This window comes from Curtobacterium sp. 260 (genome assembly GCF_030803485.1).
Lineage (GTDB): Bacteria > Actinomycetota > Actinomycetes > Actinomycetales > Microbacteriaceae > Curtobacterium.
The window spans coordinates 1-55,613 of the sequence record NZ_JAURUY010000014.1 but is presented as its reverse complement, the minus strand read 5'-3'; the positions used below and the strand labels follow the sequence as shown (position 1 = coordinate 55,613).

At 72.6% G+C, this 55,613-nt stretch carries 54 protein-coding genes (1 of these 54 running past the window's edge); 31 read left to right on the top strand and 23 right to left on the bottom strand.

The window, feature by feature from the left end; all coding sequences use genetic code 11:
- The 6 genes in view from J2X59_RS13845 to J2X59_RS13820 are tightly spaced (at most 46 nt apart) and all read right to left on the bottom strand, a layout consistent with a single transcriptional unit that may run on beyond the window.
- On the bottom strand, window positions 1-625 hold the 5' portion of the coding sequence (locus J2X59_RS13845) for a GntR family transcriptional regulator (protein ID WP_251154236.1). It extends 77 nt beyond the left edge of the window; 625 of the gene's 702 nt are visible here — the first part of the coding sequence; the start codon lies at window positions 623-625; its stop codon lies off the left edge, out of view.
- 46 nt (window positions 626-671) lie between these two features.
- A complete protein-coding gene (locus tag J2X59_RS13840; protein WP_326497062.1) occupies window positions 672-2,321 on the bottom strand; it encodes an ABC transporter ATP-binding protein in 1,650 nt (549 codons plus the stop codon).
- A gap of 10 nt (window positions 2,322-2,331) precedes the next feature.
- Window positions 2,332-4,227 carry a gamma-glutamyltransferase family protein gene (locus J2X59_RS13835; protein ID WP_326497061.1) on the bottom strand — a complete coding sequence of 632 codons (1,896 nt, stop codon included), beginning with the start codon at window positions 4,225-4,227 and terminating at the stop codon, window positions 2,332-2,334.
- 10 nt (window positions 4,228-4,237) lie between these two features.
- Window positions 4,238-5,113: an ABC transporter permease gene (locus J2X59_RS13830; RefSeq protein ID WP_326497060.1), complete on the bottom strand. Its 876-nt coding sequence runs from the start codon at window positions 5,111-5,113 to the stop codon at window positions 4,238-4,240.
- Entirely contained in the window at window positions 5,110-6,063 is a 954-nt protein-coding gene (locus J2X59_RS13825; protein WP_326497059.1) for an ABC transporter permease, read from the bottom strand. Before J2X59_RS13825 ends, J2X59_RS13830 begins: the two co-directional genes overlap by 4 nt.
- The gene (locus J2X59_RS13820) at window positions 6,060-7,718 is read right to left on the bottom strand and encodes an ABC transporter substrate-binding protein (RefSeq protein ID WP_326497058.1); all 1,659 of its coding nucleotides are present in this window, start codon (window positions 7,716-7,718) and stop codon (window positions 6,060-6,062) included. Before J2X59_RS13820 ends, J2X59_RS13825 begins: the two co-directional genes overlap by 4 nt.
- A 312-nt stretch (window positions 7,719-8,030) precedes the next feature.
- Between J2X59_RS13820 and J2X59_RS13815 the strand changes: the two genes are divergently transcribed.
- Together J2X59_RS13815 and J2X59_RS13810 are read left to right on the top strand one after the other, a co-directional pair.
- A complete protein-coding gene (locus J2X59_RS13815; RefSeq protein WP_326497057.1) occupies window positions 8,031-9,188 on the top strand; it encodes a peptidoglycan DD-metalloendopeptidase family protein in 1,158 nt (385 codons plus the stop codon).
- A gap of 32 nt (window positions 9,189-9,220) precedes the next feature.
- A complete protein-coding gene (locus J2X59_RS13810) occupies window positions 9,221-9,844 on the top strand; it encodes a DNA alkylation repair protein (RefSeq protein ID WP_326497056.1) in 624 nt (207 codons plus the stop codon).
- Window positions 9,845-9,975: 131 nt separating this feature from the next.
- Here J2X59_RS13810 and J2X59_RS13805 read toward each other — a convergent pair whose 3' ends face one another.
- Window positions 9,976-10,788, bottom strand: coding sequence for a polysaccharide deacetylase family protein (locus J2X59_RS13805; RefSeq protein ID WP_326497055.1), 813 nt, complete (start codon window positions 10,786-10,788; stop codon window positions 9,976-9,978).
- Between the two features lie 222 nt (window positions 10,789-11,010).
- Between J2X59_RS13805 and J2X59_RS13800 the strand changes: the two genes are divergently transcribed.
- The 5 genes from J2X59_RS13800 to J2X59_RS13780 all read left to right on the top strand — a co-directional run bounded on the left by J2X59_RS13800 (window position 11,011) and on the right by J2X59_RS13780 (window position 14,931).
- Complete coding sequence (locus J2X59_RS13800; RefSeq protein ID WP_066651641.1) at window positions 11,011-12,201, top strand: zinc-dependent alcohol dehydrogenase; 1,191 nt, start codon at window positions 11,011-11,013, stop codon at window positions 12,199-12,201.
- 28 nt (window positions 12,202-12,229) lie between these two features.
- On the top strand, window positions 12,230-13,288 hold the full coding sequence (locus J2X59_RS13795; protein WP_326497054.1) for an NAD-dependent epimerase/dehydratase family protein: 1,059 nt from the start codon (window positions 12,230-12,232) through the stop codon (window positions 13,286-13,288).
- Window positions 13,289-13,466: 178 nt separating this feature from the next.
- Complete coding sequence (locus tag J2X59_RS13790) at window positions 13,467-13,814, top strand: hypothetical protein (RefSeq protein WP_326497053.1); 348 nt, start codon at window positions 13,467-13,469, stop codon at window positions 13,812-13,814.
- A 9-nt stretch (window positions 13,815-13,823) separates the two neighbouring features.
- A complete protein-coding gene (locus J2X59_RS13785) occupies window positions 13,824-14,258 on the top strand; it encodes a DUF6314 family protein (RefSeq protein ID WP_326497052.1) in 435 nt (144 codons plus the stop codon).
- Between the two features lie 4 nt (window positions 14,259-14,262).
- The gene (locus J2X59_RS13780; protein ID WP_326497051.1) at window positions 14,263-14,931 is read left to right on the top strand and encodes a pentapeptide repeat-containing protein; all 669 of its coding nucleotides are present in this window, start codon (window positions 14,263-14,265) and stop codon (window positions 14,929-14,931) included.
- On the opposite strand, the gene J2X59_RS13775 is transcribed toward J2X59_RS13780, so the two are convergent.
- Entirely contained in the window at window positions 14,916-15,905 is a 990-nt protein-coding gene (locus J2X59_RS13775) for an NAD(P)/FAD-dependent oxidoreductase (protein WP_326497050.1), read from the bottom strand. The genes J2X59_RS13780 and J2X59_RS13775 overlap by 16 nt on opposite strands.
- Window positions 15,906-15,971: 66 nt before the next feature.
- Here J2X59_RS13775 and J2X59_RS13770 point away from each other — a divergent pair, with 66 nt between their 5' ends.
- Window positions 15,972-16,580, top strand: coding sequence for a helix-turn-helix domain-containing protein (locus tag J2X59_RS13770; RefSeq protein ID WP_326497049.1), 609 nt, complete (start codon window positions 15,972-15,974; stop codon window positions 16,578-16,580).
- A gap of 3 nt (window positions 16,581-16,583) precedes the next feature.
- Here the strand turns inward: J2X59_RS13770 and J2X59_RS13765 are convergent, their stop codons facing one another.
- Both J2X59_RS13765 and J2X59_RS13760 read right to left on the bottom strand, forming a co-directional pair.
- Window positions 16,584-17,273 (bottom strand): hypothetical protein, encoded by a 690-nt coding sequence (locus J2X59_RS13765; protein WP_326497048.1) that lies wholly within the window; start codon window positions 17,271-17,273, stop codon window positions 16,584-16,586.
- 111 nt (window positions 17,274-17,384) lie between these two features.
- A complete protein-coding gene (locus J2X59_RS13760) occupies window positions 17,385-18,149 on the bottom strand; it encodes a glycosyltransferase family 2 protein (protein ID WP_326497047.1) in 765 nt (254 codons plus the stop codon).
- Window positions 18,150-18,349: 200 nt separating this feature from the next.
- Between J2X59_RS13760 and J2X59_RS13755 the strand changes: the two genes are divergently transcribed.
- The 9 genes from J2X59_RS13755 to J2X59_RS13715 all read left to right on the top strand — a co-directional run bounded on the left by J2X59_RS13755 (window position 18,350) and on the right by J2X59_RS13715 (window position 25,063).
- A complete protein-coding gene (locus J2X59_RS13755) occupies window positions 18,350-19,231 on the top strand; it encodes a hypothetical protein (RefSeq protein WP_326497046.1) in 882 nt (293 codons plus the stop codon).
- Window positions 19,228-19,671 (top strand): phage holin family protein, encoded by a 444-nt coding sequence (locus tag J2X59_RS13750; RefSeq protein WP_326497045.1) that lies wholly within the window; start codon window positions 19,228-19,230, stop codon window positions 19,669-19,671. Before J2X59_RS13755 ends, J2X59_RS13750 begins: the two co-directional genes overlap by 4 nt.
- Window positions 19,668-20,240 (top strand): DUF3618 domain-containing protein, encoded by a 573-nt coding sequence (locus tag J2X59_RS13745; RefSeq protein WP_126891097.1) that lies wholly within the window; start codon window positions 19,668-19,670, stop codon window positions 20,238-20,240. Before J2X59_RS13750 ends, J2X59_RS13745 begins: the two co-directional genes overlap by 4 nt.
- Window positions 20,241-20,319: 79 nt before the next feature.
- Window positions 20,320-20,745: a MarR family winged helix-turn-helix transcriptional regulator gene (locus J2X59_RS13740; RefSeq protein ID WP_326497044.1), complete on the top strand. Its 426-nt coding sequence runs from the start codon at window positions 20,320-20,322 to the stop codon at window positions 20,743-20,745.
- A gap of 54 nt (window positions 20,746-20,799) precedes the next feature.
- On the top strand, window positions 20,800-21,441 hold the full coding sequence (locus J2X59_RS13735; RefSeq protein WP_126891096.1) for an MBL fold metallo-hydrolase: 642 nt from the start codon (window positions 20,800-20,802) through the stop codon (window positions 21,439-21,441).
- A 48-nt stretch (window positions 21,442-21,489) separates the two neighbouring features.
- Window positions 21,490-22,170, top strand: coding sequence for an HAD family hydrolase (locus J2X59_RS13730; protein ID WP_326497043.1), 681 nt, complete (start codon window positions 21,490-21,492; stop codon window positions 22,168-22,170).
- Between the two features lie 33 nt (window positions 22,171-22,203).
- A complete protein-coding gene (locus tag J2X59_RS13725) occupies window positions 22,204-22,686 on the top strand; it encodes a GNAT family N-acetyltransferase (protein WP_235426426.1) in 483 nt (160 codons plus the stop codon).
- 47 nt (window positions 22,687-22,733) lie between these two features.
- On the top strand, window positions 22,734-23,357 hold the full coding sequence (locus J2X59_RS13720; protein WP_326497042.1) for a TetR/AcrR family transcriptional regulator: 624 nt from the start codon (window positions 22,734-22,736) through the stop codon (window positions 23,355-23,357).
- Window positions 23,354-25,063 (top strand): MDR family MFS transporter, encoded by a 1,710-nt coding sequence (locus J2X59_RS13715; protein WP_326497041.1) that lies wholly within the window; start codon window positions 23,354-23,356, stop codon window positions 25,061-25,063. The genes J2X59_RS13720 and J2X59_RS13715 overlap by 4 nt, the downstream gene beginning before the upstream one ends.
- 267 nt (window positions 25,064-25,330) lie before the next feature.
- Here the strand turns inward: J2X59_RS13715 and J2X59_RS13710 are convergent, their stop codons facing one another.
- On the bottom strand, window positions 25,331-26,338 hold the full coding sequence (locus J2X59_RS13710; RefSeq protein ID WP_326497040.1) for a LacI family DNA-binding transcriptional regulator: 1,008 nt from the start codon (window positions 26,336-26,338) through the stop codon (window positions 25,331-25,333).
- A 232-nt stretch (window positions 26,339-26,570) separates the two neighbouring features.
- Here J2X59_RS13710 and uriH point away from each other — a divergent pair, with 232 nt between their 5' ends.
- The 4 genes from uriH to J2X59_RS13690 all read left to right on the top strand — a co-directional run bounded on the left by uriH (window position 26,571) and on the right by J2X59_RS13690 (window position 30,872).
- Window positions 26,571-27,599 (top strand): uridine-preferring nucleoside hydrolase UriH, encoded by a 1,029-nt coding sequence (gene uriH / locus J2X59_RS13705; protein ID WP_066651673.1) that lies wholly within the window; start codon window positions 26,571-26,573, stop codon window positions 27,597-27,599.
- Window positions 27,596-29,014, top strand: a complete 1,419-nt coding sequence (gene uriT, locus J2X59_RS13700; RefSeq protein WP_326497066.1) for a uridine transporter UriT — start codon at window positions 27,596-27,598, stop codon at window positions 29,012-29,014. The genes uriH and uriT overlap by 4 nt, the downstream gene beginning before the upstream one ends.
- Window positions 29,011-29,868 carry a ribokinase gene (locus J2X59_RS13695; RefSeq protein WP_209684310.1) on the top strand — a complete coding sequence of 286 codons (858 nt, stop codon included), beginning with the start codon at window positions 29,011-29,013 and terminating at the stop codon, window positions 29,866-29,868. Before uriT ends, J2X59_RS13695 begins: the two co-directional genes overlap by 4 nt.
- Before the next feature lie 68 nt (window positions 29,869-29,936).
- A complete protein-coding gene (locus J2X59_RS13690) occupies window positions 29,937-30,872 on the top strand; it encodes a Ppx/GppA phosphatase family protein (RefSeq protein ID WP_326497039.1) in 936 nt (311 codons plus the stop codon).
- 47 nt (window positions 30,873-30,919) lie between these two features.
- On the opposite strand, the gene J2X59_RS13685 is transcribed toward J2X59_RS13690, so the two are convergent.
- Entirely contained in the window at window positions 30,920-31,534 is a 615-nt protein-coding gene (locus J2X59_RS13685; RefSeq protein WP_066651677.1) for an antibiotic biosynthesis monooxygenase, read from the bottom strand.
- 71 nt (window positions 31,535-31,605) lie between these two features.
- Here J2X59_RS13685 and J2X59_RS13680 point away from each other — a divergent pair, with 71 nt between their 5' ends.
- Window positions 31,606-32,106, top strand: a complete 501-nt coding sequence (locus J2X59_RS13680) for a DUF6328 family protein (protein WP_326497038.1) — start codon at window positions 31,606-31,608, stop codon at window positions 32,104-32,106.
- Here J2X59_RS13680 and ku read toward each other — a convergent pair.
- Window positions 32,103-33,158: a non-homologous end joining protein Ku gene (gene ku / locus J2X59_RS13675; protein ID WP_326497037.1), complete on the bottom strand. Its 1,056-nt coding sequence runs from the start codon at window positions 33,156-33,158 to the stop codon at window positions 32,103-32,105. The genes J2X59_RS13680 and ku overlap by 4 nt on opposite strands.
- 92 nt (window positions 33,159-33,250) lie before the next feature.
- Here ku and J2X59_RS13670 point away from each other — a divergent pair, with 92 nt between their 5' ends.
- From J2X59_RS13670 to J2X59_RS13660, 3 genes are all read left to right on the top strand, one after another.
- Complete coding sequence (locus J2X59_RS13670) at window positions 33,251-33,805, top strand: hypothetical protein (RefSeq protein ID WP_326497036.1); 555 nt, start codon at window positions 33,251-33,253, stop codon at window positions 33,803-33,805.
- Between the two features lie 99 nt (window positions 33,806-33,904).
- A complete protein-coding gene (locus J2X59_RS13665; RefSeq protein WP_271826981.1) occupies window positions 33,905-34,795 on the top strand; it encodes an SDR family oxidoreductase in 891 nt (296 codons plus the stop codon).
- Window positions 34,792-37,314, top strand: coding sequence for an ATP-dependent DNA ligase (locus J2X59_RS13660; protein WP_326497035.1), 2,523 nt, complete (start codon window positions 34,792-34,794; stop codon window positions 37,312-37,314). Before J2X59_RS13665 ends, J2X59_RS13660 begins: the two co-directional genes overlap by 4 nt.
- Window positions 37,315-37,620: 306 nt before the next feature.
- Here J2X59_RS13660 and J2X59_RS13655 read toward each other — a convergent pair whose 3' ends face one another.
- The 4 genes from J2X59_RS13655 to J2X59_RS13640 form a co-directional block, all read right to left on the bottom strand.
- Window positions 37,621-37,794 carry a hypothetical protein gene (locus J2X59_RS13655; protein ID WP_158407720.1) on the bottom strand — a complete coding sequence of 58 codons (174 nt, stop codon included), beginning with the start codon at window positions 37,792-37,794 and terminating at the stop codon, window positions 37,621-37,623.
- 10 nt (window positions 37,795-37,804) lie between these two features.
- Window positions 37,805-38,770, bottom strand: a complete 966-nt coding sequence (locus J2X59_RS13650; RefSeq protein ID WP_326497034.1) for a sugar phosphate isomerase/epimerase family protein — start codon at window positions 38,768-38,770, stop codon at window positions 37,805-37,807.
- Between the two features lie 178 nt (window positions 38,771-38,948).
- Window positions 38,949-39,632 (bottom strand): fumarylacetoacetate hydrolase family protein, encoded by a 684-nt coding sequence (locus J2X59_RS13645; protein ID WP_326497033.1) that lies wholly within the window; start codon window positions 39,630-39,632, stop codon window positions 38,949-38,951.
- Between the two features lie 328 nt (window positions 39,633-39,960).
- Window positions 39,961-42,432, bottom strand: coding sequence for a phosphoketolase family protein (locus tag J2X59_RS13640; RefSeq protein WP_209684292.1), 2,472 nt, complete (start codon window positions 42,430-42,432; stop codon window positions 39,961-39,963).
- Window positions 42,433-42,638: 206 nt separating this feature from the next.
- Here J2X59_RS13640 and J2X59_RS13635 point away from each other — a divergent pair, with 206 nt between their 5' ends.
- On the top strand, window positions 42,639-43,325 hold the full coding sequence (locus tag J2X59_RS13635) for a hypothetical protein (protein ID WP_066651700.1): 687 nt from the start codon (window positions 42,639-42,641) through the stop codon (window positions 43,323-43,325).
- A 206-nt stretch (window positions 43,326-43,531) separates the two neighbouring features.
- On the opposite strand, the gene J2X59_RS13630 is transcribed toward J2X59_RS13635, so the two are convergent.
- Window positions 43,532-44,134 (bottom strand): J-domain-containing protein, encoded by a 603-nt coding sequence (locus J2X59_RS13630; protein WP_209684288.1) that lies wholly within the window; start codon window positions 44,132-44,134, stop codon window positions 43,532-43,534.
- A gap of 12 nt (window positions 44,135-44,146) precedes the next feature.
- Here J2X59_RS13630 and J2X59_RS13625 point away from each other — a divergent pair, with 12 nt between their 5' ends.
- Window positions 44,147-45,322, top strand: coding sequence for a sodium:calcium antiporter (locus J2X59_RS13625; protein ID WP_235426436.1), 1,176 nt, complete (start codon window positions 44,147-44,149; stop codon window positions 45,320-45,322).
- A gap of 64 nt (window positions 45,323-45,386) precedes the next feature.
- On the opposite strand, the gene J2X59_RS13620 is transcribed toward J2X59_RS13625, so the two are convergent.
- A complete protein-coding gene (locus tag J2X59_RS13620; protein WP_066651704.1) occupies window positions 45,387-47,204 on the bottom strand; it encodes a glycoside hydrolase family 15 protein in 1,818 nt (605 codons plus the stop codon).
- A 553-nt stretch (window positions 47,205-47,757) separates the two neighbouring features.
- Here J2X59_RS13620 and J2X59_RS13615 point away from each other — a divergent pair.
- The 4 genes from J2X59_RS13615 to J2X59_RS13600 all read left to right on the top strand — a co-directional run bounded on the left by J2X59_RS13615 (window position 47,758) and on the right by J2X59_RS13600 (window position 52,143).
- The gene (locus J2X59_RS13615) at window positions 47,758-48,924 is read left to right on the top strand and encodes an RtcB family protein (protein ID WP_209684285.1); all 1,167 of its coding nucleotides are present in this window, start codon (window positions 47,758-47,760) and stop codon (window positions 48,922-48,924) included.
- Between the two features lie 115 nt (window positions 48,925-49,039).
- Window positions 49,040-49,873, top strand: a complete 834-nt coding sequence (locus J2X59_RS13610; protein ID WP_326497032.1) for a DUF1206 domain-containing protein — start codon at window positions 49,040-49,042, stop codon at window positions 49,871-49,873.
- Window positions 49,874-50,128: 255 nt separating this feature from the next.
- A complete protein-coding gene (locus J2X59_RS13605) occupies window positions 50,129-51,004 on the top strand; it encodes an SMP-30/gluconolactonase/LRE family protein (protein ID WP_326497031.1) in 876 nt (291 codons plus the stop codon).
- Between the two features lie 41 nt (window positions 51,005-51,045).
- Window positions 51,046-52,143, top strand: a complete 1,098-nt coding sequence (locus J2X59_RS13600; RefSeq protein WP_326497030.1) for an alpha/beta fold hydrolase — start codon at window positions 51,046-51,048, stop codon at window positions 52,141-52,143.
- Window positions 52,144-52,238: 95 nt separating this feature from the next.
- Here the strand turns inward: J2X59_RS13600 and J2X59_RS13595 are convergent, their stop codons facing one another.
- The 4 genes from J2X59_RS13595 to J2X59_RS13580 form a co-directional block, all read right to left on the bottom strand.
- Complete coding sequence (locus J2X59_RS13595) at window positions 52,239-53,432, bottom strand: NAD(P)/FAD-dependent oxidoreductase (RefSeq protein WP_251154203.1); 1,194 nt, start codon at window positions 53,430-53,432, stop codon at window positions 52,239-52,241.
- 7 nt (window positions 53,433-53,439) lie between these two features.
- Window positions 53,440-54,240, bottom strand: a complete 801-nt coding sequence (locus tag J2X59_RS13590; protein WP_066651718.1) for an SDR family NAD(P)-dependent oxidoreductase — start codon at window positions 54,238-54,240, stop codon at window positions 53,440-53,442.
- A 10-nt stretch (window positions 54,241-54,250) separates the two neighbouring features.
- Window positions 54,251-54,757, bottom strand: coding sequence for a Dps family protein (locus J2X59_RS13585; RefSeq protein WP_126891959.1), 507 nt, complete (start codon window positions 54,755-54,757; stop codon window positions 54,251-54,253).
- Between the two features lie 121 nt (window positions 54,758-54,878).
- Complete coding sequence (locus tag J2X59_RS13580; protein WP_066651725.1) at window positions 54,879-55,391, bottom strand: MarR family winged helix-turn-helix transcriptional regulator; 513 nt, start codon at window positions 55,389-55,391, stop codon at window positions 54,879-54,881.
- Between the last annotated feature and the right edge of the window lie 222 nt (window positions 55,392-55,613).

The window sequence follows — 55,613 nt, the reverse complement described above, 5'->3', positions numbered from 1 at the left end:
CGCGGACGTGCCAGGCCATCCGCTCGGCGGCCTGCTCCACGTCCCCCGCGTCGATCGCGGCCAGGATGCGCCGGTGATCGGGCCACAGGCGCTTGCCGCGTGACGAGGTGTCGAGCGCGTAGAGCCACTCGATCTTCCGCGAGAGCTGCCGGAGCAGGGTCGCGAGCGTCGTGCTGCCCGAGAGCTCGGCGACCAGCAGGTGGAAGCGCTCGTTCAGGTCGACGAGCAGGTCGAGCTCGCCCCGCTCGACGGCCGCGTCACCCTCGTCGAGGACGGCCCCGAGTTCGCGGCGCACGCGCCACCAGTCCTCCGGCGGGGCCTCCGCGTCGAAGAGCGTGCGCGCCCGGGTCGCGGCGCGGCGGGCGGTGGCGGTCTCGAGCGACTCGCGGACCGCGAACAGGTCGTCGGCCTCGTCGAACGGGATGTCGGCGATGCGCGAGCCCACGTTCGGGCGCGACACCACGAAGCCCTCGCCCTCGAGCCCGCGGAGTGCCTCGCGGACCGGCACCCGGGAGACCCCGTGCCGCTCCGCGAGGAACGCCTCGGTCACCCGGGTGCCCGGTTGCAGGGCGCCGGTCACGATGTCGTGGCGGATGGCGTCGATGACGCTCGTCCCGTTCAGCACGGTGCCGATCGTGCCACACCGCGCCGGTCGCCCACCCGGGACGCCGTCACGCAGCCGCCTCGGCGAGGGCCCTGCCCGGGATGGCGTCGAGCAGGTCCTTCGTGTACTGCTCCTGCGGGTCGTCGAACACCGCGGCGACCGATCCCCGCTCGACGACCTCACCCCGGCGCATCACCACGACGTCGTCGGCGATCCGCCGGACCACCCCGAGGTCGTGCGTGATGAAGAGGTAGCTCAGCCCGAGCCGGTCCTGGAGCTCCTCGAGCAGCGCCAGGATCTGCTCCTGCACCAGGACGTCGAGCGCCGAGACCGCCTCGTCGAGGATGATCAGCTCGGGTTCGAGCGCCAGCGCCCGGGCGATCGCCACGCGCTGCCGCTGCCCGCCGGACAGTTCGTTCGGCCGGAGCTGTGCGACCTCGCGGGGGAGCGCCACCTGGTCGAGGAGCGTCGCCACCCGCTCGGTGCGCGACGCCCGGTCACCGATGCCGAAGACGCGCAGGGGCTCGTCGATGATCCGCTCGATCGTCGAGGTCGGGTCGAGCGACCCGTACGGGTCCTGGAACACCGGCTGCACCCGGCGTCGGATCTCCCGCCGCTCGGCGCCACGGGCGGTCCCGATGGACTTCCCGTCGACCAGGGCGGTGCCCGACGTCGGCGTCTCGAGTCCGAGCACGATCCGCGCGACCGTCGTCTTGCCCGAGCCGGACTCGCCGACGACCGCGGTGGTCGTGCCGCGGCGCACCGCGAACGACACCCCGTCGGCAGCCTTGAGCGTTCCGGCCCCACGACCGCGGAGCCGGTACTCCTTCACCAGGTCGGACACGACGAGGATCGGCTCGCCCGCGGCCACGGGCTCCGGCGCGACCCCGGACAGCGCGGGGGCCGCCGCGATGAGCCGCTTCGTGTACTCGTGCTGCGGGTCACGGAGGATCGCCTCGGGCGCACCCTGCTCGACGATCTCGCCGTCGAGCATCACGACGACGCGGTCGGTCCGGTCGGCCGCGACCCCGAGGTCGTGCGTCACGAACAGCAGCGTCGTGCCGTGCTGGTCGACGAGGGTCTGCAGGTGGTCGAGGATCTGCCGCTGCACGGTCACGTCGAGCGCGCTGGTCGGCTCGTCGGCGATGAGCAGCTCGGGCTGGCGGGCCAGTGCGACGGCGATGAGGATGCGCTGCCGCATCCCGCCGGAGAACTCGTGCGGGAACTGGTCCGCCCGTCGGGAGGCCTCGGGGATCCCGGCCTCGGTCATCAGTGCCACCACCCGCTGCCGGATCGCCGCGCGTCCCCGCAGCCCGCCGGCCCGCAGCGCGTCGGCGATCTGCGCGCCGACCCGCATCGACGGGTTGAGGTTCGTCGACGGGTCCTGCGGCACGAGCCCGATCCGTGCGCCACGGACGCGTCGCATGAGCGCCTCGTCGGCGTGGGCGATGTCGTCGTCGCCGAGGCGGATCCCACCATCGGTGATGTGCCCGGCCCCCGGCAGGAGCCGGAGCAGGGCCGCGATGAGCGTCGACTTGCCCGAGCCGGACTGGCCGACGATCGCGACGCGCTCGCCGCGGCGGACGTCGAGGTCGACACCGTGCAGGACCTCGCGGTCACCGAAGGCGACCCGCAGGTCGCGGACGGACAGCAGGGTGTCGGTCCGGTCGGTCTGGAGGCGCGGTGCGGCCCCGGTGGTCGTGTCGCCGTCGTGCATGGTCCGGTCCTCAGCGTCCTGCGGCATAGCCCTGTGCTCCTCGCGGGTTGGCGGCGGCGCCCATGACGCCGGTGTCGGGGTCGCGCGTCACGCACGACAGGCGGCCGAGCGACCAGTCGCCGGCGCGGGTGACGACGTGGCCGAGCTCCTCGAGCCCGGCGATGACGTCGTCACCGAGGCGGTCCTCGACGACGAGGCCGCCCGGGGTCCAGGTGCGGGGCCAGAACGACCCCGGGAACGACGTCGTGTGCAGGGCGGGTGCGTCGATCGCCTGCTGCGGGGACCACCCGCCGACGATCGTGCGGAGCAGGAAGAGCAGCTGCCACTGGTCCTGCTGGTCACCACCCGGGCTGCCCATCGCGACCACCGGCTCGCCGTCCCGGAGCACGAGCGTCGGGGTGAGCGTCGTGCGGGGTCGGGCGCCCGGGGTGAGCGTGGACGCGGTGCCCTCCTCGAGCCACGTCATCTGCATGCGGGTGCCGAGGCAGAACCCGAGCTCCGGGATCGTCGGCGACGACTGCAGCCACCCGCCGGAGGGCGTCGCGCTGACGATGTTGCCCCAGCGGTCGACGACGTCGATGTGGCACGTGTCGCCGCGGGTCTCGCCCGTCTCCATCACGATCGGCTCACCGCGGTCCTCGTGCACGGGGTCGTCCTCGGCCGGTGCGGCCACCGCGTCGCCGCGGGCGCCGGGGACGGTGGGCTCGCCGACACCGGCGATCGACTCGCCGCGCGGTGTGTACGTCTCACGCAGCGGGGGCATCGCACCCGCGGGCACCGAGACCGACCCCGGTCGCAGCTCGTGCGACGCACGGTCACCGATCAGGGCGCGACGCGCGTCGGAGTACGCATCGGAGAGCAGCTCGGCCATCGGGACGTCGCCGTCGCCGTAGTACGCCTCGCGGTCGGCGAGGGCGAGCTTCTGCGCCTCGGCGATCGTGTGCGCGCCGAGGACGGTCGACGGGTCGAGCCGTTCGTCGTCCAGCGGGTCGAGCAGGCGGAGGGTCTGCAGGAGCGCCGGTCCCTGGCCCCACGGCCCGGTCTTCGCGATCGTGTGGCCACGGAACTCCGCGGTCGTCGCGGGCTCGGTCGACGCCCGGAACGCCGCGAGGTCGCTCGCGCGGACCACCCCGGCGTGGTCGGTGCCGGACGCGTGGCGGTGCGGGGCGCGGACGAAGGCGTCGACTGCCTGCGCGACGAAGCCCTCGGCCCACTCGGTGCGGGCGGCCTCGATGCGCGCGACGCGCGCGCCCTCGCCGTCCACGGTGCCGGACCCTGCCTGCACGAGCCGTTCCAGGACCGAGGCCCAGGTCTCGTTGCGCACCATCGACCCGGCGACCGGCACCGAGCCTCCCGGCAGCCACCGCTCGGCGGAGGACGGCCAGTGGTCGCGGAACAGGTCCTGCACGGTCCCGATGGTGGCGACCACGCGGGGCGCGACCGGGTGACCGTCGCGGGCGTAGCCGATCGCGGGGGCGAGCACGTCGGCGAGCTCCCACGTGCCGTGCTCGGCGAGGAGGAGCAGCCACGCGTCGACGGCACCGGGGACGGCGGCCGCCAGCGCGCCCGCCCCCGGGACCAGGTCCAGGCCCTCGGACCGGAAGTGCTCCGGCGTCGCGCCGGCCGGGGCCGGTCCCTGGCCCACGAGGACGGTCGGTGCCCTGTCGGACGCCGTCGCGAAGATCGCGGTCACGTCGCCACCGGGTCCGTTCAGGTGCGGTTCGACGACGTGCAGGACGAAGGCGCCGGCGACGGCGGCGTCGAAGGCGTTGCCGCCGCGCTCGAGGACCGACTGCGCCGTCGCGGTCGCGATCCAGTGCGTCGACGCGGCCATCCCGAAGGTGCCCTGCAGGTCCGGACGGGTGGTCTCCGTCGGCGGGGTGGTGAAGGCGGGGTTGGTGCTCATGGTGCTGGTGCTACTTCCGGTCCGAGGCGGTGGGGTCGAGGGCGTCGCGCAGGGCGTCCCCGAACAGGTTGAAGCCGAGGCAGATGACGGCGATCGCGACCCCCGGCACGACGGCGGCCCACGGCGCCTGGCCGAGGTACTGCTGCGCGTCCGAGAGCATGATGCCGAGGCTCGGCGTGGGCGGCTGGATGCCGAGCCCGAGGAAGGACAGCAGCGCCTCGCCGATCACCGCGACCGGCATGATCACGGTGGCCTGCACGATGATCGCCGAGACGCAGTTCGGCAGGACGTGCTGCGCGATGATGCGCGCGCCGCCGGCGTCCAGCGTCCTCGCGCTCGTCACGAAGTCGGCGCTCGTGATCCGCAGGGTCTCACCGCGCACGATCCGGATCATCGCCGGCACGTGCGAGATGCCGATCGCGATCACGGCGTTCGACAGGCTCGGCCCGCTGATCGCCGCGAGCCCGACCGCGATGATGAGGAACGGGAACGCGAGCGCGACGTCGGTCAGGCGGGAGATGATCGCGTCGAGCCAGCGCCAGTACCCGGCGAGCAGGCCGAGCGGGGTGCCGACCACGACGGCGAGCAGCACCGACAGCACGCCGACGACGAGCGAGACCTGGATCCCGTACAGCGTGCGGGACAGGATGTCGCGGCCGAGGTCGTCGGTACCGAACCCGAAGCCGACGGTGAAGGGCACCTGGAACGGCAGGTCGAAGTGCGTCGCGGTCGGGTCGTGCGGTGCGACGATCGGTGCGGTGATCCCGGCGAGCACGACGACGGCGAGCATGATGCCCCCCGTCATGCCGAGCCGGTTCGTCCGGACCTGCTTCCAGATGCGACCGCGGCTCGAGCCCAGGTCGAAGGGAGCGGTGATGGTGGTCATGCGGTGCCTCCGACGCGGATCTTCGGGTTGATGACGGAGTACAGGACGTCCACGGCGAAGTTGATGAGGACGTAGCCCAGGGTGATCACGAGCACGACGGCCTGGATGACCGGGTAGTCGCGGGTGAACACGGCGTCGAGCGTGAGCTTGCCGAACCCGGGCAGGGCGAAGATGCGCTCCGTGACGACCGCGCCCGAGATGAGGCCACCGAGCTGCAGGCCGACGATCGTGACGACGACGATCATCGAGTTGCGCAGGCCGTAGCGGAAGAGCACCCGCGGGCGGCTGAGCCCCTTCGCCCGGGCGGTCCGGACGAAGTCGGTCTTCATCGTCTCGATCATCGACGCGCGGGTCTGGCGCATGATGACGGCCGCGAGCGACGTGCCGAGGATGAGCGCCGGGAGCGTCAGGTGGTGCAGCGCGCCGAGCGGGTCCCGCGTCACCGGGACGTAGCCCGAGGCGGGGAACCAGCCGAGGCCCGCCGCGAGCCAGACGATCGCGAGGATGCCGAGCCAGAAGTTCGGCACGCTCAGGCCGACGAGCGCGGCGGCGTTCGCCATCCACTCGGGCCACCGGCCGCGGTAGCGCTCGGCGAGGGTGCCGAGGGCGACCCCCACGACGACCGCGACCACGATCGCGTAGAGCGCGAGCCACAGCGTGACGGGGAGCGTCGAGCCGAGCAGGTCCGTGACCGGGGAGCCGGTGCGGGTGGACTGTCCGAGGTCGCCCTGCAGTGCGTTGACGACGAAGCGCCAGTACTGCACGACCAGGGAGTCGTCGAGGCCGAGGTCGGCGCGGACGGCGGCGAGCCGCTCGGGGCTCGCCTCCTCGCCGGCCAGGGCCAGGGCCGGGTCGCCTGGCAGCTGCCGGACCCCGAAGAAGACCACGATCGAGGCGAGGACGAGCGTGAGCGCCGCCTGCCAGAGCCGTGTCAGGACGTACCGGGTCACTTGTCGCTGCCTTCCACGAACGCCGCCTGGCTGAGCCGGACCACGCCGTCGGCGAAGGTGGACACCCCGGCGACGTCGGAGCTGACGCCGGTGATGCTGCGGGTCCGGTAGAGGTAGATGATCGGGTCGTCCTGCTGCACCTTCGTGACCAGCTGGCCGTACAGGTCGGCGCGTTCCTGCTGGTCGGTGGCCTGCGCCGCCCGGGCGATGAGGTCGTCGACCTCGGGGTCGCTGTAGCCCGGGTAGTTGTTGCCGCCGCCGGTACCGAGGAACGAGCCGATGTTGCCGTGCGGGTCGACACGGCCCGACCAGCCGAGCTGCAGCGCCTGGAAGTCGCCGCGGGTCTGGTCGTCGAGCAGCGTCGTGTACTCGACCGGGGTGATCGTGATCGCGAAGCCGCCGGCGCGGGCCTGGGCCTGGAGCGCCTGGGCGAACCGGACGGTGTCGGGGGTGTTCGTCACCTCCATCTCGATCGGGAACGGCTGCTCGACCCCCGCTTCCTCGAGGAGCTCCTCCGCGCGGTCGGGGTCGTACTCCGGGCACGCCTTGCTCGCGTCGGTCGCGAAGGCGCTCGTGTCCGGGATCGGGGAGCACGCGACGTCCGCCCACCCGCGGAACACGCTCTGCACGAGCTCGCCGCGGTTGATCGACATGGACAGGGCCTGCCGGACCTTCCGCTCGGTGGCGAGCGGGGTGTCGAGTGGCTCCGGGTCGGTGCCGACGCCGTCCTGGTTGGCGAGGTTGATCGTGATGCCCTGGTAGCCGAGGGAGCCGGTGCGGAGGACCTCCAGGTCCTTCCGCTCCATCAGGTCGTCGACGTCCTGCGTGGAGATCGTGTCGGCGACCTGGACGTCCCCGGACTTCAGGTTCTGCGCGCGGATGCTGGCGTCGGTGATGATGCGGTAGGTGATCCGGTCGAAGTGGGCGCTCGCCGGGTCGTGGTACATCGGGTCACGCTCGACGGTGATCGAGGTCTGCGGCACGCGCTCGACGAACTTGTAGGGGCCGATGCAGACCGGGGCGTCCCCGAACCCGTCGCCCTCCTGCTCCAGCGCCGTCGGCGACATGACCATGCCCGCACGGTCGGCGAGTGCCGCGGTGATCGGGGCGAACGGGGTCGAGTAGCGGATGCGGACGGTGTGGTCGTCCACCGCGTCGATGCTGGAGACCGGACCCATCTCGCTCTTCCGGCTCGAGTCGTCCTTCGTCAGGTTCCGCTCGAGCGTCGTCACGACGGCGTCCGCGTCGAACGGGGTGCCGTCGGCGAAGCGGTAGCCGGTGTGCACCGGGAACGTGACGGTCTTCCCGCCGTCCGACACCGTCGGCAGCTCGGTCGCGAGCATCGGGACGATCGCACCGTCGGCGTCGATGTCGAAGAGCTTCTGGCACATCGTCTCCATGACGTACCGGGTGTACAGCGACGACGAGGTGGTCGGGTCGAGCCGGTCCGGTTCGGCGGAGAGCGCCATGACGAGGTCACCGCCCTCGCGGACCTGCTGGTCGCCGATCGCGACGGTGGTGACGGTGCCGGCGGTGGCACCACCGGCCTTCGAGCGTTGGACCGGCACGCACGCAGTGAGCGCGAGCGAGGCGGCCAGGGCGACGGCGGGCACGGCGAGGAGTGTCCGGCGGCGTCGAGCGGGGGTCTGGGACATCGTGTTCCTGGAGCTGCTGGTGTGCGTGGTGACTCTTGTGGAGTCACGCTCAGGAGTGCGGTGATTGCATACAATCACGACTGACAGCGCTCGTTTGTACACAGTGTGTTTCCGGTGTGTAACAGTTCCGCCGATCGTCGGCGCTCGTCTGCACGATTCCCGCCGCGTGTCATGCCCCCGGTCCGGGGGCTGTCCCGACCGGAGGCCTCCTGCGAACATCGACCCTCGGTGGGTTTCAGGGGCCCGCCGTTCCGAGACACGCACAGCGCCGGCGTCCGACGCCCGCGGCACCACGAGCAGGGGTTCCACCACATGATCAGGGCACGGGCGAAGTTCGCCGCGGCCGTCACCGCCGTCGTCATCGCGGCCGCGGGACTCGTCGCCACCGCGTCGCCGGCGCAGGCCGCGACCACCTACAAGGGCTCGGTGAAGGCCGGCACGACCTTGCAGCCGGGTGACACCATCACCTCGACCAACGGGCAGTTCCGACTCGTGATGCAGGGCGACGGCAACCTCGTCGAGTACGGCATCGGCAACGTCGTGCTCTGGGCGTCGAACACCCCGGAGCAGTTCGGCGCAGCAGCCGTCGTGCAGAAGGACGGCCGCCTGTCGCTCGTCCGGAGCGGTCGACTCGTGGCGCAGTGGGGGTCCGCCGGGGCGTCGAAGGACTTCGGTGTCCGCGCGGACGGCGAGCTGCGGATGCGCAAGACCGACAACGGCATGCTCTGGCGCATCACGGTCGCGCAGAGCAGCGTCCGGTCCGGCAACGAGATCCTGCCCGGCACCGTGCTCCGATCGAACCCGGGCGCCGCGCGGACGTTCACGATGCAGACGGACGGCAACCTGGTGCAGTACGTCAGCGGCAAGCCGGTCTGGTCGTCGCAGACGTTCGGCAACCCCGGGGCGAGGGCCGCCGTGCAGGCGGACGGCAACCTCGTCGTCTACGCAGCGGGCGGGCGGCGAGCGCTCTGGTCGTCCCGCACGTACGGGCGCGGTGCCGGGCAGTTGCTCGTCCAGGTCGACTCGAACGTCGTCCTGTACGGCGGCTCCGACACGCGGACCTGGTCGACGAAGCCCGTGACCGGTCTGCTCTGGCCGGTGAACGGGACGACCATCTCCGGCCGGTACGGTGACGACCGCGGGGCGGGGCACGTCCCCCGGTACCACCAGGGCACGGATGCCCCCGTGCGGGTCGGCACCCCGGTGTACTCGTCAGGTCGGGGCACGGTGACGACGGTGGTCCGCGACAACCCGAGCTACGGCAACTACGTCGTCGTCTCCTACGGCCTGACCACCGTCCTGACCGCGCACCTGAGCGAGATCGGTGTGACCAAGGGCCAGGTGGTCGGCATCGGCAAGCAGCTCGGCAAGTCGGGCAACACCGGGCAGTCCACCGGTCCGCACGTGCACGTCGAGACCCGCGTGAACGGCACGCTGAAGGACCCGTTGTCGCTGCTGTCCTTCCGCTGACCTCCGCGGCGGTCGCGGCCTAGGCTGATCGGGTGCAGCGCCACGACGCCGACTCGGTCCTCGCCGCCCTCGCCAGGACCCCGGGCGACGTCGCGGGTGCCCGGCGCGTCGCCCGACGGTTCGCCGACGTCGACGCCGGGGAGCGCACGGCGCTGCTCTGGAGCGAGGACGCGGGAGCGCGGCTGGTCGCCGTGCTGCTGCTGGTGCAGGCGATGCGCGCGCACCCCGACCCCGAGCTGACCGACGAGTACCTCGCCGCGGCGAAGGCCGAGCGGTTCGAGGACACGGTCCTGGTGGACGTCGCGGCCGAGGAGCTCGTCGGCGTCCCGCTCGTCGGCGCCTCGACCGGCCCGCTGTTCGCGCTCGCGAAGTCCGACGTGGCGATGGTCCGCCGGATCGCCGTCGTCGCGACGCTCGCGTTCGTCAAGCAGGGGGACGCCGAGGTGCCGCTCGCGATCGCCGGTCGGCTGGTCCGGGAGCGCAGCGACACCGTGCAGTCCGCGCTCGGGTGGGTCCTCCGCGAGACCGGGAAGCGCGCCTCGGAGTCGGCGCTCGTGGCGTTCCTCGAGCGGAACGGCCGCTTGCTGTCGACGGCGGCCCGGGCGACCGCGACCGAGCACCTGCCGCCGGCCGAGCGGGACCGCCCGCGCGGCTGACGACTCACCCTCGCGAGACGCAACGACGGCGACTGCTCGCAGCGCTGTACCGCTGCGAGCAGCAGCCGACGTTGCGTGTTGCCGAACCGGCGGGACCCGGCAGGACGGACGGCCGGCCGGGCCGCAGGGCGTCAGCGCGTGAAGACGTCGTCCAGCGTCCAGGTCGCCAGGCCGCGCTCCTCGAGCAGGGCGTGCAGCCTCGGGAGCGCCCCGATCGTGCCGGGGAAGTTCGCGTGCCCGATGACGATGTGCGCCGGCTGGAACCACTGCTCCGCGAAGCCGACGATCTGCTCCGCCGTGATGTCGCCCGAGTCGGCGAGCGTCCCGTACCAGAGCAGCGGGGTCGAGTAGCCGACGGCCGCCGCGGCACGGTCCACCCGGGCGTCGTGGTAGCCGAAGGGCGGTCGGAAGTACGGGCGGGCGTCGACCCCGAACGTCCGCTCGAGGAACGCGTGGTTCCGCATCAGTTCGTCCTGGATCGCCTGGTCGCCGAGCTTCGTCAGCGCGGGGTGGCTCCACGTGTGGTTGCCGAGCTGCACCTGCCCGGAGTCGACGAGCGGCCGCAGCAGGTCGGCGTGCTCGGTCCACGACGGTCGGTCCCCGTTCACGAAGAACGTCATTCGCGTCCCGGTCTCGGCGGCGAAGCGGGCGTAGGCCTCGACGACCTCGGGTGATGCCCCGTCGTCCACGGTCCACGCGATCCCCGGCGTGCCCTCCGGCAGGCCCGTGATCGTGCCGCCGGGCAGGGGGACCCGCGTCAGTGCCGGCCTCGTCGGGGTCGGGGTCGGGGTCGGCGTGGGTGTCGGCGTTGCCGTCGAGCGCGTGGGGGCGGAGGACGTCGGCGCCGCGGGCCGGTCACCACCGGAACAGGCAGCGAGGACCGCGGCCGCCAGGGTGCCGGTCGCCCCGGCGAGGATCGTCCGGCGGGTGGTGCTGTGGTCCATCGGTCCCAGCCTGCCGACCGGCCGGGCGCCGGCGCATCCGCACGCCGGAGGAGTCGCGGTGGCCGACCGGCCACCGGTGCGGACGGGAGGCCCGCCCCACCGCCGCCCGCAGCGCGCGTGGAGGACGGGGCTGGGAGGGCACCACGGGGCGGGCGCGTACCGAGGAGGTCACGTGAGCCGTGCCTCCCGGCCGGCCCGAAGCAACGACGAGAGGAACGCGACGTGCGCGCACTCACCTGGCAGGGCACCGAGAAGGTGTCCGTCGAGACCGTCCCCGACCCGACGATCCAGGAGCCGACCGACGCGATCGTGCGGATCACCTCGACGGCGATCTGCGGCTCCGACCTGCACCTGTACCGGGTCCTCGGCCCGTACATCGACAAGGGCGACGTCCTCGGCCACGAGCCCATGGGCATCGTCGAGGAGGTCGGCTCCGCCGTCACGAACCTCAAGGTCGGCGACCGCGTCGTCGTGCCGTTCAACATCTCCTGCGGGCACTGCTGGATGTGCCAGCACGGCTTCCAGTCGCAGTGCGAGACCACCCAGGTCAAGGAGTACGGCACCGGTGCCTCGCTCTTCGGGTACACGAAGATGTACGGCCAGGTCCCCGGCGGCCAGGCCGAGTACCTCCGCGTGCCGCACGCCGACTACGGCCCCATCAAGGTGCCCGACACCGGCGCCGACGACCAGTGGCTCTTCATGAGCGACATCATCCCGACCGCGTGGCAGGCCGTGCAGTACGCCGAGGTCCCCGAGGGCGGCACGCTCGCGGTGCTCGGTCTCGGTCCGGTCGGCCAGTTCGCCGCACGCATCGGCAAGCACCTCGGGTACCGGGTCCTCGCCGTCGACCCCGAGCAGGTCCGCCGCGACCTCGGTGCGAAGCACGGCATCGAGGTGTTCGACCTCGACGACGACATGGTGTCGAAGCTGATCGACCTGACCGACGGGCGCGGACCGGACGGTGTCGTCGACGCGGTCGGCATGGAGGCGCACGGCAACCCCGTCGCCGGGTTCGCGCAGCGCGCGGCCGGGCTGCTGCCCGACAAGCTCGCGCAGAAGGCGATCGAGACCGCGGGCGTCGACCGCCTGGCGGCGGTGCACGCGGCGATCGACCTCGTCCGCCGCGGCGGCACGGTCTCGCTGTCCGGTGTCTACGGCGGCATGGCCGACCCGATGCCGATGATGACCCTCTTCGACAAGCAGATCACGATCCGCGAGGGGCAGTGCAACGTCCGCCGCTGGGTCGACGACCTCATGCCGCTCGTGTCCGACCCCTCGGACCCGCTCGGCACCCTCGACCTCACCACGCACCGGGTCTCGCTCGAGGACGCCCCGGAGATGTACTCGGTCTTCCAGAAGAAGGAGGACGGCTGCATCAAGGTCGTCCTCGACCCGTCGATGGCCGCGGCCTGATGACCGCCCGTCCGCTGCGGGTGCGCTGATGCGCGTCGTCGTGGTCGGGGCGACCGGCAACGTCGGGACCGCGGTGCTGCGACGGCTCGCGGCTGCGCGGCTCACCGGTGACGGCCGCGCGGGCGACGAGGACGGCCTGCAGGTCGTCGGCGTCGCCCGCCGGGTGCCGGACGCCCGGGTCGCGCCGTACGACGTCGCCGTGTGGCACGCGGTCGACGTCGGTGGTCCGCGTGCCGTGGACGAGCTGACGGCGGTGTTCCAGGGCGCCGACGCCGTGGTGCACCTGGCGTGGGCACTCCAGCCGACGCACGACATCCCGGCGCAGCACCGGACGAACGTCACCGGGACGGCGAACGTGCTCGCGGCGGTCGCCCGGGCCGGCGTCGGGCAGGTCGTCGTTGCGTCGTCGGTCGGGGCCTACCGCGGTGTGGACGTCGAGGGCAAGCGGACCCCGGTGGACGAGTCGTTCCCCGCCACCGGCATCCAGACCGCCACCTACTCGATCCACAAGGCCGCGAACGAGGCCGCTCTCGACGTGTTCGCGTCGCAGCACCCCGGGGTCGTCGTCACGCGGCTCCGACCCGGACTGGTGTTCCAGCGCGGGGTCGCGGCCGAGCTCCGGGGGCTGTTCCTCGGGCACCTCGTGCCGATGTCGATCGTCCGGGCGGCTCGGTTCGCGGTGCTGCCGTTGCCGCTGCCGTTCGTGTTCCAGGCCGTGCACGCCGACGACCTGGCGGACGCGTTCTGGCGGACGATCGACCGACGTGCGGCCGGGGCGTTCAACATCGCAGCGACGCCGGTGCTCACCCCGCCACGCATGGCCCGGGCAGCGGGGATGCTCGGAGCGGTGCGGGTACCGCTCCGACTGCTGCGCGGGATCGTCACGCTGACCTGGCGGCTCCGGCTCCAACCGACGGACGCCGGGTGGCTCGACATCGCCGCCGGGGTGCCGATCATGCGGACCGACCGGGCTCGGCGCGAGCTCGGGTGGGTGCCGCAGCACACGGCGGAGGACGCACTGCGCGAGCTCGTCGGCGGGTTCGCGGACGGGGCGAACGTCGAGGCGTCGGGGCCCCTGCGCGGCTGAGGGACGCGGGCCCGGCCCGTGGCGGGGCCCGGGGGACCTGGTGGAAGCGTGCGTACCTGGTGGGACGGTTCCACCAGGTACGCCCGGAAGCCCCTGGCATGGCACCTGTTCTGGGAAGCACCGGGCGCGCTACGCTCCAGCCCAGGGCGCGACCGTGCCCGGCAGGGGAGGGGCTGACATGGCGATCGACGACTTCGGGGCCCCGGGCGGGGAGACCCACAACCCGCTGATCCCGCCCGTGTACGACCTGGTCTGGACCCTCGTGGCCGTCGGCGGCATCGTCACGCTCCTCGGCGTCGTCGCGGTGATCGTCCTCGTCGTGCACCGGTCCCGGCGGATGGCCGCTCGTGGACAGGACCCCCTGACCCTGCCGGAGGACCTGGCGTACCGCGCGGCGCAGAGCGCAGCGTTCGCTCCGGCGGTCTCCCGAGAGCACCGGCTCGCCGAGCTCGACGACCTGCACCGCCGGGGCCTCATCACCGACGACGAGCGCCGGGACGCCCGGGCTGAGGCGCTCCGCGCGTAACCTGGCGGGGTGCTGCCGACGAGCCCGCTGCTGCCGACGGACCTGCTGGGCGACTGGACGCTCCGCCGGACGGTCGACGACCGCCTCGCGGGTGTGACCGGCGCCGTCACCGGGTCGACGACCCTGACGCTGACGGCCCCGGACGAGGTGCGCTGGGACGAGTCCGGCACGATGACGTTCGACGGCCGCGTTGTACCGGTGTCCCGGACCCTCGTCGTGCGCCGGGGCCCTGACGGCCGGTGGACGGTGCACTTCGCCGACGGCCGGCCCTTCCACGACTGGGTGTGGGGCACCACGGTCGAGCACGCGTGCGCGCCCGACGACTACACGGGCGTGCTCGACGGGGACGCCGAGCGCTGGACCGTCCGGTGGCGGGCACGTGGTCCGGCGAAGGACCACCGGCTCGACAGCGTCCTGCAGCGTCGGTCCACCACGGCAGACTGAGCGCATGGCACGCTCCTCGACCGGTACCGCCGCCCCCCGGATCAGCCCGATCGACCCGCGGGACCTCGACGAGTGGGCACCGGCGCCCGGTGACGTCCTGACCGGGGACCGGATCGACGGCAGGCGCATCGACGTGCTCGACCTCGCGGGCGAGCGCCTGCCCGACCTCGAGCTCGAGGAGTGCGTGGTCGACACGCTCCGGGCGGACGGCACCGACCTGCGCGGACTGCGCATCCGCGACTCGGTGGTCGAGACGCTCGACGCGCCGGTGTTCCGCGCCTCGAGCAGCGCCTGGCGCGAGGTCCGGGTCGCCGGTGGCCGGGTCGGCTCCGCCGAGCTGTACGACGCGACGCTGAACGGGGTCGAGTTCGTCGGCATGAAGCTCGGGTTCGTCAACCTGCGCGGCTCGACGCTCACCGACGTCGTGTTCCGCGACTGCGTGGTCGACGAGCTCGACGTCGCCGACGCCCGGCTGCTGCGCGTGGCCTTCCCCGGCACCCGGATCCGCTCCGTGGAGGGCTCGGGCACCCGCATCGAGCACGTGGACCTGCGCGACGCCGACCTCGACCGGGTGGAGCGGCTCGAGGGCCTCCGCGGGGCGACGATCGGCACCGACCAGCTGTTCGCCCTCGCGCCGCTCCTAGCAGCGCAGGCCGGCTACCGCGTGGAGTGACCGGCGGGCTCCGCGTCGGCGGCCAGCGCCGCCGCGATGTCGGCCTGGACGAGGTCGCCGTGCACCGCGGCACCGGCCTGGGTCCCCGCAGCCGCCGACGCGATGACGGTGGCCATCGGTGACGTCACGTTGCCCGCGGCGTACACCCCGCGGACGCCCGTCTGGCCGACCGCGTCGACGGTGAGCCCACCGCCGAACCGGAAGCCGTTCACGACGACGTCCTCCGCGTGCAGCCCGAGCCCCTCGAGGAACCCGACGCGTGGCTCCGCCGTGCTCGACGCCGCGAGCGCGTCGAGCGCGACGACCTCCCCGGAGTCGAGCTCGACACCGGTCAGGACGCCGTCCGAGGAGCGGACCCGCGTGATCGACGCCTCGACCACCTCGACGCCGCGGGCCCGGAGACCGGCGAGCGCGGTGTCGTCGACCAGTGCGGGGTCCGTGACGAACGCCGTGACCCGGTCGCTCAGCGCGCGGAACATCTGGGCGTGGTGCGCACCGTTCGGTGTGGTGACGAGGACACCGATGCGGCCGTCGCGGACCTCCCACCCGTGGCAGAACGGGCAGTGCACGACGCCGCGTCCCCACTGCTCGGCGAGGCCGGGGACGTCCGGCAGCACGTCGACGGCGCCGGAGGCGACGACCAGCCGGCGCGACGTGACGACCGCTCCGGAGTCGAGGGTGACCGAGAAGCCGACGGGGTCGACACCGGTGCCCGCGGTGGCGGACGTGGCCACGACCCTCCCGGCCGCGACCTCGACGCCGTACGCGGCGACCTCCTCACGGCCGATCCGGGTCAGCTCCGCGGGTGCGACGCCCTCGCGCCCGAGGTAGTTGTGGGCGCCCTCGGCGGGCGCGTTCCGGGGCTCACCCGCGTCGACGACGAGGACGGAACGGCGCGACCGCCCCGTGATGAGTGCGGCGGACAGGCCGGCGGCCGAGCCGCCGATGACGATGACGTCGTAGTGATCACGCATGACCGCAGCATGGCCAGTGGTCGGCAACAACGGCAACGAATCTTGCCGGTGTGGCAACATGGCGGCATGGTGCACGGCCGGGAGGAACGGATCACCCCACCGACGACGGCGCAGGTCGTCGACGCGGTCGGCCCGCGGCTGCGGTCGCTGCGGGAGCGACGACAGGTCACGCTCGCGGCGCTCGCCGCGGAGACCGGCGTCTCGGTGTCGACGCTCTCGCGGCTCGAGTCGGGGCAGCGTCGACCGACCCTCGAGCTGCTGCTGCCCCTCGCCCGGGCGTACCAGGTCCCGCTCGACGACCTCGTCGGCGCACCGCAGACCGGCGACCCGCGCGTCCACCTGCAGCCCGAGCGGCACGGCGGTCGCGTGGTGATCCCGCTGACGAAGCGCACCGGGGGCGTGCGGTCGTTCAAGCAGCTCATCCCGCCGATGCCGGCGAACGGCGACCGGAGCCTGAAGACGCACGAGGGCTACGAGTGGCTCTACGTGCTGTCCGGGCGCCTGCGCCTGCTGCTCGGCGACCGCGACTTCGACCTCGGGCCGGGCGAGGTCGTCGAGTTCGACACGCACACCCCGCACTGGGTCGGCAACACCACGGACGAGGTCACCGAGGTGCTCTGCCTGTACGGGCCGCAGGGGGAGCGGGCCCACGTGCGGTCACGGCCGGCGGGCTGAGGCTCAGCCGAACACGTGCCCGACGACGTCCTCGAGGAGCCCGTCCGTCGGCACGTTCGACTGGGCGATGCGGATGCCGATGTCGCCGCGGGTGAAGTAGGTGTCGCCGTCGGTCACGGGGTACTGCGGGTTCTGCGTGACCTTCTGGCACCGGAGCCCGTCGTCGACGGACGCGCAGTCGAAGCCGGACAGTCCGCGGAGCGCCTCCGTGGCACGCGACGGGACGACGTTCTCGACCTGGATGGTGAGGTTCGTGAGGTCGGCCTCGGGGTCACGCCAGACGCAGTACAACCGTTGCCCGCTCGACTGCCGTGCCGGGGTCAGAGCGGTGCGGGGGACCTCGAGGTCACCGACGACGGCGGGGTCGTTCAGGGCGGCCTCGTCGGTGTAGTCGAACGCGCCCGGCGTCACGAGGTCGTCGCACATCTCGGGCACCGTGCCCGTCGCGGCGGCCGGTGCGGTGCTCGACGGCGGTGACGACGTGTGCGTCGCCCCGGTGTCGGGCGTCCGTGCCGGGGTGGCGCCGTCGGCCGGGGTCGGCGCACCCGACGTCCTCGACGACGCGGACGTGGACGTGCTCGCGGTCGGGGTGGCGCCGTCACCGCCGTCGCCGGTGCACCCCGACAGGGTGAGCGCGAGGCTCGCCCCGAGTCCGATCGTGGCGAGCAGTGTCGTGGTGCCTGTGTGCCGCATCGTTCCCCCGGGTGCATCGTCAGGTGTCCACCCGACCTCGTGGTGCCGACGGTAGTCGTCGACCCTGCCTGGTGCTCCGCGGATCGGTGTTCCGCGGACCCGGTGCGCCGGTCAGCGCCGGCGGGTCCAGCGAGCGCGGACCCGGGCCCGGAGGGCCACGCGGCCCCGTCGCGCCCAGCGCCGCACCGGGTTCGCCCGTCGGCCGTTGACCCGGAAGGTGTGGAACGCGCGCCGGGTCCGCCGCGCGACGGAGGTCGCCCCGGACAACGGCCTCGCGGACACCTCGACGGTCAGCGCACGATCGACCAGGACGCGCCAGGCGGGGTCGAGCTGCATCGAGAGGTCGACGTCGTCGTGCACCTCGGGGTCGTCGCGGTGCACGCGGCCGCGCACCGCTGTCCAGGTGTCGCGCCACATCACCGTCGCAGACCCGAAGAGCGGCGGCCGTCCGAGCGCGGACCACATCAGCACGAAGTACGGCCCCATGTAGAGCGCGTCCCACAGGCGGCGGAGGGCCCGGCCACCCTGACTCGGCCGGCCCGGGCCGGTCACGGCCACGACGCCCGGCGTCCCGAGCAGGCGCACGGACTCGGCGATCCACCCGGGCGGCGGAACCGAGTCGGCGTCGAGCCGCGCGATGACGTCCCCCGAGGCGCGGTCGTACCCACGAGCCGAGGCCGACGCGATGCCTCGTACGGGTTCGTGCAGCACGGTCGCGCCCGCGGCCCGGGCGACCTCGACGCTGTCGTCGGTGCTGCCGTTGTCGACGACGAGGACCTCGTGCACGGGGTGCGTCTGCGCGGCCAGCGCCTCCAGGCAGCGTGCGAGGTGCTCGGCATCGTCGAGCACGGGGACGACGACGGAGACCTGCGGCACCCTGCCGATCCTGCCGGAGGCGCGCTGGGCGGACCGTCGGCCCCCGCTGCAGTGGTCGACCACGGCCGTCCCTCCGCGTTCCGTGGACGGACCGACCGCGCAGATCGACGTTCCTGTGCCGCAGCGCAGCGCCGGTCGCGCACGGTCGGGTCCAGCGCGACGGGTGCCGTACCCGCCGCGACCGAACCGGAAGGCCGACCATGACCACGAACCCACCCGGGAACGACTCCGGGACGCCCATCCACGACCGCACCGCGGCTGCCGAGGGACACGAGGTGCACCCGGGCGTGACGGTGCCCTCCTTCGGCACCGGCGTCCCCGCGCCGCGCGACACCGACCGCGACTTCGACGACGTCCTCCGGCCCGACGGCTTCGACGACGTCGAGCCGCTCGACGCGCTGCCCGCCGACGAGCAGCTCCCGGCGACGCCGTCCGCCGCCGGTGCGTCGGCACCGCTGCACGACCCCACGACGACGAGCACGGGCACCGGCACCTCCACCGGCTTCGTTCCGCCCGTCGGCGGGGCCGCCTCGAGCACCGGTTCCGGTGCCGGCGGCGGCAGCAGCGACGGCGGCAAGGCCGACGCAGCCAAGGGCGCCGCGCAGGACGTCGCCGGCGACGCGAAGGACAAGGCCGCGGACGTGGCCGGCACCGCGAAGGAGCAGGCGTCGAACGTCGCCTCCGAGGCGACCGACCACGCCAAGCAGCTCTACTCCCAGGCCTCCGACACGCTCAAGGAGCAGGCCGCAGGACAGCAGGAGCGCGCCGCCGGGGGCCTCCGCAGCCTCGGCGAACAGCTCGGGCGCATGGCCGACAAGGACGACGAGCAGGGCATCGCCGCGAAGGTCGTCCGCGACCTCTCGAACCGCGCGGGCTCCGCAGCCGGGTACCTCGAGAACCGCGACCCCGGCTCGCTCCTCGACGAGGTGAAGTCCTTCGCCGCGAAGCGTCCCGGCACGTTCATCGCGCTCGCCGCGGGCGCCGGCATCCTCGCCGGACGCCTGACGAAGGTCCTCGCCACCGAGGTCAAGCACGAGAAGGAGGCCGGCGAGACCTCGACCGGCACGGGGAGCGGCGTATGAGCCACACGGTCCCGGGCGCGACCCCGCTGGGTGAGCCGACGCCCGAGGAACGCGCCGCCACGACGCCCCTGGGCGAACTGCTGACCGACGTGTCGAAGGACCTGTCGTCGCTGTTCCGCCAGGAGGTCGCCCTCGCCAAGGCGGAGCTCACCGAGTCCGCCAAGAAGGCGGGCAAGGCCGGCGGCATGTTCGGCGGCGCCGGGCTCACCGCCCTGCTCGCCCTGCTGTTCCTGTCGATCGCCGCGTGGTGGGGTCTCGGGTACCTCATCGGCAACGCGTGGTCCGCCGTCGTGATCGCCGTGGTCTACGCGATCGTCGCCGCGATCCTCGCCGTCCGGGGGCGCAAGGAGATCAAGGAGATCCAGGGCGCCCCGCAGACGGTCGAGACCGTCAAGGAAGTCCCCGAAGCACTGAAGCCGAACACCGGGAGGAAGCCATGAGCACCCCAGAAGAGATCCGTGCCGACATCGAGCGCACCCGCGGTGCCCTCGGGTCCGACGTCGACGCCCTGGCCGACAAGGTCAACCCGTCGTCGATCGCGCACCGCCAGACCGACCGGGTGAAGAACCGTTTCCAGGGCGTCCGCGACTCGGTGATGGGCTCGGCGCACTCCGCCGGCTCGAGCGTCTCGGGGTCTGCCTCGGGTGCGACCGACCGGGCGAAGGACGTCGCGCACGAGGGCGTCGAGAAGGCCAAGGGCAACCCGCTGGCGGTCGGGCTCATCGCGTTCGGCGCCGGGTGGCTCGCCTCGTCGCTCATCCCGACGTCCGACAAGGAGGAGCAGCTCGCCGGTGAGCTCAAGGACAAGGCGGCGCCCCTCGTCGAGGACGTCAAGTCCCAGGCGAAGGACGTCGGTTCGCAGCTGGGCGACGTGGCGAAGGAGCACGCGCAGGACCTCAAGGGGACCGCGCAGGACGCCGCGCAGACCGTCAAGGACGAGGCGCAGGGCGCCGCGTCCGACGTCCAGGAGCACGCGAAGGGTGCTGCGGACGACGTGCGCAGCAGCTGACGTCACCCCGTGACGGACGGGAGGCCCGTGGCGACGCCGCCACGGGCCTCCCGTCCGTTCCGCGGTAGCGTCGGGGCCCATGGACCCGATCGACGAACTCGCCGCCGAGTTGCGCCAGTCGATCGGCCGCGTCGTGCGCGCGGCCCGTCGCGAGGGCGACAGCCTGCCGCCGGCGCACTCGACGACGCTGGGGTTCCTCGGTCGCGAGGGGCCGATGACGATCGCGGAGCTCGCCCGTCGACGCGGCGTGAAGCACCAGGGGCAGTCCCGGACGGTCGCGGAGCTGACGCGCCAGGAGTACGTCGAGCGGACCGTGTCCGAGACGGACCGACGGGCGTCGGTGATCCGCATCACCGACGCCGGCCGCGCCGCGCTGCAGCGGGACATGGACGGGCGCGCGGACTGGCTCGCGACCGCTGTGCGTGCGGAGCTCGACGACGACGAGCGCGCCCTCCTCGCCCGGTTGCCCGACATCCTCGAGCGTCTCGCGCGCCGGGCCGACTGACGGCCCCTCCGGCAACCGGTCCCATTTGTACAACAGCGTTGTACAGTTGGCGGCATGCAGCTGACGAAGTACAACCACGCCACCGTCGTCCTCGAGCAGGACGGCGCCTCGCTCGTCATCGACCCGGGCTCGTTCACGCCCGAGTCCGCCGACCTCGTCGCCGGGGCCACGGTCGTCCTCGTCACCCACGAGCACGCCGACCACTTCGCCGTCGATGCGATCCGTGCGGGTCTGGAGCGCAGCGCCGACGTCGTCGTCCACGGCCCGGCGTCGGTCGTCGAGCAGCTCGGCGACCACGACGGTCGCGTCCGCACGGTCACCGCGGGCGACACGGTCGAGGTCGGGCCCTTCCGCGCCCGGGTCTTCGGGGAGGAGCACGCGGTCATCCACCGCGACATCCCCACCATCGCGAACGTGGGCTACCTGGTGAACGACGCCGTCTTCCACCCGGGCGACGCCTACCTCGTGCCGGACGTCCCGGTCCGGACCCTGCTCGTCCCGACGAGCGGGCCGTGGGCGAAGACCGGCGAGGGTGTCGACTACGTCCGCGCGGTCGCACCGGAGCGCGTTGTGCAGATCCACGAGCTGCTCCTCAGCGAGGGCGGTCAGGAGATGAACGTCCGGATGTTCGGCACCGAGGGCCTCGGTGGCGTCCCGGCGTCGATCCTGCCCGTCGGTTCGTCGATCGAGGTCTGATCGCGCGACCCTGGGTCGCACCGGTGGTCGTGGGAGCAGGCTGGGCGGATGCCTGATGCTCCCTCGACCGCCGTCCTCTTCGACATCGACGGCACCCTCGCCGACTCGAACTACGCGCACGTCGACGCATGGTGGCGAGCGTTCCGAGCCGCCGGCGAGTCCGTCGACGCGTGGCGGATCCACCGGGCGATCGGCATGGACTCCGGGCGCCTGCTCGAGGAACTGCTGCCCGACGCCTCCGACGAGGTCCGCGACACCGCGAAGCAGTTCCACACCGCCTACTACTCGGAGCACATGCCGCAGCTGCGGCTGCTGCCCGGGGCGCGTGAACTGCTCGAGGCGGTCGCCGACGCCGGCCACGCGGTCGTGCTGGCGACGAGTGCGCCCGAATCGGAGCTGTCGGTGCTGCGCGAGCTGCTCGACGCGTCCGCGTGGGTGACGGCCGAGACGAGCTCGGAGGACGTGGAGCAGGCGAAGCCGGACCCCGGGATCATCCAGGTCGCGCTCGACGAGGTCGGCGTCGCTGCGGATCGCGCGGTGATGGTCGGTGACGCGATGTGGGACGTCGAGTCGTCGGGGAAGGTCGGGCTGCCCTGCGTCGGTGTGATGACCGGCGGGATCGGCGGCGACGAACTCCGCGGAGCCGGTGCCGCGGCCGTGTACGACGACGCAGCCGCCGTGCTCGCCGCGTTCCGAGCGGGCGAGGGGCCCATCGCCGCGCTGGCCTGAGTCCCGTCCCCGTGCGTGCGAGGATGGACGATCGTGATCACGATCGAGCGCGTTGCCTGGGACGACCCCCGTGGAGTTGCCCTCCGCGCCACCATGGACGACGAGATGCACGAGCGTTACGGTGACGGGCACGCGGACGAGGACCCGGCCGTCACCGCCGAGCGGAACCGTGTGCTGGCCGTCGACCCGGCGACCGTGATCACCTCGTTGCTCGCGATCGACGAGGACGGTTCCGCCCTCGGGCACATCGCCGTCCGGCACCTCGGCGACGAGGTCGAGCTGAAGCGCCTGATCGTCCTCGCCGCCGCCCGCGGCAAGGGCGCCGCCACCGCGCTGCTCACCGAGGGCGAGCAGGTCGCACGCGAGCAGGGCGTGTCCCGCGTGATCCTGCAGACCGGCGACAAGCAGCCCGAGGCCGTCGCGCTGTACCGCAAGACGGGGTGGCAGCAGATCGACGTCTACGAGCCGTACGCCGCGACCATGCCCTGGTCGTTCTGCTTCGCGAAGGCGCTGTAACCCGTCCTCCTGTTGCACTCTCAGCATCAGAGTGCAATTCTTGCTCGGTGAGCCCCACCGAACGCACCCGCACGCTGCGCCGACGCATGGTCGTCGAGGCACGCCGGGCCACGATCGAGCACGGTCTGCACGGCTTCACCATCGAGCAGCTCTGCGAGACGGTCGGCGTCTCACGGCGCACGTTCTTCAACCACTTCGCGTCGAAGGACGACGCCGTGCTCGGCATCGAGCAGGGCGCGATGTCGGAACTGCTCGCGGCGTACGCCGACGGCTCGCTCGTGCCGATGGACCTCGACCCGCTCGGGTCGATCGTCGCGCTCGCGATCGAGCAGATGCACGTCGTCGGGCTCGACCGCGCCGACGAGGCACTGGTCCGTCGGGTGTTCGACGCCGAGCCGCTGATGGTCGCGAAGTTCCTGGCGGCCGCGGACGTCCAGCTCGCCGCGGTCGGACAGGCCGTGCGGGAGCGCTTCGGGTGGATCGACCCGGACGATCGACGGGCCCAGCTGGTCGCCGAGGCGGCCGCGGGCCTGCTCAAGGTCACCGCCGGCACCTACTTCGACGACGCCTTCGACGAGTCGACCGGGCCGTCGTTCGACGCGCTGCTCACCGACAACCTCCGCCAGCTCAGGGCGGCCATCACCACCACCGGACAGGACCACACCGCATGAGCGCCACCGCGCAGGGCACGAAGCGTGCCCGACCCGGATCCGACGGACCGCTGCTGCTGACGCAGCGACGCATCTGGATCATCTTCTCCGCCCTCATCGCCGGCATGCTCCTGTCGAGCCTCGACCAGACGATCGTGTCGACGGCGATGCCCACCATCGTGGGTGAACTCGGCGGCGTCGCGCACCAGGCCTGGCTCACCACCGGCTACCTGCTCGCTTCGACCATCGTGATGCCGATCTACGGCAAGTTCGGCGACGTCCTCGGGCGTCGCAACCTGTTCCTCGTCGCGATCGCCCTGTTCACGATCGCGTCCGCCGGCTGCGCCTTCGCCGGCGACTTCACGCAGCTCGTCGTCTTCCGCGCGATGCAGGGCCTCGGTGGCGGCGGCCTGATGATCCTGTCGCAGGCGATCATCGCCGACATCGTCCCCGCCTCGGAGCGCGGCAAGTACCTCGGCCCGCTCGGCGCGATCTTCGGCCTGTCCGCGATCGGCGGCCCGCTGCTCGGTGGGTTCTTCGTCGACCACCTCACCTGGAACTGGGCGTTCTACATCAACATCCCGGTCGGCATCGCGGCGTTCTTCGTCGCCTGGTTCGCGCTGACCCTGCCGACGAAGAAGGCCGAGAAGCGGATCGACGTGCTCGGCGTCGTGCTCATGTCTGCCGCGACCACGTGCCTCGTGTTCTTCTCGGAGTTCGGCGGCAGCAGGGACCACGGCTGGGACGCCCCCGAGACGTGGGCCTGGTTCGCCGGACTCGTCGTCTCGGCCGCGCTGCTCGTGCTCGTCGAGTCGCGCGTCGAGGACCCGGTGCTGCCGATGTCCTTCTTCCGCAACCGCACGTTCCTGCTCGCGACGGGCATCGGCCTCGTGCTCGGCATCGGCATGTTCGCCGCGATCGGGTTCGTCCCGACGTTCCTGCAGATGGCGTCGGGCACCTCGGCCGCGGTGTCCGGCCTGCTCATGCTGCCGATGATGGTCGGCCTCATCGGTACCTCGATCGCGTCCGGCAACCTCATCACCAAGACCGGCCGCTACCGGGCGTTCCCGATCGTCGGCACGGTGCTGGTCGCGCTGGCCATGCTCGCCATGACGCAGCTCGCCGCAGACACCCCGATCTGGCTCATCTGCGCCTACCTGTTCGTGTTCGGCGCGGGGCTCGGGCTCATCATGCAGGTGGTCGTCCTCGTCGCCCAGAACGCCGTGCCCGCGGAGCAGGTGGGGACCGCCACGTCGACGAACAACTACTTCCGCGAGGTCGGCGCATCACTGGGCACCGCCGTCTTCGGCGCGCTGTTCACGGCACGGCTGACGAGCGCGCTGACCGACGTCTTCACCTCGGCCGGCGGGTCCGCCACCGACGCGGCGTCCTCGGCGGGCAGCATCGACCCGGCCACCGTCGCGAAGCTGCCCGAGGCGGTGCAGGACGGCATCGTCAACGCGTACGCCGACTCGCTCGCGCCCGTGTTCTGGTACCTGCTGCCGTTCATCGCGGTCGCGTTCCTGCTCGCACTGTTCCTGCCGCAGATCCGCCTGTCGGACACGGCCGGCATGGTCGCCCGTGGCGAGGCGGTCGGCGGCGCCGAGGCGGACGAGCTCGAGCGTGCGCAGCGGGCCGGGACGGCCGGGTCGGCCGCGGCTCCGTCGCCCGGCCAGGCGTCGGAGCGCGGCGAGACGCCGGTGTCGGGGCGGGACACCTCCGCCTGACGCGGGCGCTCCGTGCGCCGAGACGCCGGCGTCGGCGCGAGACGCCCCCGCGCGTGCGAGACGCCTCCGGAACCGGGGGCGTCTCGCGTGTTCCGGTGCGTCCCCGGCAGACGCCGGCGTCTCGCGGTCCGACACCGCGTCTCGCCGGCGGAACGGGGCCGTGTCGCCGGAACGGGGCCGCGTCGCCGGACGTGCGCCGCGTCGGACGGGAGGCGCGGTGCCGGCCGGTGCCGCGCCTCCCGTCCGGTGGATCGTTCGGAGGCGCCGTCAGGCGCCGGTGCTGGCGCGGGGGACCAGGCGGGCCGGCAGGTCGACGGGCTCCACCGCGGTGCCGTCGATCGTCGCGAGCAGGCGCAGGGCGGCGGTGCGGCCGAGCTCGGCTCCCGGGAGGGCGACGCTCGTCAGGGCCGGCGCCGTGACCGACGACGAGGGCAGGTCGTCGAAGCCCGCGACCGCCAGGTCCTCGGGGACCCGGAGCCCCATCGCGCCCGCGACCCGGAGCACGCCGTACGCCAGGGTGTCCGCCGCCGCCACGACCGCGGTGACGCCGTCCTCGTGCCACGCCTCGACCACGTGCTCGGTCGCCAGCGCGGCGGCGTCGACCGTCAGGTCCGCGCGGGCACCGATCTCCGAGACCGTGATCCCGGCGGCGGCGCAGGCCTCGTCGAACATCCGGTGGCGGATGCCGAACGTGGCGACCCGAGCGGTGCCGTCGAGGTACGCCACGTGGTCGTGTCCGCGGTCCCGCAGGTGGGCGACGAGCGCGTCGATGCCCGGAGCGAGGTCGTAGTCGACGGCGGTGGTGCCCTCGGCGGCGTCGGGGGCGTCGAGCAGCACGACGGGCACGCTCGCGTCCATCGACTCGCCGGCTGCCGGGGCGTCGACCAGGATCCCCGCCGGCCGCAGCCGCTCGAAGCGCCGGAGGTCGGCAGCGGTGGGCTGTGCGCCGCGCTCGGTGACCGAGAGCACGAGCTGGTACCGGTCGCCCAGGGTGTCCCGCACGCCGCGGATCACCTCGGCGAAGAACGGGTTCGACAGGTCGGGTGCGATGAGCACGACCAGGTCGCCGGTGCCGCGGGCGAGGGTGCTCGCCGCGTGGTCGACGACGTACCCGAGGGCTTCCACCGCGTCACGCACCCGCTCCGCGATCGGCGGGGACACCCGCCCGCGCTCCTTGCCGTTGACGACCAGGGAGACCGTCGCGATGCTCGTGCCCGCGCGTTCGGCCACCATCGCCGCGGTCACGCGACGGCCGTGAGCGGCGGGGGAGGGCACCCGACGAGCCTACCGACCGACGAGGGCAGGCGGTCGGACGAGGATCGCTCAGAGTTGACGTCAAGCGCTTGACGTGTTCGAATGTCAAACGCTTGACGCGCCGCGCTGGAGTTGGTTCCTCCACGGTGCGGACCCCACCGCGTCGAGCACATACCTCCGTCCGGCGCTGCCGGACACGACGGGCTGCGAGCAGCCCGCCGACGCCGATCCCCGACGAAGTGGAGCGCCCCAGGTGCCCGATGCAACGACGCAGAAGATCATCCTCGACTGCGACCCCGGCCACGACGACGCCGTCGCCATCCTGCTGGCACACGGCAACCCGACGATCGAGCTCCTCGCCGTCACCACCGTCGTCGGCAACCAGACCCTGCCGAAGGTCACCCGCAACGCCCTCGCCGTGGCGCGCATCGCCGGCATCACGGGCGTGCCGTTCGCCGCGGGCGCCGACCGACCGCTGCTGCGCGAGATCGAGGTCGCCCCGGAGATCCACGGCGAGAGCGGCCTGGACGGGCCGATGCTCCCCGAGCCGTCGTTCGGCCTGGACGAGCGGCACGCGGTCGACCTCATCATCGACACCGTGATGGCGCACGAGCCCGGCACCGTGACGATCGTCCCGACCGCCGGCCTGACGAACATCGCCCTCGCCGTCCGCAAGGAACCGCGCATCGTCGAGCGCGTCAAGCAGGTCGTCCTGATGGGCGGCGGCGTGCACGTGGGCAACTGGAGCCCGGTCGCCGAGTTCAACATCGTCATCGACCCCGAGGCAGCGGACATCGTGTTCCGCGCCGGGTGGGACGTCGTCATGGTCGGGCTCGACCTGACCCACCAGGCACTCGCCACCCCCGAGGTGGCCGCGCGCATCGCCGCCGTCGGCACCGGGCCCGCAGCGTTCGTCGGCGAGCTGCTCGAGTTCTTCGGCAAGGCCTACGAGGACGCCCAGGGGTTCGACGCCCCGCCCGTGCACGATCCCTGCGCCGTCGCGTACGTCATCGACCCGACGATCGTCCGCGCGGTGCGGATGCCGATCGCGATCGAGACGACGGGCACCCACACGCTCGGCATGACCGTCGCGGACCTCCGCGGTCCCGCGCCCGAGGACTGCCGCACGTCCGCGGCGATGGAGCTCGACCACGGGCGCTTCTGGGACCTGGTGGTCGACGCCCTCGAGCGGATCGGCGAGACGCCCGACACCGGGTGGTCCCCGCGCGCCGCAGCCCGGGCCGTCGAGTCCGCCGACACGACCGTCACCCCGGAGGCCTGAGCACCGTGACCACCACCTCGACGACGAAGTCGATCGGCGCCCTCACCGCCGCCCTGCTCGCCGCGTGCGTCGCGTTCCAGCTCAACGCGAGCATGCTCAGCCCGGCGCTCGCGACGATGGCGGACGAACTCCGCACCGACGACGCGACCATCGGGCTCTCGCAGACGCTGTTCTTCACGATCGCCGCCCTGTTCTCGCTGTTCCTGCCCCGGCTGTCGGACATCGTCGGCCGCAAGCGGGTCCTGCTCGGCATGCTCCTCGTGATGCTCGTCGGCAGCGTGGTCGCCGCCCTCGCCGTGAACGTGCCGATGCTCTTCGCCGGCCGCATGATCCAGGGCGTCACCGGGCCGGTCGTCCCGATCGGCCTGCTCATCCTGCGCAACGAGATCGCCGACCCCAAGCGCTACGGTGCAGCCCTCGGCCTGCTCACCGCCGTGAACGGTGGCATCGCCGGTGTCGACGCGCTGGCCGGCGGCTGGATCGCCACCCACTTCGGCTTCCGCGGCATCTTCTGGGCGATCGCGGTCGTCACGGTCCTCGCCGCGCTCATGGTGGCGGTGTGGGGCGTCGAGTCGAAGCCGTCCGCCGGCACCCGGATGGACTGGTGGGGCGTGCTCCCGCTCGTCGTCAGCGTCGGCGCACTGCTCACGGCGTTCAACGAGGCCGGCAAGCTCGCCCAGGCCGACTGGGCGCTCGTCGTCGGCGGGATCGTCGTCGCCCTGGTCGCGTTCACGGTCTTCTGGGCGGTCGAGTCGCGGGTCCGCGAGCCGCTCGTCGAGACCCGGTACCTGCGGCGTCGCGGGACCTGGGCGCTCCTCGTGACGACGCTGCTCACCATGACGGGGGTCTTCGCCGTCGTGAACGGGCTGGTCACGAGCCTGGCCCAGAACGACGAGGTCGGCTTCGGCATGGAGGCGGACGTCGCATCGCTCGCGTTCCTCGTGCCGTACGCGCTGGTGGGCTGGGTCGTCGGACCCTTCTCCGGCCGCCTCGCACCGACGCTCGGCTACCGCGCCGTGCTCCGCGTCGGCCTCGTCGGCAGCATCGTCGCGACGCTCGTCATGGCGTTCGTCGGCGTCCACTCGCTGCCCGTGCTCGTCGCCGCCACCGTGCTCATCGGCATCACCTACGCGGGCATCGCGAACATCGTGCTGAACGGGCTCGGCATCGTGCTCTCGCCGGACTCGAACCCCGGCTTCCTGCCGGGCCTCAACGCGGGCGCGTTCAACCTCGGTGCGGGCATCAGCTTCGCGGTCCTCCCGGCGCTGCAGATCGCACTCGGCACCGGCGGGTCAGCGGGCACCGCCGGCTACTCCGGTGGCATGCTCCTCGGTGCCGCGATCACCTGCGCGGCACTCGCCACGTCCTTCCTCATCCCGCGCCCGGCCTCGGCCGAGACAGGAGCCACCGCATGAGCGGCATCGTCGTCGTGGGCAGCCTCAACGCGGACCTGGTGGTCCGCACCGAGCGTTTCCCGAAGCCCGGGGAGACCCTGCAGGGGTCCGACCTCGCGATCCTGCCCGGTGGCAAGTCCGCCAACCAGGCGGTGGCAGCCGGGAGGCTCGGGGGCACCGTCCGCATGATCGGTGCGGTCGGCGACGACGGGAACGGCACACTGCTGCGCGAGTCCGTCGCATCGGCCGGCGTGGACACCACGCACGTGGCGGTCCGGCAGGGCGTCGCCACCGGGACGGCCGTCATCACGGTCGACGCCGCGGGGGAGAACACCATCGTGATCTCGGGCGGCGCGAACGCCACGCTGACCCCGGACGACGTACCCGCCGACGCCCTCGACGGCGCCGGGGTGCTCGGTCTCTGCCTCGAGGTCTCGATCGACGTCGTGCTCGCCGCCGCGCGGGCCGGCCGGGCCGCCGGAGCGACGGTGCTCACGAACCTGTCGCCGTTCGGCGCCGTGCCGCAGGAGCTCCTCGACCTGACCGACGTGCTGCTGGTCAACGAGCACGAGGCCGCCGAGCTCGGGGACCACGGCGTCGCACGCTCGATCGTGACCCGGGGCGGCGCGGGCTGCACGGTGCACGACGGGGATGCCGCGCCGGTCGACGTCGACGCCGTGCGGGTCGAGCCCGTCGACACCACGGGCTGCGGCGACGCGTTCATGGGGGCGGTGGCGCTCCGACTCGACGCCGGGGACTCCCTGCTCGAGGCCGCGCGCTTCGCCGTCGGCGTCGGCGCGTACGCCGCGACCAAGCCGGGCGCGCAGGCCTCCTACCCGACCACGTCGGACCTGGAGTCGTTCCTGCGGCCGTAGCCCGGGCCTCCCCCGCCCGTCCCGTCCCGTTGCGTCCCGCGGGAGACAACGGCCGCTAGCGTTGGTGCATGCGCGTCGGAGTCCTCGACATCGGGTCCAACACCGGCCACCTGCTCGTGGTGGACGCCCACGGCGGAGCCGCGCCCCTGCCGGCGTCGTCGTCCAAGCAGGCCCTCCGGCTCGCCGAGCACCTCGACGAGTCGGGTGCGGTGACCGCGGTCGGGGTCGACGCGCTGACGACCTTCGTCGCCGATGCCGTCCGCGTCGCCGAGGAGCGCGGCTGCGAGGACATGCTCGGCTTCGCGACCTCGGCCGTCCGCGACGCCGTGAACTCCGACGAGGTGCTCGCGCACGTCGAGCGGGAGACCGGCGTCGAGCTCGCGGTGCTGTCCGGCGAGGACGAGGCGCGCCTGACCTTCCTGGCCGTCCGACGCTGGTTCGGGTGGTCCGCCGGACGCCTTGCGGTGTTCGACATCGGCGGTGGCTCGCTCGAGATCGCCGGCGGTGCCGACGAGGCCCCCGACGTCGCGTGGTCGATGCCGATCGGCGCTGCCCGACTCGCGCGCCGGTACTTCGCGGCGGGCACGCCCTCGGAGGACGACGTCCGCCGCATCCGCCACGAGATCCGCGTCGCGATCGCCCGCGACGCCGGACTGCTGCTGCGTGCCGGGCGGCCCGACCGGGCGGTGGCGACCTCGAAGACCTTCCGGTCGATCGCCCGGATCTGCGGCGCCGCGCCCTCGGCCGCGGGACCGCTCGTGCCGCGGTCCCTCGACGGCGTGGTGCTCCGCGAGCGGCTGCCGTCACTCCTGACGATGTCGCTCGACCAGCTGGCCGACCTGCCGGGCGTCTCGCCGAGCCGGGCGCACCAGGTCGTCCCGGGAGCGCTCGTCGCCGAGGCCTGCCTGGACATCTTCGACCTGCCGGCGCTCGAGATCTGCCCGTGGGCGCTGCGCGAGGGCGTGATCCTCGAGCGGCTCGACCAGCTCTCCGTGCTCGGCTGAGACCCGACCCGACCCGACCCGGCCGGGCGGTCGGGCTCGGACGGGGCCTAGCGCTGCCGGGCGGGTCGCGGGGGAGCGAGCAGCCACGGGCGGATCAGCCCCGTGACGACGGGCAGCACCCAGAACGTCATGATCGGCGTGAGCACGAGCGTCGTGACGAGCACGCGGGGCAGCACGGCCAGGTGCCCGAACGCCGGGACGAGCCAGCCGACCAGGTAGGTGAAGGCGAGGTTGACCGGGAAGAACCCGAGCCAGATGCTCACGGCCTGCTTCCAGCGGGGCGGGGCGCTCGACGCGGGGGCGTCCTGCGGGGCGTCGAACCAGCCCTCGATGCCGGTGCGCTTCTCCACCCGGGACTCCACCACGAGGTCACGCCCCTGGTCGAGCCAGCGGAGCCGGTCGTCGGAGTTCTCCCACGTGGCGAGCTGCTCGTGGTCGGCGAACCGGTAGAGCATGTGCCACTCCCGACTGGTGGCGTGCGACCGGACCCACCCGGAGCCGAGGAAGCCCGGGTAGCGGTTCGCGAGGTTGACGCCGGACTGCACCCACGCGGTGGCGTCGGGGATGCGGTCGGGCTCGACCAGGCGGGTGATGGACACGGTGACGGGCGGGCCTGCGGTCACGGATGACGACTGCAGGCTCCCTGGCTCTTGTGGAGTCATGCGGACAGTCTCGCGGAGTCGTGTTTCCGGCTCGTGTCGGCACCGTGGGTCCGGCGCAGTAGGTTCGGCGCATGAGCGACGTCAGCGGTGCAGCACAGGACACCGAACGGGGGCGACACGAGACCCCGACCGAGCGGTGGGACCGGAACTGGTCGGACATCCAACAGGAGCTCCGGATCGTGCAGACCGGGACGCAGATCCTGGCCGGGTTCCTGCTGACGTTGCCGTTCCAGCAGCGGTTCACGATGCTCAGCACCAGCGAGGAGGTCGTCTACCTCGTGCTCGTCGCGCTCGCCGTGGTGATCACGGTCGTCGCGCTGTCCGCTGTCTCCGCGCACCGTCTGGTGTTCCGGCAGCGCCAGAAGCACGATCTGGTGCGTGCCGGCAACGCGCTGCTCATCGCGGCACTCGCGGCGAGCGCGCTGCTCTTCTCGGGCACCGTGCTGTTCGTGTTCGACGTCGTGATCGGGGACGTCGGCGGGATCATCGGCGGGGTGGTCGTGTTCCTCGGCACGGGTGCGCTCTGGGTCTCGATCCCGCTCGCGCTCCGCCGGACCCGACGCGACGGCTAGCTGGCCTGCTTCCTCGCGGGGGGCTTCTTCGCCGGAGCCTTCTTCGCGGCGGGCTCCTTCGCCGGGGTCTCCTTCGCGGGGGTCTTCTTCGCGGGGGTCTTCTTCGCCGGTGCCCTCTCGGTGGGGGCCTTCTCCGCCTCCGCGTCCCCGTCCGCACCAGCGGAACCGGACGACGACCGTGCGCCGGACGACGAGCGCGACCCCGAGCCTCCGGACCGTGACGATGACCGTGACGAGGACCGCGACGACCCCGACGGACCCGACCGCTTCTTGTCCACCGAGGCCCGCAGGGCCGCCATCAGGTCGATGACGTCCCCGCCGTCGCCGTCCTCCTCGTCCTCGGAGCGCTCACCGAACGTCTCCGCGGTGTCGACGTCGTCGCCGGCCTCGAGCTTCGCGTCGATGAGCTGCTGCAGTTCCTCCTGGTAGGAGTCCGTGTAGCGGTCCGGGTCGAAGTCGGCGGACATGCTCTCGACGAGCGAGGACGACATCTTCAGCTCGTTCGCGCTGACCTTCACCGACGCGTCGAGGGCCGCGAAGTCAGCAGCCCGGACCTCGTCGCCCCAGAGCAGCCCCTGCAGCAGGATGACGTCCTCGTTCACCCGCAGCACGCCGAGCCGGGTCTTCTGCCGCAGGGTGAACTGCACGATCGCGAGCCGGTCGGTCTTCGACAGCGTCTCGCGGAGCAGCACGTAGGCCTTCGGCGAGCGGGAGTCCGGCTCGAGGTAGTACGACTTCTCGAACATCATCGGGTCGACCTGGTCGACGGGCACGAACTCGAGCACCTCGATCTCGTGCGACTGCTCCTCGGGGAGATGCTTGAAGTCGTCGGACGTCAGCACGACGGTCTTGTCGCCGTCGTCGTAGGCGCGCTGGATGTCGGCGTACTCGACCTCGTGGCCGAACTCGCACACGCGCTTGTACCGGATGCGGCCCTTGTCCTCGTCGTGCACCTGGTGCAGGGAGACGTCGTGGGTCTCGGTCGCCGCGTACACCTTGATGGGCACGTTGACGAGCCCGAACGCGATGGAGCCCTTCCAGATCGACCTCATGGGCACATGATGCCCGTGAGTGCGGCGACGGGCCCTCAGTTCCGGGCGGATCGCCAGCCGCGCCTGGCGCCGGAGGGCGTACCGTGCTGCACATGACGGGGGACCACGAGACGACGACGGCCAGCGCGGCGACGGCGATGACGACGACGGACGACGACCGGATCGGCGCGTCGGGGTGGTGGCAGCTCGTCGCCCTGACGGTCACCGGGGCGGTCGCACCGGCGGTGTTCTTCGCGCTGCAACCGCGACCGGTCCCCTGGGTCGCAGTCGTCGTGCTCGGCCTCGCGCTGGCGGTCGTGCTCCCCGCGCTGCAGGTCTGGTCCTGGGCGCGACGGGGCGGTCGTGCCGCCGTCGTCGCGACGCGACGGTGGGTGGACGAGGGACGCGTCCCCGCCGAGGTCCCGGACGCGGTCTGGCGTCCGCGGGTGCAACGGTGGCTGGCGGACGCACGGCAGCGACGCACCAGCGGGTGCGTGTTCGTCGGGTTGGCCGCGCTGTGGGCGATCCTCGCGGCGTCGGGGACCGCAGGCGACTGGGGTGTCGCGGTCGTCTGGGCCGTACTGGGGGTCGGCACCCTCGTGCAGGGACGCGGCGACCGGGTCGGTGCGGAGCAGCTGCTCGCCGCCCCGGTGCGGACGACGGTCTGACGGCCGACGGTCCCTGCACAGCTCCGGTGTCAGGACGACCCGTCCACGGAACAGCCCGGTCCTGAACCGTCGTGCCGCCACGGCGAGCACCATGGGCCCATGAGCCAGCTCGACAAGCAGGACCCGCGTTCGCAGTACGCCCGGCCGCCGTTCCCGCCGCAGACCCAGCAGGGGTCGGGGCTGGCGAGCGCGATGGACCCGGCGCCCGACCACGGCGAGACGACCTACCTCGGGACGGGGCGGATGCCCGGGTACCGGGTGCTCGTGACCGGGGCCGACTCCGGCATCGGGCGCGCTGCCGCGATCGCGATGGCGAAGGAAGGAGCCGACGTCGCGCTGAACGCCCTGCCCGAGGAACGCGAGGACCTGGAACAGGTGCGCGACGTCGTCGGCGACCTCGGGCGCAGGGCCGTGCTGCTGCCGGGCGACCTGACCGACGAGGCGTTCTGCGACACCCTCGTGCGCGACGCCGTCAGCGAGCTCGGCGGCCTCGACGCGCTCGTGCTCGTCGCCGGACACCAGCAGGTGCACGAGGACGTGACCGAGCAGTCGACCGAGGACTTCGACCGCACCATGAAGGTCAACCTCTACTCGATGTTCTGGTTGGTGCGAGCGGCCGTCCCGCACATGGCGCCCGGCAGCGCGATCGTCACCACGAGCTCGGTCTCGGCGTACCAACCGCAGGACCGGATGATCGACTACGCCGCCACGAAGTCCGCCATCATCACCTACACGAACGGACTCGCCCGCCAGCTCGCGGCGAAGGGCATCCGGGCGAACTGCGTCGTGCCGGGGCCGGTGTGGACGCCGCTGCAGCCGATCAGCTACCCCGGTGACGAGATCGCCGCCTACGGTCAGGACACCCCCTTCGGCCGTCCGGCGCAGCCCGTCGAGCTCGGCAGCGCCTACGTCCACCTCGCCGGCCCGGAGTCCTCGTACACGTCCGGCAGCACCCTGACCGTGGCGGGAGCGACCGGGGTCGCGCTGTGAGCCCCGTCGCCCGGAAGACCACCGTCACGGTCGGCGACCGTCGGATCGCCCTGACGAACACCGACAAGGTGCTCTACCCGGCGACCGGGACGACCAAGGGCCAGGTCATCGCGTACTACGAGCGGGTGGCCCCGTGGATGATCCCGCACGTCAAGGACCGCCCCGTGACGCGGAAGCGCTGGGCGAACGGCGTGGACGGCGGGGTCTTCTTCGAGAAGAACCTGCCCGACTCGGCGCCCGACTGGGTCCGTCACCACACGATCGCGCACAAGGAGCACGACACCGAGTACCCGATCGTCGACGACCTGCCGACGCTCGTCTGGACGGCGCAGCAGGCGGCGCTCGAACTGCACGTCCCGCAGTGGCGGTTCGGTCCCCGCGGCGCGCAGCAACGTCCGGACCGGCTCGTGCTCGACCTCGACCCCGGCGAGGGTGTCGGGCTGCCGGAGTGCGTCGAGGTGGCGCTCGCCGCACGCGAGATCCTGCACGGCATGGGGCTCGACCCGTACCCGGTGACGAGCGGCTCGAAGGGCATCCACCTGTACGCGGCGCTCGACGGGCGCGCCACGACCGCACAGGTGTCCGACGTCGCGCACGAGCTCGCCCGGGCGTTGGAGCAGGACCTGCCCGACCTGGTGCTGTCCTCGATGAGCCGCGCCGAGCGACGGGGCAAGGTCTTCGTCGACTGGTCGCAGAACAACGGCAACAAGACGACGATCGCGCCGTACTCCCTGCGCGGCCGTGACCGGCCGACCGTCGCCGCGCCGCGGACCTGGCGGGAGCTCGAGGAGCGCGGGTTCGCCCAGCTGGAGTTCGAGGAGGTCCTCGACCGCCTGGAGGCCCACGGCGACCTCCTGCACCCGGTCGCCTCCGCCTCGCTGGCGGTGGGCAGGACCGACCACGGCCACTGGGACGGCGACCGGACCCAGCGTGCGAACGAGGCAGAGCAACCGGCTCGCGACCGCCTCGCGGCCTACCGCGCGAAGCGCGATGCGTCGCGGACGCCGGAGCCGGTGCCCGAGGGCGCACCGACCGTGCGGAAGGACGGCACGCCGACGTTCGTCATCCAGGAGCACCACGCGACCAGGGACCACTACGACTTCCGGCTCGAGCACGAGGGTGTGCTCGTGAGCTGGGCGCTGCCGAAGGGCGAGCCGACCGACCCCGGGAAGAACCACCTGGCGGTGCAGACCGAGGACCACCCGCTCGAGTACGGCTCGTTCGAGGGGACGATCCCGCAGGCCGAGTACGGCGGGGGGACCGTCACGATCTGGGACGACGGCACCTACGAGCTCGAGAAGTGGCGCGACGGCGAAGAGGTGATCGTCACGCTGCACGGCCGCACGAACGGCGTCCGTCGGCTGGCGCTCCTGCACACCCGAGGGCGGGGCCGCGGGAAGGACGGCGACGAGCAGAACTGGCTCATCCACCGCACGAAGGACCAACCGGACCGTCTCGCCGACGGGGGTGGCGAGGCGGATGCGGGTCGAGCCTCCCGGACACCGTCGCCGAGCGCTGCGGAGCGGCAGCGGATCGGACGTGCCGCGCCCGCGACGACGTCGCCCGCCGAGCGTCGGGCCATGCTCGCGAGCCCCGTGCAGGGGGAGCCTCGTCTCGACCCGGCGGCCTGGGCGTTCGAGATGAAGTGGGACGGCGTCCGTGCCCTGGCGACCGTGCGCGACGGACGGGTCACCCTGCGCAGCCGCAACGACAACGACCTGACCGCGCAGTACCCGGAGCTGCAGGAGCTGGGTGAGCGGGCCGGGGTCGACGGGGTCTTCGACGGCGAGGTCGTGGCGCTGGACGAGCGCGGGCGTCCGTCGTTCGGTCTGCTGCAGGACCGCATGGGACTGACCGGGGCTCGTGACGTCGAGGCTGCTCGGCGCCGGACACCCGTGCGCCTGCTGCTCTTCGACGTGCTCGAGGCCGACGGACACGACCTGACGCGGCTCGGCTACGACGCCCGGCGCGAGGCGCTCCTGACCGTCGTCGAGCGGGGTGGGGTGATCGACGTGCCCCAGGCGGTCGACGGTGACCTGGACCATGCCGTGGCGGCGTCGCGTGAGCGGGGGCTCGAGGGCGTCGTCGCGAAGAAACGGTCGTCGCGGTACGCCGAGGGCCGCCGCTCCGAGGCCTGGGTGAAGATCAAGCACCACGTCACGCAGGAGGTCGTCGTCGGTGGGTGGCGGCCCGGCAGGGGGCGCCGGGCCGGTGGCGTCGGATCGCTGCTGTTGGGCGTACCCGGCCCGGACGGACTCGAGTACGTCGGCAGGGTCGGGACGGGGTTCAGCGACCGCGACCTGGACGAGATCGGGGAGGCCCTCGGGAAGACGGAGCGGAAGACCTCGCCGTTCGTCGACGTCCCTCGCCCGGATGCTCGCGACGCCCACTGGGTCACACCGCGTCGGGTCGGTGAGGTCGAGTTCGCCGAGTGGACGGCTGACGGTCGGCTCCGACAGCCGTCGTGGCGCGGGTGGCGGCCGGACAAGGGGCCCGAGGACGTCGTCCGCGAGTCCTGACCTGGTCGGCCTCGGCGATCCCGGGCAGAGGCGGTCCGTGCGCCGGATCAGGGGACGCACGGACCGCCGCCGGTGCACCGCGGTCGGCGATCAGGGGTGGCCGACCACGGCGCGTCCGCGGCCCGGGATCACCAGAGCCCGGGCGTCCGGAACCCCCACGGTTCCGGGGTCCACTGGTGTGACGGGTCGACTCCGGGGTTCGTCACGCCGTTCGTCGGATCTCTTCCTGCAGAGCCGCTGAGGACACGAGGAGACCGTCCGGGAGCTCGGCTCCCGGACGGTCTCCGTGGTCCTCGGCGGGCCCGTTCAGGCCGCCGGCGCGGGACCGTCGGCGGGCTTCGCGGTGTCCGCGGCGGGCAGGTCCTCGTCGATCAGGTCCTCCTGCTCGGGCAGGTCGACCTCGGCGGCTGCCGCCTTGGCCTCGTCGATGGACTCCTGCGAGCGCCGGAGGAGGTCGTCGTCTGCTGCGTGATCCGTCATGCGCCCGACGCTACGCGGGTGCGCCTGTACCCGCGTCGGTCCGGGGTGCCGGTCGATCGAGCGGAGGTGCGGCGACGTCGAAGTCGACGGCGGAGGTCGGGGCAGGCGTGGTCGGCATCGCCGGGGCAGCGGGCTCGTCCGCGGCGTCCGCGGCGTCGAGCACGGCCCGGGTCGCGGCCACTGCGGTCCGGAGCGCGTCGGCCAGGGGCATCGCCCGGTGCGCGGCCGTCCGGACCTCGACACCCCAGGGCTCCTCGTGTCCGAGCCCCCGGAGCACGCGGACGAGCCCGGGCAGGTCCCATGCGCCCGATCCCGGCAGGTGCCGGGCACTGCGGGACTCCTCGGCGAGGGTGAGTCCGGACGGGGTGTGCAGCAGGCCGTCGCTGAGCTCCACCGCGGCGAGCACCTCCGGCGCGACGCCCTGGGCGATCGAGGCGAGTGTGGAGCCGCCGCGGAGCGTGTGCATGGCGTCGAGGAGCAGCCCGGCGTTCGGGTGGCCGGCCGCGGCGACGAAGCGCGATGCCCGCTCGACGGTGGGCAGGTTCGACCAGGGCTCCGGTTCGAGGACCAGGCGGGCACCGACCTTCTCGGCCTGCGCGGCGAGGTCGACGAAGTCCGCGGTCATCGCCGCTGGCGTGACCGGGTGGGCACCGGTGTCGGCACGGACGACGACCTGCCAGGCGCCGAGGGTCGCTGCCGCTTCGAGCACGACCCCACGGTCGGCCTCGTCGTCCGTCGAGCGTCCGCCGTGGCTCCACCAGCGGTCGAGTGGGCCGAGCTGCACCCAGACGATCCCGACTCGGTCGAGAACACGTCGCAGTGCCGCGAACCCGGTCGTCGCCCGCACCTCGTGGAGGTCGTCGAGTGACAGTGACAGGCCGGAGAACCCGGCATCCCCGACGGCTCGGACCCGGTCGGCGATCGGCTCGTCGCCCGCCCAGGTCCAGGACGTCGCGAGCAGGTCGTGTTCCTGCACGGCGCACCTCCTCGGTCGGGACACGCACCCGCCCCCGGCGCGCTCGGCGTCGAGCACGCTCGCGGTGTCCCGTGGTCTGGCGCCGATGGTCCCCCGGCGTCACCGACCGGTGTACGCCCCGGGGCTGCGGACGTTCCCAGCGGTGCGTGGTCGCGCACCGTCCGGCCGCGCCCGGAGGTCAGACGATGCGGGTCGTCACCGTTCCGACCTCGGCGACGAAGCCGGTGACGACCTGGCCGCGTTGCAGCGGCCCGACGCCGTCCGGGGTCCCGGTGAACAGCAGGTCACCCGGGGCGAGGGCCACCCACCGCGAGAGCTCGGCGATCGTCTCGGCGACCGACCAGACCTGGTCGGCCAGGTCACCCGACTGTCGCAGTGCGTCGTCCACGCGGAGGCCGATCGCGCCGGTGGTCGGGTCGACCCCGGCGGCCGGGACGAGCGTCCCGACCGGGGCCGAGGCGTCGAAGCCCTTCGCCAGGTCCCACGGCCGACCGAGCCGCTTGGCCTCGGCCTGCACGTCGCGACGTGTCAGGTCGATCCCCACGCCGTAGCCCCACACCAGGTCGAGGGCGTCCGCCACGGCGACGTCCGACCCGCCACGACCGAGCGCGACGACGAGTTCGACCTCGTGCTCGAGGCGGTCGGTACCCGGCGGGTAGGGGGTGTCGGCGCCGTCGGTGACCAGGGCACTGGCCGGCTTCGTGAAGAAGAACGGCGGCTCGCGGTCAGGGTCGTGGCCCATCTCGCGGGCGTGGGCTGCGTAGTTGCGGCCGACGCAGTACACCCGACGGACGGGGAACCGACCGCCGGACGTCGTCGGCAGCGTGGGCTGGTCCGGAGCGGGGATGACGAGGTCCTGCACGTGCCCAGCCTGGCACGTCAACCCGCGGTGTCGGCGGTCTCGTGCTCTGACGCTCGGTGGCGGGCCCGTTCCTGGCGCTCCCGCCACTCCTGGCGGAGGTCCTCGATCAGCTCGGCCTCGTTCTGCTCGGACCAGCGCGACCACCGCGCTCACCCATCCGACGTCCGTGCCCCGAGCCTCACGGCACAGGACCGGCCACGCGACGGGCGTGACCGGTCCTGTGGACGGTTCGCAGCGCCTCCAGGCTGTGCAGGAAGAGCGCGCAGCAAGAGCGCGCAGCGAGCGCGTGCAGGAAGAGCGGCCGGGAGGAGCCGACGGAGGCGGGACGTCAGTTGCCGGGGGCAGCGCCCTCCGTCTCGCCGGCGCCCGGGTCGCCCCCGGTCCCGCCGTCGGTCGGCTCGTCCTGCGGCCACCCTCGGAACTCCCAGCCCGACAGCGACGGGTGGTCCTCGCCCTTCGAGTAGGCGAAGGTCCGCGCGGCGTCCCGCGCCTCGGTGAGCTTCGCGAGCAGGTCAGCGTGCGCGTCGGCGTCGACCCGCGACAGTGCGTCGTGCGCCAGCGAGAAGCGGTCCATCTCGTTCAGCATGAGCATGTCGAACGGCGACGTGGTGGTGCCCTGCTCGAGGAAGCCGTGCACGTGCAGGTCGTCGTGGCCGTTCCGGCGGTACGTCAGCTGGTGCACGAGCGACGGGTAGCCGTGGAAGGCGAACACCGTCGGCGTGCCGGGCAGGAAGACCTCGTCGTAGCGCTCGTCGCTGACCGGGTGCTCGTGCTTCCGCGGGTCGCCGAGGGACAGCAGGTCCACGACGTTCACGAAGCGGACTCCGACCTCGGGCGCGTGCTTCCGGATGATGTCCGCGGCGGCGACGGCCTCGACCGTCGGCACGTCACCGGCGCTCGCGAGGAGCACGTCGGCGCGTCCGACCGTCTGCTCGGTGCCGGCCCAGTCCCAGACGCCGAGTCCGGCTGCCGCGTGCGCGACGGCGTCCTCGAGGGACAGGAAGACCGGCTCGGGGTGCTTCCCGGCGACGATCACCTCGATGCGGTCCGTGGTCTCGAACGCGTGCGCTGCCACGGCGAGCAGGGTGTTCGCGTCCGCCGGGAGCTTGATGCGCACGAGGTCCTGCTGCTTCGAGGCGACGACGTCGAGGAAGCCCGGGTCCTGGTGCGAGAAGCCGTTGTGGTCCTGGCGCCACACGTGCGACGACAGCAGGATCGACAGGTTCGACACGGGCGCGCGCCAGTCGATGTCGGTCGACGACTCGAGCCACTTCGCGTACTGCCCGACCATCGAGTCGATGATGTGCGCGAACGCCTCGTAGGTGTTGAGCAGCCCGTGGCGGCCGGTGAGCACGTAGCCCTCGAGCATCCCCTCGAGCAGGTGCTCCGACAGGACCTCGATGACCCGGCCACGAGCGCCGAGGTGCTCGTCGCCGGCCGCGCGACGGGCACGCCACACCCGGGAGGTCACGTCGAACACGGCGTCGAGCTTGTTCGACACCGTCTCGTCGGGCCCGAACAGGCGGAAGGACGACCCGTTCCGCGAGGTCAGCTCCGCGAGCCAGGGCCCGAGGGTCGCGGTCGAGCTGGCGTCCTCGCCGACGGGGACCGCGTACGGCTCGAGCGGCGGACGGTCGAGCGCGGTGCGGATGCGCCCGCCGTTGGCGTGCGGCGTGGCGCTCATGCGGAGGTCGCCCTGCGGCCGGATGGTCGTGAGGATCCCGGTCGGCTGGCCGTCGGCGTCGAACAGCTCGTCCGGGCGGTAGCTCCGCATCCACTCCTCGAGCTGCTCGCGGTGTCCGGCGTCCTCGCGCACGGCCGGCAGCGGGACCTGGTGGGCGCGGAAGGTGCCCTCGACGCGCTCGCCGTCGACCTCCTGCGGGCCGGTCCAGCCCTTCGGGGTACGGAGCACGATCATCGGCCAGCGTGGACGCAGGTCGGCTGCGCCTGCCGGCTGTCCGGCTGCGGCCCGTTCGGCCTGGGCCCGAGCGGCGGCCTGGATGTCGTCGATGCTCGCGAGCGCGCGGCGGAGGGCACCGTCGAACAGCGCGTGCACCGCGAACGGGTCGTGGTCCACGCGTGCGGAGTCGACGACGATCGGCTCGTACCCGAGGCCACGGAAGTACGCGGTGAGGTCCTCGTCGGGGATGCGCGCGAGGACGGTCGGGTTCGCGATCTTCCAGCCGTTGAGGTTGAGGATCGGCAGCACGGCTCCGTCGGACACCGGGTCGAGGAAGGTGTGCGCCTGCCAGGAGCCGGACAGGGGACCGGTCTCGGCCTCGCCGTCACCGACGACGCACGCCACGACGAGGTCCGGGTTGTCGAGCGCCGCGCCGTACGCGTGCGCGAGCGAGTAGCCGAGCTCGCCGCCCTCGTGGATGGATCCGGGCGTCTCCGGGGCGGCGTGGGACGGGATGCCGCCCGGGAACGAGAACTGCTTGAAGAACTTCCGGAGCCCCTCGGGGTCCGGCGTGATGTCCGGGTACAGCTCGCCCCAGGTCCCCTCGAGCCAGGCGTTCGCGTTCATCGCGGGGCCACCGTGCCCGGGCCCGCACACGTAGAGGAGGTCGCGGTCGGTCTCGGCGATGAGCGCGTTGCAGTGCGCGTAGACGAGGTTCAGCGCGGGGGAGGTGCCCCAGTGCCCGAGCAGGCGCGGCTTGACGTCGTCCGGGTCGATGGGACGGGTGAGCAGCGGGTTGTCGAGGAGGTAGATCTGCCCGACGGTGAGGTAGTTCGCGGCGCGCCACCAGGCGTCGATCGCCCGGATCCGGTCGGTGCTCGGGATGTGTACGGGGGCCATGTCTCCACGCTACGGAGCAGGGGGCCGGAGTTCCCCAGGAACTTCGTCCAATCCGATCGGGCGAGGGCCCCGAATCCCTTGCATCAGCCGGGAAACACCCGGAGCGCTCACCAGCCGCAAGTAGCTGGTTCTCCACCCCTCTTCGGGGTGTGTTCGGCGCGCACACAGGGAATCGCGCCGAGCGCGACAACGGAAGGAACCCACTCATGCGCAAGTCCATGAAGACCTCGATCACCCTCGCCACCACCGGCGCCCTCGTCCTCGGTGGTGCCGCGTTCGGCATCAGCACGGCGAACGCCGCGACCCCGAACGTGCAGACGGTCTCGTCCTCGTCCGAGGCCTCGAAGATCCCGGCCCCGGTCGCATCGGTCCCCGAGGTCAAGGGTGGCAACACCGCCGTCGCACTCGACAAGGGCTTCACCGACGCCCTCACCTCCCTCGGGCTGACCCCGGGCGTCTCCGGCGACGCGAAGCTCGAGGACGGCTCCGTGTCGTTCCCGATCACCGCCGGCTCGGTCACCTACTGGAGCCCGGACGGTAACTACCGCCCCTACGTGCAGGGCCTGCTGGACCACAACGGTTCCGGTCTGACCCTCAAGGCCGGCGACACCACGGTCACGCTCGAGAACTTCGTCGTGAACCCGGGCTCGTCGAAGCTCTACGGTGACGTCCTCGTCAACGGCGAGGTCGCCGCTTCGAACGCCTACCTGTTCTCGCTGCACGGTGGCACGCTCAAGCCGCTGCAGCTCGAGGGTGACAACGCCATCCTGACCGGCACCACCGTCCACGTCTCCGACGACGCCGCGAAGCTGCTCAACAGCACCTTCAAGACCGACGCCGTCAAGGGCGGGCTGCTCGTCGGCACCGCGACCATCACCGCGCAGATCAAGTAACACCCCGCGGCACACCCGCCGCACCCGCACCACCACGAGAAGGCGCCGCTCCCCACCACGGGAGCGGCGCCTTCTGCACGTCCGGGCCGGCAGCGCAGGCGGGTGCGGTCGATCGGGTCGGCCTGGAGGCACGGCCCAGCGCCGCGACACCGGCCGCGGTCCGGCACGGCGGACGAGGACACGGTGCGCGCCTCGTGCAGCCCAGGTCACGCCCGACGCCACCACCGACGCGGCCGTGCCGCCTGCTCCGCAGCCGCACGGTCGGCGGCCGCCCGCTCGTCCGCGGCGCGGCGGGCGTCCCGCCGCTCGCGCCACCGCTCCACCTCGACGTCGACGTCGCGCATCGGCGTGACGACCGGCGGTCCGCCGAGCAGCTGCCGTCGGGCCTCCTTGACGCGGGCGTTGAAGTCGACGAGGACCGCGCGGACGTCGTCCTCGGTCGTGAGCGCGTCGAGGTGGTCGTCGAGCTCGGCGTCCTCGGTCCGCAGCGCCAGCGCCGGCGGGGCGATGCCGCGGATGTCCTCACGTTCGATCTTCGCCTTGATCCACCAGTCGGGGTCGTGCCGTCCGTCGTTCCCCGGCAGCGGTTTGCCGTGGTACGGGTTCCCCTCGAAGACCCCGCGGCGCTCGGCCTCCTCGATGCGGGCACGAGCGTGCCGTTCGACGTCCTGCAGCCGGAGCAGGCGTCGTTCCTCGCGGACCTCGTCCGGGTCGAGGGAGCCGCGTTCGATCTCGCTGTCCACGAGCTGCTGGTACCGGTACCGGGCGGCTCGCCGCAGCCGGTCCATCCGTGCATCGACGTCGTTCATCGCCCGTCCATCATGCGCCGCACCGCCGACGGTGTGCTCAGCGGCCGTCCACGCTGGCCGGTCGCCGTCGAGCCGTTCGGCGCACACCTCGGAGCGGTCGCGGCCGTCGGGGGCCACGGTGAGGGCATGGGATCCCTGCCGCTCTGGATGCTCGTCGTGATCTTCGTGGCCGGTGCCGCGGTGATCTGGGTCGCAGGCATCCAGCTCTCGAAGACCACCGACGTCCTCGACGACCGACTGCACCTCGGGAGCGCGCTCGGCGGGCTCATCGTCCTGGCCGTCGCGACGAACCTGCCCGAGATCGCCATCACGGTCAGCGCGGGCCTGTCCGGCAACATCGAGGTCGCTGCCGGCAACATCCTCGGTGGCATCGCCCTGCAGACCGTCGTGATCGCGATCCTCGACGCCTTCGGCCGACGGGGCAAGGGGGTGCGGCCGCTCACCTACCGTGCTGCGTCGCTGACCCTCGTGCTCGAGGCGGTCGTCGTCGTCGCGGTGCTCGCCGTGGTCGTGGCCGGCAGTCAGCTCCCGCCCGACCTCGTGGTCGCACGACTCACACCGGACGTGGTGCTCATCGCAGCCATCTGGGTCGTCGGGCTCCTGCTCGTGCAGCGCGCCGGCAAGGGGTTGCCGTGGCACCAGGACGGCCGGGCGCCCGACGCGTCACCGCACGCGTCGGGGCACCGGACACGGAAGCAGGACCCACCGCGGATGAGCACCCGGAAGGCGGCGGTCGTCTTCACTGTGTCGGCCCTCGCGACGCTGGTCGCCGGTGTCGTCCTCGAACGTGCGGGTGATGCGGCGTCGGAGCAGATCGGGTTGTCCGGGGTGCTCTTCGGCGCCACGGTGCTGGCCCTCGCCACGAGTCTGCCGGAGATCTCCACCGGCATCCAGGCCGTCCGGCAGGGCGACGACAACCTCGCGATGTCGGACATCTTCGGTGGCAACGCGTTCCTGCCGGTGCTGTTCCTGGTCGCCACGGTGCTGTCCGGCAAGGCGGTGCTGCCGCAGGCGAACGCGAGTGACGTGTACCTGACGGCCCTCGCCGCGCTGCTGACGCTGGTCTACGCGGTCGGCCTGGTGTTCCGGCCGGGGCGGCGGATCATCGGCATGGGCGTCGACTCGTTCGTCGTGGTCGTGCTCTACCTGGTCGGGGTCGCCGGCCTCGTGGCGATCACCCTGGGCTGAGCAGCGTACGACCGTCGCGGTCGGGCGGGCACCACTGACCCGCCCGACCGGGTCCGCGCCCGGTTCACGACTCGGCGGCGACCTCCTCGATCGTCAGCGCCGCCTGGATGAGCGCGAGGTGGGACAGCCCCTGCGGGATGTTGCCCATGAACGCCCCGTCCTCGGCGCTGAGCATCTCGCTGAACAGGCCGACGTCGTTCGCCTGCGCCACCATGTCGTCCATCAGGGAACGGGCATCGTCCACCCGACCGGTGCACGCCATGGCGGCCGCGAGCCAGAACGAGCACGCGACGAAGGGCGACTCCTCCTGGTCCATGCCGGAGTACCGGTAGACCAGGGGGCCGTGCTGCAGCTGTTCCTCGATCGCGCGGATGGTCGACGCCATGCGCGGGCCGCGGTCGAACGACGACATCGCGTGCAGCAGGATCGAGGTGTCGATCGCGTCGGACCCCGGGTACATCACGTAGTACCCGCGCTCCTCGTCCCACCCGTGTTCGGCGACCCACTGCTCGATGAGTTCGCGGTTCTCGATCCACTTCTCGCGCGGTCCGTCGATCATGCCGGCGTCGTGGAGCTCCACCGCAGCGTCGAGCGCCTGCCAGCACCCGACCTTGCTCGACACGTAGTGCTGCGCCTCCTGGAGCTCCCACATACCGGAGTCCTGCTCGGGCCATCGGTGGCAGGCGTCGTCCGCGAGCCGCTCGAGCACGCTCGCGGTCTGGCGGTCGAGCACGTTGCCCGCCTTGACGTACTGACGGAGGATCTCGAAGACGTCACCCCAGACACCGAGCTGCAGCTGGTCGCCCGCACGGTTGCCGATCGTCACCGGACCGATGCCGTTCCACCCGGGGACGTCGCGCTCCTCGACGCCGTCGGTCTTCTCGCCGTTCAGGTCGTAGAAGATCGGCATGGTCTCGTCGTGCTCGGCGATGGTCCGCATCACCCAGGACACCGCCGCGTGCGTCTCCTCGCGGAGCCCGAAGCGGGTGAGGGCATGCACGGTGTACGACAGGTCTCGGACCCAGGCGAACCGGTAGTCCCAGTTCTTGCCGCCCGTGCGGTCCTCGGGCAGGCTCGTCGTCGGCGCCGCCGCGATCGCACCCGTGGGCGAGTAGATGAGCAGCTTCAGCGCGAGCGCACTGCGCTGCACGGCGTCGGCCCACGGGCCGTCGTACGAGAAGGTCTCCGACCAGGTCGACCAGTTCTCGATCGTCCGGTCGACCGCGTCGAGCGTGCGCTCCGGCTCGGGCATGAAGATCGGCTCGTTCTCGGTACCGACGATCGTCAGGATCGACTTCGACCCCTCGTTCGTGGTGAAGCGTCCGGAGAACCGAGGCCCGTCGTCGTGCACGGGCTCGAAGCCGTGCTGCACGATGCCGATGGTCACGCCGTCGATACCGATCACCGTGCCGTTGGCCGTGTCGATGCGTCGCGGCTCCGCCGTGTTCAGCAGGGTGCCGGGGACGACCGCCCACTCCATCTCGACGGTGCCGGAGACACCCTGTACGCAGCGGCCGATCTCGGCCCACGGCAGCCGACCGGCGACGCCGGTGACCATCGCGTCCGTGACCGTGCAGGACCCGCTGTCGGTCGTCCACGTCGTGACGAGCACGTTCGTGCCCGGCAGGTACTCGCGCTCGACGCTGGCGTCGCCGGTGGGACGGAGTGCGATGTGCCCCCCGTGCTCGGCGTCGAGGATGCTCGCGAAGACCGGTGGGGAGTCCATCGAGGGGATCGGCAGCCAGTCGATCCGGCCGTCGCGTGCGACGAGCGCGACCGTGCGGCCGTCACCGATGGCTCCGTAGGAGCGGAGCGGCACGTAGCCGTCGGTGCGCTCCTCGTTGTCGTTCGCGTCGGGGGTGTCGCGGGTCCGTTCGGTCATACCACCAGCCTGCCCGGCCCGGCGGGGCGACCATCAGCCGGGCGTACCCCGCTGTGGACGGTCGTGGTGTGCCTCCCGACCGTGCAGGAACGGCTGAGAGAACCGCGACACGCCCGGGTGAGTTGTGCGGCCCGGGCGTGTCGCACTACTGTCGGTCCTCCTGCCCGTCGGGCAGGACCGCCCGCCCCGGGCACCCACGGAGGGACCGCGATGCACGCCCAGCAGCACAGCAGCCGCCTCGAGCGCCAGCTCGATGCGCTCGTCGTGCTGCCCGCGGTGCAGTACGCGAACCCGTCCCTCCGCGAACCCACGTAGGCACGCGCCGTCCCCCGACGTCCCGTGCCCACCCGGCCCGGGGCGTCCCTCCCGTCGTTCCTCCACAGGTGCACTGCACCGAGCCGGAGGCGCAGGATCCGTCCGCCCCGGACCGTCACCACGACGGCCACCCGGCCGTCACCACGACGGCCGCCCGGCCGTCACCACGACGGCCACCCGGCCGTCACCACGACGGCCGCCCGGCCGTCGATGACCGTCACGACGAAGGACGAACACCGTGGAGAAGATCAACGACCGATTGCTCAGCTGGGCCTCGATGCTCGAGGAGAACACCGAGCAGCAGGCCCGCACGACGGCCCGGATGCCGTTCGTGTTCCCGCACCTCGCGCTGATGCCCGACGCGCACCTCGGTCTCGGCGCCACCGTCGGCTCCGTGATCCCGACCCTCGGCGCCGTCATGCCGGCGGCCGTCGGTGTCGACATCGGCTGCGGCATGATCGCGGTGCGCACGCAGTTCGCTGCCGCGGACCTGCCCGCCGACCTGCAGCCCCTCCGTGAGCAGATCGAGCGCGCGGTCCCGCTGTCCGCCGGGGCGTCGAACCGGAAGGTCGTCGCCACCGCCGAGCCGCGGATCGCCGAGCTCGAGGCGATGGCCGCGGCCGCCGGGTTCGACCCGGCCGGAGCACACGGCGGCTGGCGGAACCAGCTCGGCACGCTCGGTTCGGGCAACCACTTCATCGAGGTCTCGCTCGACGAGCAGGACCGGGTCTGGCTCTTCCTGCACTCCGGGTCGCGCGGCGTCGGCAACAAGATCGCCCAGCGGCACATCGCCGTCGCCAAGCGGATGATGCAGCGCTGGTGGATCGAGCTGCCGGACCCCGACCTGGCCTACCTCGTCGAGGGCACCCCGGAGTTCGACCGCTACATCGCCGAGCTCCGGTGGGCGCAGCACTTCGCGCTCCTCAACCGCGAGGAGATGATGGACCGGGTCGTCCGGCAGCTGTCCGAGGTGCTCGGCCAGCCGGTGGACGAGCAGGAGCGGATCAACTGCCACCACAACTTCACCCAGCGTGAGACGCACTGGGGCAAGAGCGTGTGGGTGTCCCGGAAGGGTGCCATCCAGGCGAAGGCAGGGCAGCCCGGTCTCATCCCGGGATCGATGGGGACCGCTTCCTACGTCGTCGAGGGGCTCGGTGACAAGCCGTCGCTCGAGTCCTCGCCGCACGGCGCCGGTCGGCTGTTCTCGCGGTCCGCTGCCCGGCGGACCTTCACCCACGAGCAGCTGCGCGAGGCGATGGCGGGGATCGAGTACCGCGACACGGACGCGTTCCTCGACGAGATCCCCGCGGCCTACAAGCCCATCGACCAGGTCATGGCGGATGCCGTCGACCTGGTGACGGTCCGGCACACGCTGCGGCAGGTCGTCAACGTCAAGGGTGATTGACACCGGACGGGGAGGCGCGTGGCCGTCCGCCACGTGCCTCCCGTCCGGCGCTCGTCCCGACACGCGGTGCGCCCCGCTGCGGACAGCGGTCCGTGCGTCGGGCACGCTCGAAGGGATGAGCGACCAGGCGGAACGAGCAGCACGCGAGACCGGACGACAGGCGAAGCGTGTCGCCGACAGCAGGTGGTTCGAGCTGACGGCGCGGGCCGGGTACGTCGGCAGCGGTGTGGTCCACCTGCTGATCGGGTACCTCGTCGTGCTCCTCGGGATCGGGAACGCGTCCGGGGGCAGCGAGACGGACCAGTCGGGAGCGCTGCGGCAGCTCGCCGAGGTCCCCGGAGGCGTGGCCCTGCTCTGGGTCGTCGCCGTCGGCACCGCAGCGCTGGCCCTGCGGCTCCTGCTCGAGGCGGTCGTCGGCGGCCGGTCCGACAGCGCCCGCGGGTGGGCGGCACGGGCGAAGGACGTCGGCAAGGCGGTCGTCTACGGCGTCGTCTCGTACTCGGCCGGGTCGTTCGCGCTCGGGGCCGGCACGAGCTCCAGCGGGTCGACCCGGAGCGCGGCGGCAGAGGCCCTCGCGACGCCCGGCGGGGTGTTCCTGCTGATCGCCGTCGGTGCCGTGGCGATCGCGATCGGTGCGGCCCTGGTCGTGCAGGGGTGCCGTCGCTCCTTCTGGAAGCAGCTCGTCCGGCCGCGGCAGCCCCTCGACCGTGCCGTGACCGTGCTCGGGACCGTCGGGTACGTCGGCAAGGGGATCGCCGTCGCGGTCGTCGGGGTGCTGATCGTCGTCGCCGGCGTCCGGAGCGACCCGGACCAGGCGACGGGGCTCGACGGGGCGTTCGACGCGCTGCGCGACCTGCCCGCCGGATCGGTGGTGCTCGTCGCGGTCGGCATCGGGTTCCTGGCGTACGGCGTCTACAGCTTCTTCCGCGCCCGGTTCGCGCGCCTCTGACCCGAGCGCGCGTCGGTCGGTGCGGACCACTGCGAGCCGTCGGCATCGGTCCGTGTGGACCGCTGTGAGACGCCGGCGTCGGTGCCGGACGCACCCGAGTCGTCGAGACGCCGCCGGATCCGACGGCGTCTCGCCGGGATGAAGGCGTCTCCGTCCGACGCCGGTGTCTCGGGCGGTCTCCGGCGCCCGCGGTCCGACCGAGTCCGCCGCATCTCGCTGGCAGGTCGTGCACGCCGGCCCCGGTAGACGGGACGCATGCACACCGACGCCGTGACCGGGCCCGTGACCGTCTTCTGCGACGAGCAGGCGGTCCTCGCCGAGAGCATCGTCTGGGACCCGACCAACGAGCGGCTCCGCTGGACCGACATCACCCTGGGCCTGCTCACCACCGCCCGCGCGGACGGCACGGTCGAGTCGAGCGTCGCACTGCCGCCGCCCCTGGCGAGCTTCCAGCCACGCGCCGCCGGCGGGTTCGTCGCGGCGTTGGGCGACGCGGTCGTGCTCACCGACGAGCGCGGCGTCGTCGAGCGCGAGCTGGTGCGGGTGCGGCACGCGACCACCGAGATGCGGTTCAACGAGGGCAAGTGCGACCCCTTCGGTCGGTTCCTCGTCGGCAGCATGGACCTCTCCGACCAGGACCCGGCGGGAGCGCTGTACTCGGTCGAGCCCGACGGCACGACGCGCGTGCTCCGCGGGGGCTTCGGCGTGACCAACGGCATCGAGTGGTCGGCCGACGGCAGCGTGATGTACGTCACGGACACGAGCACCTCGACGATCTACCGCGGCTCGTACGGCCCCGACGGCGTACTCGGCGAACTCGAGCCCTTCGTCAGCGGCGCCGCACACGACGGGCTGGTCCGCGACGACGAGGGCTGCTTCTGGACGGCGGTCTACGGCGCCGGCCGGGTGGAGCGCTGGGACGCCGAGGGCCGACACCTCGAGACCGTCGAGGTGCCCGCGCCGAACGTGACCTCCGTGGCCTTCGGCGGACCGGACGCGTCGACGCTCTTCGTCGCCACGGCGCGCGAGAACAGCACCGAGGAACAGCTCGAGCAGTACCCGCACTCCGGGGCGGTGTTCGCGGTCCCCACCCGGGTGCACGGCGCGCCCGCTTCCGCGTTCGGCGGCTGAACGGCGGGTACGGTGGGAGGTCGCCGATCCCAGGAGGCCCCGTGACCGAACAGGACGACCAGGACGACCGGACCCCGCCGCCCGCACCCGACCCCGCCGGTGCGCTCGCGCGTGCCGAGGACGCCGACGTGCAGGTCGAGGTCGACCGGATCGCCGTCGACGGCACCTACGTCCGGGTGAGCTCGATCGGGCAGCCGGGCGACCGTGCGTTCGTCCTCGTCGCCGGTCTGGGCATCGCCGCCACCTACTACGAGCGGCTCGCGCCGCACCTCAACGAGAACGGCCCGGTGCACGCCCTCGACCTGCCGGGCTTCGCCGGGGTCCCGCGCTTCCGTGGTGCCGTGTCGATCGAGCGCTACGCCGACGCGGTCGAGCAGGTCATCCGCGAGCTGCGGCTCGAGGACCCGGTGCTCGTCGGGCACTCGATGGGCACCCAGGTCGTCACCGAGGTCGCCGCGCGCAACCCGCACATCCGCGACCTCGTGCTCATCAGTCCGGTCGTCGACAGCCGCGCCCGGAGCATCCCGATCTCGGCGCTCCGCTTCCTGCGGTCGTCGCTGCACGAGCCCGCGGCCGTCCGCTGGCACGGGATCACCGCCTACGCGCTCTGCGGTTGGCACTGGTTCCGGAAGGTGCTGCCGGAGATGATCGCGTTCCCGATCGAGGACCGCGCCGCCGAGGTGCGGGCGCGCACCCTGATCGTCCGCGGTGAGCACGACGCGATGGTGCCCCGTGACTGGGTGCGGTCCCTCGCCCGGGTGTTCCCGCACGCGGTCCTGCGCGAGGTGGTCGGCGGCGCCCACTCGGTCATGCACGCGCAGGCGGACGCGGTGGCCCGCCTCGCGGTGGCCCTCGTCGACGGGCGGATCACCGACCGTGGCGTCGGCTCGCTGCAGCGGGTGCGCGACGACACGACCTCGTCCGACCTGGCCCGGCTGGGTCCGAAGGATGCCTGGCTGGTCGTGAAGTCGCGCTTCATCGAGCTCTTCGGCATGGCGAAGGGCGACGACGAGCAGCTGGAGCGGGCGAAGTCCGCGCACGCGGTCGCGATGGCCGACGGCGACGACATCCCCGTGGACCCGGACGACCGCCGCGAGGTGGTCGACGACGTCGCACCCGAGGTGCGCGACCGGTCCTGACCCGGGCACCGCGCACACGGCGACGGCCTGGAGGCGCGACCCGACCCCGTCAGGTCGAGCCGCGCCTCCAGGCCGCCGGCGTCAGGATCCGCGGGTCACGGCGTGATGCGGCCCGGCAGCATGTCCCGGGTGAGCCCGTTGGCGTCGGCGAGCACCCCGCGGGCCTCGTCCGTCTTGTCGGAGACGTTCCAGAGCAGGACCCCGCGGACCGTGTCGTCGTCGTCCAGGTAGTAGACGACGCCGGTGGTGAGCGGCTCCTGCCAGTCCTCGACGGTCTGCAGCTCGGTGGACACCTGGCCGACGGCCTCGTACCCCGTGTCGAAGACGTTCGAGTAGAACATCGGCGTGTGGTCGTACGTCTCGTCCGCGTCCGCGAGGTTCCGGCCTGCCTGCCGGCCCTGCTGCTTGGCGTTGTCGACGTGCTCGACCCGGCGCGTGCCGAGGATGCGGTCCGGGTACTCGGCGACGTCGCCGGCGGCGAACACCGACTCGTCGTCCGTCACCAGCGTCGACGACACCACGATGCCGTCGCGCACGGTCAGACCCGCGTCGGCGGCGAGCTGCGTCTGCGGCTCGATGCCGAGTCCGGCCACGACCGCGTCGGCCTCGAGGACCGACCCGTCGTCGAGCGTGAGGCTGACGCCGCCCTCCGACTCCGTGCCCTGGTCGACCCGTCGTCCGGTGCGGAGCTCGACGCCGTGGTCGACGAAGCGCTGCTGGAAGGCCCGGGCGAGGTCGTCGGGGAACATGTGCCCGCCGAGGACCTCGTCGGGCGTCACCAGGGTCACCCGGGCGCCGTTCTGCACGATGCCCGCGGCGATCTCGGTGCCGATGTAGCTGCCGCCGACGACGGCGACGTGCGCTCCGGCGTCCGCGAGGGCGCGGAGTCGGCGGTAGTCGTCCGCGCTGCGGAAGTCGAGGACCCGCGACGAGGGCGACAGGCCGGGCAGGCTGCGCGGTTTCCCACCGGTCGCGAGCAGCAGGCGCTCGTAGCCGTGGGTCTGGCCGTCGTCCGTCGTGACGGTCCCCGCCTCGCGGTCGATCGCCGTCACGACGGTCCCGAGCACGAACGTCGCCCCGGTCTCCTCGGTGTGCAGGTCGACCTTCTCGTCCCAGCTGAAGTCCGGGTCGGTCCAGAGCTTCTTCGACAGGGCCGGACGGGCGTACGGACGGTCGGTCTCCTCGCTGACGATGCCGATCGAGCCGTCGGCGTCGATCTCGCGGATCCCGCGTGCGGCAGCGTCGGCGACCATCCCGCCTCCGACGATCAGGTAGCGGAAGTCGCTCATGGTCCTCCTAGATGGTGGCGACCGAGCCGGAGTCGACCCGGTAGTTCGACCCGTTGACGAAGCTCGCCAGGTCGGAGCAGAGGAAGGCGACGACGTTCGCGACCTCCTCGGGCTCCCCGCGGCGGCCGAGCTCCATGTACGGACGCTGCTCGTCGAGGAAGCTGGAGATCGCCTCGTCGAACGAGGTCCCCTGCTCCTTCGCGCGCTTGTCCATCATGGCGTCGGTCATCGGGGTGTGGATGAAGGCCGGGCTCACGGTGTTCACGAGCAGGCCCTCGGACGCGTAGGACCGCGACAGGCCCTTCGCGAACGACAGGACGCCGGCCTTCGCGGCACAGTAGGGGAGCTCGTCGTCGTAGGGCTGCGAGGCGTCCTCGGACACGAGGTAGACGATGCGACCCCAGCCGCCCTTCCGGAGGTCGCCGATGAACTCCCGCGTGATCCGCACCGGGCCCATCAGGTCGACGTCGATGGTGTCGAGCCAGCCCTGCTCGTCGATCTCGTGGAACATGCCCTGCGCACCGGTGATGCCCGAGGACTGCACGAGGATGTCGATCTCGCCGACGGCGTCGCGCACCTTGCCGTGCAGCGCGGCGAGGGACTCGGCCTCCGTCACGTCCGCGGCGAAGGCGAAGAGCTTGCCGTGCGGTGCCTCGAGCTGGTCGGCACTCGTGTCGAGCCGGCCCTGGTCGAGGTCGGTGACGACCACGGTCGCACCCTCCGCCAGGAGGATACGAGCCGTGTTCCAGCCGATGCCGGAGTCGCCACCGAAGACGAGCGCGACCTTGCCGGTGATGCCGAGGTCCACGTCGCGTCCCCTACTCGTGCTCGGAGGCCTCGGCGACAGCCGGGGTCGTGGCGGCGGCGAGCGGCGTCCGCGGCTCGCGGTTCTCGGCCGAGACCATCCAGGCGAGCTGCTCGAGGCGCTCGATGAAGCCGTGGAGCAGGTCCGCGGTCGTCGGGTCCTCGTCGTCGACCTCGTCGTGCACGTCGCGCATGGTGCCGGTGGCCTGGTAGAGCCGGAGCGTGATGGCGTCGATGGCGTCGTGCGTGTCGATCTCCCCGTCCGGGAAGGCGTCGAGGTGCGTCCCCGCGGCGACCGTAGCCGAGCGGCCGTCCGGGATCGCGTAGAGGGCGCGCATGCGCTCCGCGGTGTCGTCGGCGAACTCACGCGCGGCGTCGACGATCTCGTCGAGCTGCAGGTGCAGGTCGCGGAAGTTGTGTCCGAGGATGTTCCAGTGGGCCTGCTTGCCCTGCAGGTGCAGGTCGACGAGGTCCACCAGGACGGCCTGGAGGTTGGCGGCGAGCTTGTCCGATGCGTGCATGATCGGCTCCTTTCGCGGTCGGTGTCCCTTCTGGTCTACGCGGTCGCGTGCTCGGCGTTCCCAGTGCGCGTGCACCCTGGCGTCCCCCGTGGGGTGGCCGGACGCGCGGACCGCACCGAGGTCAGTGCTCGAGCGCGGGGTCCACCTGGTCGACGGCGTCGCGCATCCGCTCGAGGAACGTCGCGACGACACGGGCGTCGGAGGCGGACAGCCCCTCGGCGATCGACATCATCCGCCGGTGCATGGTCCCGAGGGTGGCGCGGACCTCGTCGTCGGTCTCGGTCGTGGGGGTGATCACCAGTGCGCGACGGTCGGTGGGGTGCGGCTCGCGGCGGACGTGGTCCGACTTCACCAGGCGGTCGATCAGGATCGTCGTCGAGGCCGACGAGATCTTCAGGTAGGCGGCCAGGTCCTTCGGCTTGACCATCCGGCCCGCACGCTGTGCCTGCAGCAGGTAGCGGACGGCGAGCAGGTCGGTCTCGCCCATGCCCATCGAGTCGCGGGTCCGTCGCCGCATCGCGGTCTCGGCGGCGCGGTAGCGACGCAGGGCGTTCAGCACGGCGACGCCGCGCTGTGTGGCGTCGTCGTCGGGGAACCAGTACCCCGACGCCTCCGTGATCTCCTGCGTCGACATGCCGTTCAGGGTAACCCGTGTGGTATCTCGCCTGCCTAGCGGATCCGCGTGCTGTGGACGAGTCCTCGGTACTGCCCCGGACGGAGGGGAGGCGCGGGGGCGGCCCGCCCCCCCCCCCCCCCCCCCCCCCCCCGGGGCCCCCCCCCCCCCGGCCGGTTCCGGCGGGCCACGGGCGGCCCCACGCCCCGCCCCGGGGCGCGCGCCCCCCCGGCCGAGCACCAG

What these genes read in the sequence shown, in the direction of transcription:
- J2X59_RS13840 (WP_326497062.1), bottom strand. Translation starts at nt 2,321, where the DNA reads ATGCACGACGGCGACACGACCACCGGGGCCGCACCGCGCCTCCAGACC.
- J2X59_RS13835 (WP_326497061.1), bottom strand. Translation starts at nt 4,227, where the DNA reads ATGAGCACCAACCCCGCCTTCACCACCCCGCCGACGGAGACCACCCGT.
- J2X59_RS13830 (WP_326497060.1), bottom strand. Translation starts at nt 5,113, where the DNA reads ATGACCACCATCACCGCTCCCTTCGACCTGGGCTCGAGCCGCGGTCGC.
- J2X59_RS13820 (WP_326497058.1), bottom strand. Translation starts at nt 7,718, where the DNA reads ATGTCCCAGACCCCCGCTCGACGCCGCCGGACACTCCTCGCCGTGCCC.
- J2X59_RS13815 (WP_326497057.1), top strand. Translation starts at nt 8,031, where the DNA reads ATGATCAGGGCACGGGCGAAGTTCGCCGCGGCCGTCACCGCCGTCGTC.
- J2X59_RS13805 (WP_326497055.1), bottom strand. Translation starts at nt 10,788, where the DNA reads ATGGACCACAGCACCACCCGCCGGACGATCCTCGCCGGGGCGACCGGC.
- J2X59_RS13795 (WP_326497054.1), top strand. Translation starts at nt 12,230, where the DNA reads ATGCGCGTCGTCGTGGTCGGGGCGACCGGCAACGTCGGGACCGCGGTG.
- J2X59_RS13790 (WP_326497053.1), top strand. Translation starts at nt 13,467, where the DNA reads ATGGCGATCGACGACTTCGGGGCCCCGGGCGGGGAGACCCACAACCCG.
- J2X59_RS13780 (WP_326497051.1), top strand. Translation starts at nt 14,263, where the DNA reads ATGGCACGCTCCTCGACCGGTACCGCCGCCCCCCGGATCAGCCCGATC.
- J2X59_RS13775 (WP_326497050.1), bottom strand. Translation starts at nt 15,905, where the DNA reads ATGCGTGATCACTACGACGTCATCGTCATCGGCGGCTCGGCCGCCGGC.
- J2X59_RS13770 (WP_326497049.1), top strand. Translation starts at nt 15,972, where the DNA reads ATGGTGCACGGCCGGGAGGAACGGATCACCCCACCGACGACGGCGCAG.
- J2X59_RS13765 (WP_326497048.1), bottom strand. Translation starts at nt 17,273, where the DNA reads ATGCGGCACACAGGCACCACGACACTGCTCGCCACGATCGGACTCGGG.
- J2X59_RS13755 (WP_326497046.1), top strand. Translation starts at nt 18,350, where the DNA reads ATGACCACGAACCCACCCGGGAACGACTCCGGGACGCCCATCCACGAC.
- J2X59_RS13750 (WP_326497045.1), top strand. Translation starts at nt 19,228, where the DNA reads ATGAGCCACACGGTCCCGGGCGCGACCCCGCTGGGTGAGCCGACGCCC.
- J2X59_RS13745 (WP_126891097.1), top strand. Translation starts at nt 19,668, where the DNA reads ATGAGCACCCCAGAAGAGATCCGTGCCGACATCGAGCGCACCCGCGGT.
- J2X59_RS13740 (WP_326497044.1), top strand. Translation starts at nt 20,320, where the DNA reads ATGGACCCGATCGACGAACTCGCCGCCGAGTTGCGCCAGTCGATCGGC.
- J2X59_RS13735 (WP_126891096.1), top strand. Translation starts at nt 20,800, where the DNA reads ATGCAGCTGACGAAGTACAACCACGCCACCGTCGTCCTCGAGCAGGAC.
- J2X59_RS13730 (WP_326497043.1), top strand. Translation starts at nt 21,490, where the DNA reads ATGCCTGATGCTCCCTCGACCGCCGTCCTCTTCGACATCGACGGCACC.
- J2X59_RS13715 (WP_326497041.1), top strand. Translation starts at nt 23,354, where the DNA reads ATGAGCGCCACCGCGCAGGGCACGAAGCGTGCCCGACCCGGATCCGAC.
- J2X59_RS13695 (WP_209684310.1), top strand. Translation starts at nt 29,011, where the DNA reads ATGAGCGGCATCGTCGTCGTGGGCAGCCTCAACGCGGACCTGGTGGTC.
- J2X59_RS13690 (WP_326497039.1), top strand. Translation starts at nt 29,937, where the DNA reads ATGCGCGTCGGAGTCCTCGACATCGGGTCCAACACCGGCCACCTGCTC.
- J2X59_RS13685 (WP_066651677.1), bottom strand. Translation starts at nt 31,534, where the DNA reads ATGACTCCACAAGAGCCAGGGAGCCTGCAGTCGTCATCCGTGACCGCA.
- J2X59_RS13680 (WP_326497038.1), top strand. Translation starts at nt 31,606, where the DNA reads ATGAGCGACGTCAGCGGTGCAGCACAGGACACCGAACGGGGGCGACAC.
- ku (WP_326497037.1), bottom strand. Translation starts at nt 33,158, where the DNA reads ATGAGGTCGATCTGGAAGGGCTCCATCGCGTTCGGGCTCGTCAACGTG.
- J2X59_RS13670 (WP_326497036.1), top strand. Translation starts at nt 33,251, where the DNA reads ATGACGGGGGACCACGAGACGACGACGGCCAGCGCGGCGACGGCGATG.
- J2X59_RS13665 (WP_271826981.1), top strand. Translation starts at nt 33,905, where the DNA reads ATGAGCCAGCTCGACAAGCAGGACCCGCGTTCGCAGTACGCCCGGCCG.
- J2X59_RS13655 (WP_158407720.1), bottom strand. Translation starts at nt 37,794, where the DNA reads ATGACGGATCACGCAGCAGACGACGACCTCCTCCGGCGCTCGCAGGAG.
- J2X59_RS13640 (WP_209684292.1), bottom strand. Translation starts at nt 42,432, where the DNA reads ATGGCCCCCGTACACATCCCGAGCACCGACCGGATCCGGGCGATCGAC.
- J2X59_RS13635 (WP_066651700.1), top strand. Translation starts at nt 42,639, where the DNA reads ATGCGCAAGTCCATGAAGACCTCGATCACCCTCGCCACCACCGGCGCC.
- J2X59_RS13630 (WP_209684288.1), bottom strand. Translation starts at nt 44,134, where the DNA reads ATGAACGACGTCGATGCACGGATGGACCGGCTGCGGCGAGCCGCCCGG.
- J2X59_RS13625 (WP_235426436.1), top strand. Translation starts at nt 44,147, where the DNA reads ATGCGCCGCACCGCCGACGGTGTGCTCAGCGGCCGTCCACGCTGGCCG.
- J2X59_RS13620 (WP_066651704.1), bottom strand. Translation starts at nt 47,204, where the DNA reads ATGACCGAACGGACCCGCGACACCCCCGACGCGAACGACAACGAGGAG.
- J2X59_RS13610 (WP_326497032.1), top strand. Translation starts at nt 49,040, where the DNA reads ATGAGCGACCAGGCGGAACGAGCAGCACGCGAGACCGGACGACAGGCG.
- J2X59_RS13605 (WP_326497031.1), top strand. Translation starts at nt 50,129, where the DNA reads ATGCACACCGACGCCGTGACCGGGCCCGTGACCGTCTTCTGCGACGAG.
- J2X59_RS13595 (WP_251154203.1), bottom strand. Translation starts at nt 53,432, where the DNA reads ATGAGCGACTTCCGCTACCTGATCGTCGGAGGCGGGATGGTCGCCGAC.
- J2X59_RS13585 (WP_126891959.1), bottom strand. Translation starts at nt 54,757, where the DNA reads ATGCACGCATCGGACAAGCTCGCCGCCAACCTCCAGGCCGTCCTGGTG.
- J2X59_RS13580 (WP_066651725.1), bottom strand. Translation starts at nt 55,391, where the DNA reads ATGTCGACGCAGGAGATCACGGAGGCGTCGGGGTACTGGTTCCCCGAC.